This is a genomic window from Bacteroides faecis MAJ27, assembly GCF_900106755.1.
Classification (GTDB): domain Bacteria; phylum Bacteroidota; class Bacteroidia; order Bacteroidales; family Bacteroidaceae; genus Bacteroides; species Bacteroides faecis.
The window spans coordinates 1-42,533 of record NZ_FNNN01000034.1; the positions used below are offsets into that span (position 1 = coordinate 1).

General features: G+C 45.0%; 26 protein-coding genes. 8 read left to right on the forward strand and 18 right to left on the reverse strand.

All coding sequences use genetic code 11. From position 1 onward, the window contains the following. The 3 genes from BLW31_RS21170 to BLW31_RS21185 form a co-directional block, all read right to left on the reverse strand. On the reverse strand, window positions 1-2,079 hold a 2,079-nt coding region (locus BLW31_RS21170), incomplete at its 3' end, for a RecQ family ATP-dependent DNA helicase (RefSeq protein WP_143040767.1). An 892-nt stretch (window positions 2,080-2,971) separates the two neighbouring features. Then, window positions 2,972-3,877 (reverse strand): DUF4595 domain-containing protein, encoded by a 906-nt coding sequence (locus BLW31_RS21175; protein WP_010538866.1) that lies wholly within the window; start codon window positions 3,875-3,877, stop codon window positions 2,972-2,974. A 467-nt stretch (window positions 3,878-4,344) separates the two neighbouring features. Next, window positions 4,345-5,283, reverse strand: a complete 939-nt coding sequence (locus tag BLW31_RS21185; protein WP_162097094.1) for a tyrosine-type recombinase/integrase — start codon at window positions 5,281-5,283, stop codon at window positions 4,345-4,347. Window positions 5,284-6,018: 735 nt separating this feature from the next. Here BLW31_RS21185 and BLW31_RS21190 point away from each other — a divergent pair. Together BLW31_RS21190 and BLW31_RS21195 are read left to right on the forward strand one after the other, a co-directional pair. Continuing rightward, entirely contained in the window at window positions 6,019-6,255 is a 237-nt protein-coding gene (locus BLW31_RS21190) for a PspC domain-containing protein (protein WP_022302161.1), read from the forward strand. A 1-nt stretch (window position 6,256) separates the two neighbouring features. Next, window positions 6,257-6,634 (forward strand): VOC family protein, encoded by a 378-nt coding sequence (locus BLW31_RS21195; RefSeq protein WP_010538868.1) that lies wholly within the window; start codon window positions 6,257-6,259, stop codon window positions 6,632-6,634. Here BLW31_RS21195 and BLW31_RS21200 read toward each other — a convergent pair. Further along, the gene (locus BLW31_RS21200; protein WP_010538869.1) at window positions 6,626-8,488 is read right to left on the reverse strand and encodes a DNA polymerase III subunit gamma/tau; all 1,863 of its coding nucleotides are present in this window, start codon (window positions 8,486-8,488) and stop codon (window positions 6,626-6,628) included. The genes BLW31_RS21195 and BLW31_RS21200 overlap by 9 nt on opposite strands. A 158-nt stretch (window positions 8,489-8,646) precedes the next feature. Here BLW31_RS21200 and BLW31_RS21205 point away from each other — a divergent pair, with 158 nt between their 5' ends. Together BLW31_RS21205 and BLW31_RS21210 are read left to right on the forward strand one after the other, a co-directional pair. Then, window positions 8,647-8,949, forward strand: coding sequence for an FtsB family cell division protein (locus tag BLW31_RS21205; protein ID WP_010538870.1), 303 nt, complete (start codon window positions 8,647-8,649; stop codon window positions 8,947-8,949). Beyond that, window positions 8,946-9,287, forward strand: coding sequence for a hypothetical protein (locus BLW31_RS21210; protein WP_008767910.1), 342 nt, complete (start codon window positions 8,946-8,948; stop codon window positions 9,285-9,287). Before BLW31_RS21205 ends, BLW31_RS21210 begins: the two co-directional genes overlap by 4 nt. A 97-nt stretch (window positions 9,288-9,384) precedes the next feature. On the opposite strand, the gene BLW31_RS21215 is transcribed toward BLW31_RS21210, so the two are convergent. After that, on the reverse strand, window positions 9,385-9,987 hold the full coding sequence (locus BLW31_RS21215) for an OmpH/Skp family outer membrane protein (RefSeq protein WP_022301121.1): 603 nt from the start codon (window positions 9,985-9,987) through the stop codon (window positions 9,385-9,387). Window positions 9,988-10,013: 26 nt separating this feature from the next. Further along, window positions 10,014-10,247 carry a hypothetical protein gene (locus BLW31_RS21220; RefSeq protein WP_008762116.1) on the reverse strand — a complete coding sequence of 78 codons (234 nt, stop codon included), beginning with the start codon at window positions 10,245-10,247 and terminating at the stop codon, window positions 10,014-10,016. A gap of 132 nt (window positions 10,248-10,379) precedes the next feature. On the opposite strand from BLW31_RS21220, the gene BLW31_RS21225 reads away from it, so the two are divergent. Next, the gene (locus BLW31_RS21225) at window positions 10,380-11,840 is read left to right on the forward strand and encodes an aminoacyl-histidine dipeptidase (protein WP_010538872.1); all 1,461 of its coding nucleotides are present in this window, start codon (window positions 10,380-10,382) and stop codon (window positions 11,838-11,840) included. Between the two features lie 55 nt (window positions 11,841-11,895). Beyond that, window positions 11,896-13,047: an endonuclease/exonuclease/phosphatase family protein gene (locus BLW31_RS21230; RefSeq protein WP_074759670.1), complete on the forward strand. Its 1,152-nt coding sequence runs from the start codon at window positions 11,896-11,898 to the stop codon at window positions 13,045-13,047. A gap of 272 nt (window positions 13,048-13,319) precedes the next feature. On the opposite strand, the gene BLW31_RS21235 is transcribed toward BLW31_RS21230, so the two are convergent. The 12 genes from BLW31_RS21235 to BLW31_RS21290 form a co-directional block, all read right to left on the reverse strand. Further along, window positions 13,320-14,495 (reverse strand): mechanosensitive ion channel family protein, encoded by a 1,176-nt coding sequence (locus tag BLW31_RS21235; protein ID WP_010538874.1) that lies wholly within the window; start codon window positions 14,493-14,495, stop codon window positions 13,320-13,322. Between the two features lie 134 nt (window positions 14,496-14,629). Then, window positions 14,630-16,177 carry a sulfatase family protein gene (locus BLW31_RS21240; RefSeq protein ID WP_010538875.1) on the reverse strand — a complete coding sequence of 516 codons (1,548 nt, stop codon included), beginning with the start codon at window positions 16,175-16,177 and terminating at the stop codon, window positions 14,630-14,632. 64 nt (window positions 16,178-16,241) lie between these two features. Then, a complete protein-coding gene (locus BLW31_RS21245; protein ID WP_029425641.1) occupies window positions 16,242-18,059 on the reverse strand; it encodes an alpha-L-fucosidase in 1,818 nt (605 codons plus the stop codon). 169 nt (window positions 18,060-18,228) lie between these two features. After that, a complete protein-coding gene (locus BLW31_RS21250) occupies window positions 18,229-21,297 on the reverse strand; it encodes a glycoside hydrolase family 2 TIM barrel-domain containing protein (protein ID WP_032837147.1) in 3,069 nt (1,022 codons plus the stop codon). Window positions 21,298-21,326: 29 nt separating this feature from the next. Further along, a complete protein-coding gene (locus BLW31_RS21255; protein ID WP_010538878.1) occupies window positions 21,327-23,660 on the reverse strand; it encodes a glycoside hydrolase family 20 protein in 2,334 nt (777 codons plus the stop codon). A 15-nt stretch (window positions 23,661-23,675) separates the two neighbouring features. Next, the gene (locus BLW31_RS21260) at window positions 23,676-25,259 is read right to left on the reverse strand and encodes a sulfatase family protein (protein WP_010538879.1); all 1,584 of its coding nucleotides are present in this window, start codon (window positions 25,257-25,259) and stop codon (window positions 23,676-23,678) included. A gap of 202 nt (window positions 25,260-25,461) precedes the next feature. Next, a complete protein-coding gene (locus BLW31_RS21265; protein ID WP_010538880.1) occupies window positions 25,462-27,243 on the reverse strand; it encodes a DUF5006 domain-containing protein in 1,782 nt (593 codons plus the stop codon). Between the two features lie 45 nt (window positions 27,244-27,288). After that, complete coding sequence (locus BLW31_RS21270) at window positions 27,289-29,106, reverse strand: RagB/SusD family nutrient uptake outer membrane protein (RefSeq protein WP_010538881.1); 1,818 nt, start codon at window positions 29,104-29,106, stop codon at window positions 27,289-27,291. A gap of 13 nt (window positions 29,107-29,119) precedes the next feature. Continuing rightward, a complete protein-coding gene (locus BLW31_RS21275) occupies window positions 29,120-32,479 on the reverse strand; it encodes a SusC/RagA family TonB-linked outer membrane protein (protein WP_010538882.1) in 3,360 nt (1,119 codons plus the stop codon). 31 nt (window positions 32,480-32,510) lie between these two features. Then, the gene (locus BLW31_RS21280) at window positions 32,511-34,172 is read right to left on the reverse strand and encodes a glycosyl hydrolase family 18 protein (protein ID WP_010538883.1); all 1,662 of its coding nucleotides are present in this window, start codon (window positions 34,170-34,172) and stop codon (window positions 32,511-32,513) included. A 271-nt stretch (window positions 34,173-34,443) separates the two neighbouring features. After that, window positions 34,444-35,193, reverse strand: coding sequence for a nucleotidyltransferase family protein (locus BLW31_RS21285; protein WP_010538884.1), 750 nt, complete (start codon window positions 35,191-35,193; stop codon window positions 34,444-34,446). Further along, a complete protein-coding gene (locus tag BLW31_RS21290; protein ID WP_010538885.1) occupies window positions 35,193-36,623 on the reverse strand; it encodes a RapZ C-terminal domain-containing protein in 1,431 nt (476 codons plus the stop codon). Before BLW31_RS21290 ends, BLW31_RS21285 begins: the two co-directional genes overlap by 1 nt. 132 nt (window positions 36,624-36,755) lie before the next feature. Between BLW31_RS21290 and BLW31_RS21295 the strand changes: the two genes are divergently transcribed. Together BLW31_RS21295 and BLW31_RS21300 are read left to right on the forward strand one after the other, a co-directional pair. After that, window positions 36,756-40,712: a two-component regulator propeller domain-containing protein gene (locus BLW31_RS21295; RefSeq protein WP_022301114.1), complete on the forward strand. Its 3,957-nt coding sequence runs from the start codon at window positions 36,756-36,758 to the stop codon at window positions 40,710-40,712. A 45-nt stretch (window positions 40,713-40,757) separates the two neighbouring features. Then, complete coding sequence (locus tag BLW31_RS21300) at window positions 40,758-42,287, forward strand: arylsulfatase (RefSeq protein WP_010538887.1); 1,530 nt, start codon at window positions 40,758-40,760, stop codon at window positions 42,285-42,287. Window positions 42,288-42,533: the final 246 nt, after the last annotated feature.

Sequence of the window (42,533 nt, forward strand, 5' to 3'; positions counted from 1 at the left end):
TTGTTCCAAAGCCGCTAAAGCTGTCCGAACACGTGTCTCAATATCGGATACCGAATCGTCCCAACCTGCCTGACGTGCAATTTCCAATGCAGAACAGCTGACTTTCATACGTTGTCTGGTAAGGTCTTTTATAGCTTTCCAAATCTGTTGTATCTCACTAATACTTAGCTTCGTCTGGTTCAATAATATAAAATGCTTGTCTAGGTCGTTGTCACTATAAAGCACATAGCAACGTGCGCTGAGGCTGGGATCACGACCGGCTCTGCCTGCTTCCTGAACATAATTCTCCAACGAATCGGATATATCATAATGCACTACAAGACCGACATCTTTCTTGTCGACTCCCATGCCAAAAGCTGATGTTGCCACAATGATGCGTACTTGATCATTCATGAATGCATCCTGGTTTACAATCTTTTCATCAGGTTCCATCCTGCCATTGAAAGGTAATGCATTATAACCATCACGGGTTAATTTGATAGCCAGTTCCTCTGTACGTTTGGTACGTGATACATAAACAATTGTCGGACAATCGGATTCAGCCACAAGTTCCCTTAGTTTTAAATATTTATCATCGTCACTTTCAGCATATATGACGGAATAACGCAGGTTCGTTCTTGAAGCCGTTGACGCAAACAACTCTAAGTCTAAATCCAATGTATGTTTGAAATAATCACAGATATCTTGCACTACTTTTTGTTTGGCCGTAGCAGTGAAACAAGACACAGGTATCGGGCCCTTGCATTTTTTCTTTTGCTGGTATTCACTAATAAATTTACCTATATAAAGATAATCAACCCTAAAATCCTGTCCCCATGAAGAAAAACAGTGTGCCTCGTCTATCACAAACCTCACAACGTGGCGTCCCATCAATATTCTCTCGATGGTCTTTGAACGGAGCATTTCAGGAGATATGTACAAAAGCGAAGCTTCTCCGTCTTGTACTCTTTGTATTGACAGTGACCTTGTAATAGGGTCTAACAGACCATTAATGGTTACAGCATCAGTAATCCCCCTATCCGCAAGGTTATCTACCTGGTCTTTCATCAGCGACTGCAATGGCGAGATAACAACCGTAAGTCCATGTACAGAACGGCCTGCCATAAGTGCAGGCAATTGGAAAGTAAGCGATTTCCCACCGCCGGTAGGGAATATTGCCAACAATGACTTACCTTTCACCGCGGCCTGGGCAGCTTGCTCTTGAAGTGGCTCGCCTTCATATGTACGGAATCGTCCATATCCAAAAAATGCTTTTAAGTTATGGAGCACATCCAATTGGCTATTGCAATAAACACAGCCTTCGTTACAACTGGCATGACGCAGGAGTTTTATTACAAATTCCACTCCGGGATAATTGTGGAGTACCCATCCGGGAGTAATAGAACGATAGTCGGTAGTGGCAATTAGAGCCAATGCATATGCCAATTCGCAAGGATGTTGCCTGACCAACATGTCAAGATCTGCATGTTGACAGATTTTCCCTACGTAAAGGTTTCTTATTAGTTCAGATACCCCCTCATTGATATATTCCGCTCCCACCATGCTAAAAAAGCCCTCAAACTCTTTCTTGTCCTTTAACAACGAGGCAAATAGCCTGCGTTTTTCGTTTGGCAATAAATTCCAGCGTGTTATTTCGTCTAATAACAGATCTTTTGCTTTTTCGCAATCATTTACCGGATTGTTCATCTGCTCACTTATCAGTTTGTCATCTTTCACAAGCTTGTGGTAAGGACGTTCCGGAAACAATAAAGGTGAGATATAAAGTGTATCGACCAGAAGCCAGCGACATGCTTCATCTGTGAACAGATATCTGGCATCGTGATGAATGATATTATGTCCACAGACATAGTTTACGTCATTAAGAAATTCAAATAGTTCTTCTTTAGAAGTTTTATGATATATTGCACCATCATGACGGAGTGCACCAATATCATGAATCTTATGGTCCTTTAAACCAATCTCAACATCTACTATGGCATAACGTGAGGGCATCATATGGCACATATGGATTTGATTACCGATGACATTATTGGTTTCCTCTGATTTTCTAGTTCCTATGAATCTGCTCCATATCGACATACATTCAATATAATAAGGTGTTTTATAATCGGAATTTATTATGTATCTGCATGTTTCTCTTATTGTCGTTCAGGTATAATAACCCATACATACAAAGGTAAGGATAAATTCACTAAAATCGTCTTTTTTACAACTTTTATATATTGCTATCACACTGCTCATTAAGAAAAACTATACTTTCATAACTAAAAGCTGTTGTTACTGAATAATCATTCCCGGGGTTACACTATATATTACAACATATGTATACAAGTCATCAATATTACAAATATTTTGAATTTGAAGAAGAAAAACAATGCTAGTATTTTACTCATAATAAAAAATTAGAATAACAGATTTCTATTATTAGATTTCTCTTTTTGTAAAAAGATAGGGGGTTGTCTGACGCAATAGAAGTTAGCAGATTCCTCTCGCTTTATTTTTCTGTGATATGTATAAAAAATCTAAATAAAAGAATTGCCAATCAAATTATTTCTGTGCAATTTTATACGATTGGATTAGAGGTGTGAATCTCGAATAATAATGGTAATAAAAGTCTGGTTTATTTTGTTTTGAAAGGGCTTCTGTTCTCGTCTAGGGATATAGAGGTCCTTTCTTATTTCCGTGGGGTTAGCAGAAGGCGAAAAGTAAGTGAACAAAGTGAAACGACATACATAACTCCAGTAGGGAGATGAAAGTGGAATAAAAAGTTGTGCAAATCGTGTACATTTTATAATAGAAGTACATTTTTTGTGAATAAAATATTCCCCCTTCGGCTATGTATCTACTATCGTATAATCTTCTGTCTACGACTTACCCAATAAAGAAAAAAAAGAAAAGAAGCCAAGTCATGCTTTAGCCTCTCTCCTTATAAATATTTACCAAGAGCAAAAATTAGCAGGTTGGTCAAGTTTTACCAGGCAAATGAATATCTGTCTTCCCACGTTCCTTCTCCAGGTCTTTTCACTATCAACTCCGTTGGGTAACCATTGGAATTTAACGTCCATTTAAAATCATAGTCACTAAATGAGTCATGTGCATAGGGAGCATGCATCCTAAGCGGCAGATGCTTTGTAGCCGTGCCGAGCATACCTCCATAGTAAGCATATATCATTTCGTCCATGTCTACATCCAATAATTCGTCAAACATCATCAGACATCCCTTGTTTTCTATAGGAGTTGTAATCTCATCTGTTGTATAGTAGATTTCAGTGTCAGGCCATATATCTTGATTATCAATTTTCCCATCACCATTTATATCCTTGCCACCATCATCCAAGAAGGATTGGGTGGAAGTAGCCACCACATCACCATCCTTATAAGTAATCTTCGTTAACTCACCATCGCTTTCGGAACGTCTCATTTCAATCAAATGCCCCTCGGTATCGTATTCCATCTCCCAAGTAAACTCATCAGCGTCGGGAGTACCGGCGTGGTCTATTGATTTGCAGTATTTTACATAGCCATCACTGTTGAGCTGCAAGTTTAGTTCGGTCACATCGCCGTTTTCGTCCGTCACTGTTATTCTGGCTGAATTTATTGAAGCCTCCGCCCGTGTAACAGGAAAATATTCGAAGAGGGCCTTTTCGCCCTCATCAGTTGTAATGCTTGTCACCAATCCCTCTTCATTTTGGGAGATAGACATGCCTGAAACAGATTTGGGGAGCCCACCTGTAAATACTTTCTCCGGATTGACCACTGTAGTTGTGTTGTCGCCATCGTTACCATTACCATTCTCGTCATTGTCACTGCAAGCTGTGAACCCTAAGCAGAAAGCTATCCCCAGCATAAAAGCAGCCATAACTTTAAACATCTTCATAAATCGCGAATCTTGTTTTACCCCCATTCCTTGAAGGGAAATTATATACAAATAAGAAGTATAAGGAATGCCCTCTGAACCAAACAGAACGGATACTTCCAGTTATTATCAGATTGAATTCATACGATATCTTTTTTTGCAAAGAAAGAAAATTTTCACTTAATAAACAATATACGAGGTAAAATTAAAATATGAGAATTACCCTTGTCACATATTGAACTGCACCCCAAAAGTTGGACACAAAAGTTTAGGAGTGCAGTTCATGCGGCAGAGGGGAGGGAAATCTTTGAATATAATTAGAAGGTTATAAAGGTCTAATAAAAAGAAATCCGCCGTTTTATCGTGTTATTTCTCTTTTTTTAGTAGTTTATCAGAAAAAATATCTTTTTTGTTTGCATGTTTTCCAAAATATCTCCATCTTTGCAACGCTGTTTAGCTCCGTTACTTATGAAGTAACAGGCTTAAATTCAACACATTGCCACTGACATTGAGCGCTTTATAAAACCCACCACCTTTTTATTGGCTTCATCTATTTTCTTATTCCGGAAGGGTTTGAGATACGTCTCGGTCACTGTGATCGAAGAGTGTCCCATAGCTTCAGAAATAACGCCCGGGTGAATTTCACAATAGTAAGCTGTCGTTGCCCATGTATGGCGGGCAGTATACGAACTAAGTTTATCCCCCAGTCCTAACATTTCACCAAGCAACATCAGTTGCCTATTGAAATTGCGGAGTGCCAACTGGTATTCGTGATAAGCCTCCTTCGTCCCTTCCCGACTATTTAATAATGGAAATAAATAAGGAGATGACGTATCACGATTCATATACCTCTTTAATATAGCCATCGCTTCCGGAGTTAAAGTCACTGACAAAGGACGCCCGGTCTTCCGCCTGCGGTAAGTGATAACATTGTCGTGCAAATCACTTTTACGCAAATAGGCAAGATCGACAAAAGGCAGACCACGGAGCAGAAACATCAAAACGAACAGTTCCTGCGTACGACGCATGTCAGATGTCACTGCAGACGACTGCGGCAATTTGGTGAATACTTTCTGTATGTCTTCGGTATCCAATGCACGCTTACGGTCCGCACGCGTACCTGTGTACACAGAACGAAACAAATGCGGTACATAGACAGCCCCACGACAATCTACCGCACGATTATAGACCGCACGAAATGTGCGTAAATAGGCGGAAACAGTGTTCCAGCTACATCCCCGGCCACGAAGGTGAATCTCGAAGCCTTTTATCCACTCTGGGGTTACTTCATTGAACGTAAAATCCCCTTTCCCATGATAAGCAATGATGGCATTGAGACTGCTACGATAAACGTGCGCAGTACCAAAGTTTCCCTCCATCTGTAGCCCGTCGGCTACCTGCTTCATAAATGCTACTACTCTTAACATCTTACTTGTTATTAAAAAAATTATGCAATAAATATAATAGGTTTTGGACTAATGGAACATCTTCTGATACATATATTATATTTATTTGAAATTATCTAATCTATCTGCTATGTCCAAAGTTAAGAATAATAACAAAGCTAAAAGTATAGATGTTGTAGGGATAGAAATTTATGAAAAGCGGAAATCTTGAAAAATTTTGTTTGCTGACTACAAATAATCTAAATAAAATAAGGAATTATTGTTCAATAATCTTTAAATTACTTATAGCGTAAAAGAAGATTACTAATAGAAATAACCTCCTTTATCAAATGGTCATTATTTATTATGACTTTCTAGTTTTATATAAATAATAACTTAACTCATTTACCAAACACATAAATTTATAACTTTAGAATTAGCCTTATTTTCAGTCACAAAATCTCTTTCTATCTAAATATCTGTAACTTTCATTGACTCGTCAATATAATTTAAAACTGTGATTAACTTCTTGATATAAGAAATAATGATTAACTTTGCAAAGTAAGTCAATGTTGACCTATTGTTGACCCCTAAACTTACAAAGAGATAATTAACATGTTGATAACAAGGGGATTCAGTTGGTTAGAGCCTCAGATTGTGGTTCTGAATGTCGCCGGTTCGAGTCCGGTCTTCCCCCCCAAAAAAGAAATACTCAAAAACAAGTCCTGTAAATCTTTTGCTTTACAGGACTTATTTTTTATTTATCCAATAAACCTTATGGAAAACAACAAAAAACTGACCCGTTCCAGAAAAGAACGAATGATAGCAGGAGTATGCGGTGGTTTAGCCGAATACTTGGGCTGGGACCCTACCTTAGTAAGAATAGTCTATGTACTGGCTACCATCTTCACTGCTTTTGCAGGAGTCATCATTTACTTGATTCTATGGATCATCATGCCGGAAGAAAGATATAGCGACGGATATGGCGACAGAATGAATCAACGCTTACATTAACATGAAAGTCAAGAGTATTGACCATATTGTCATACCTGTATCCGACATACACCAAAGCCTCCATTTCTATACTGAAATATTAGGAATGGAAGCCGATACCAGCCACCAGCGCTTTGCCCTGAAGTTTGGCAATCAAAAAATCAATCTACATGTAGGGAAAGCACAATTCCTCCCTGCTGCCAAATGCCCTACCTTCGGAAGTACTGATATCTGCTTATTGGCAGATGGAAGCATAGAAGATATTAAAGCGGAAGTAACATCCAAGGGAATAGAGATAGAATACGGTATTGTACAGCGTCAAGGTGCCCAAGGAGCCATCCGGAGCATTTATTTCAGAGATCCGGATGGTAATCTGATAGAGGTCAGTACCTTAATATAATTCCAATCCGAACTCATCTTTCAGCTGCATCAGCGCCTGATTCTTCTGAGCCATCATCTGGAATTTCTCAACACGGCCAACCGCCCGAACCGTTTCCGCAGGTTCACTCACCCGTACTGTCATCGCCACCTTGCTATTCTTCAATCTTCCACGAAGATAAGTCTGCAGTTCCGGTATTAAAGCAGTAAAATCCTTAGCGGCAATTTCATTATCAACCACTACTTCAAAAGTAGTCGAATTATTCAATAACACCGGACGAATCACCTGCATACGCTTTGCAATAGCGACCTGTTCTTTGGGGAGCTGTCCTGCATATTCCTGCCAGTAATAGTTCAAATCTCTGTCGTTGAAAATAAAATCTTCTTCTGGTTGTTGAGTTTGCGTCTGGGCAACATTAGTCTTGGCTGCATTCTGAGCAGCCTGATCACGTTGCGGATTCTTAATAGACACGCCTAGACTTGACATCTTCATCACAGGAATCTTCCGTTCCTCCCTGGCAGTCGAAGAAATTCCCGCCCCTTGCGACGGAACAGAAGTTGTATTCACCGGAGTAGCAGAGCCTGCAGTTGCAGACGTTTGCGGCTGACGCACGGCAGTATTGGAAACAGATGGTGCAGCAACCGGAGACGGAGCAGAATGAACAGTAGTCTGTTGAGCAGACGGTGCAGAAGCAACCTGCGGCTGCTGAGCTGCGGCAGGCTGGGTGAATACGGGTTTTATGGTCTGCTTAGGGCCACGCCCACCACTTACATCATCCCCCTCGGTGGTAAGCTGGGCAACCTGTATCAAGGTCAATTCCACCAGTAAGCGCTTGTTCTTGCTGGCACGGTAATTCAAATCACAATCATTACAAAGCTTCATCGCCCGATACAAAAACTGCAACGGACACTTCTGTGCCTGTTCCTGATAACGCTGACGTATACTCGCCCCTACTTCCAGCAATGGCAAGGTAGCCGCATCCTTACTAACCAGCAAATCCCGGCAGTGCGAAGACAATCCGGTAATAAAATGACTTCCGTCAAATCCTTTATTCAGTACATCATTGAAAAGCAGTAATGCATCACTCACTCTGTTTTCAAGGAAACAATCCGTCAGACGGAAATAATATTCGTAGTCGAGAACATTCAGATTCTCAATTACACTCTTATACGTAATATTCCCTCCCGTAAAACTCACTACCTGATCGAAAATAGATAAGGCATCACGCATACCTCCATCCGCTTTCATCGCAATGACGTTCAGAGCTTCGGGTTCTGCCGTAATATTTTCTTTTGCAGCAACATAGGATAAATGATTCACCGTATCTTCCACACTGATCCGGTTAAAATCATAAATCTGACAACGGGAAAGGATAGTCGGAAGAATCTTATGCTTCTCCGTTGTAGCAAGAATAAAGATGGCGTGACGGGGAGGTTCTTCCAATGTTTTCAAAAATGCGTTGAAAGCGGAGGCTGAGAGCATATGCACCTCGTCGATAATATATACTTTATACTTGCCAATCTGTGGCGGGATGCGTACCTGTTCCACCAGTTGACGGATATCGTCCACCGAGTTGTTGGAGGCAGCATCAAGTTCATGGATATTATACGACCGCTGTTCGTTGAAAGCCACACACGATTCACATTCGTTACAGGCTTCACCATCCGCAGTAGGCGTCATACAGTTGATGGTTTTGGCGAAGATACGCGCACAAGTAGTCTTTCCCACCCCGCGCGGTCCGCAAAACAAATAAGCATGAGCCAATTTTTGGGTAGCGATTGCATTCTTTAATGTAGTAGTCAGCGCTCGTTGTCCCACCACCGATTCGAATGTGGACGGACGGTATTTACGAGCTGATACAATATAGTTCTCCATATCCGGGATTCTCTCTGTTTTTTTTGATTTTTCGCTTTCAGTGCAAATGTACACAAAAAAGTGATAAGTAATAAAGGATAGAGAAAGAAGTTTTGAACCTAAAGCGGTAAGTTTTTAAGTTATTAGTTTTATCTTTGCGGATATAAAAAAGAGAAATTATGGATAAACTGATCACTATCTGGAGTTTCATATGCCGGCGTAAGTATCTTATCACCGTCGTAGCATTTGCTGTTATCATTGGTTTTCTGGACGAGAACAGTCTCTTCCGCCGTTTGGCATACGAACGTGAAATCAGCCAACTGAAAGAAGAGATAGAAAAATACCGGGCAGACTACGAAGAGAACACCAAACGTCTCAACGAGTTAAACAGTAATCCGGATGCCATCGAGCAGGTTGCCCGTGAAAAGTATCTGATGAAGAAGCCAAACGAAGATATTTACGTTTTTGAAGATAATAAATGAAACAATTAGTACCTGCACTTTTCGCCGTAGGCGCAATTATGGCTCTCACAGGAGCTGCTGTATATATCACCGGATGGAACTATGCTCCTTATATCTATACCATCGGAGCCGGATTCATCGCATTGGCACAAGTAAACACGCCGGTTAAAGGAAAAAGCAAAATATTAAAACGCCTGCGCATCCAGCAGATATTCGGAGCACTGGCACTGATTCTCACGGGAGCTTTCATGTTTACCACCCGCGGTAACGAATGGATTGCCTGTCTTACTATTGCCGCCGTACTTGAACTTTACACTGCTTTCCGCATTCCACAGGAAGAAGCAAAAGAAGAGAAATAAAAAAAGCCTATTCAAAGCTTCACAGTCTTGAACAGGCATTGATTCATTAAAATTATGAATGTCCTCAGGAAATCCAAGGACTTAAAAAAGACATTTTTTATTTCTTAGCAGATGAATATCTGGCATTCAATCCATCTACGATTTCTTTAGTGATATTAAATGCGCTGTCAGCATAAAGCAGGTTATCAAAACCAGTATTACTGAAAATCAAGCTATATCCACGAGTTTTATTATATTCTTTCAGGAAAGCGTTGATAGAATCACGGAAAAGCAAGCTATTTGTGTTGTTATCTTCCATCAAACCATTCTGAAGTTTATTGCTCAATTCCTGCAAGTCTTGTTCCATTTTAGCCAAACGGTTGTACTCCTGCTGAGCTCTTTCCGGTGACAGGAAAGCATTGCTTTCATATTTCTTCTGAAATTCCTGTTTTTCTTTGTTCAAAGCAGTCATCTTCTGGTTCAATGTCATACGAACATTCTCGCTCTTCTTTACCATAGCCTCATTCAAGTCAATACAGAAATTGTATTTAGCCAGCAATGTGTCTATTTCAACATAAGCTATTTTCATCCCTGACAATTCAGCAGTAGCCGAAGCCGGAGTAGTTGCAACTTGATTATCAGCTTTGCCGGCGCATTGTGAGAATAAAACGATAAACGCAAGTGCAGCTAAACCGTTCATGAGGTAGTTTATTCTATTCATAACTATAAAATATTGTTTTTAATTAATTAGTTCATACTATCGTTCAAGGCTTTTTCCAACTCATCAATAGAAAAACGTGATTTCTTTTGTGCTTCACGATCCTGCGACTGCGCACAACCGATTCCTTTTTTACGCAACTCTTTATTACCGCTCACATGACCATTCGGGAACTTTCCCCCCTTCGTAAAGAATACTTTCACCCCTAATAATAATAGGGAAATAGCAACTATTAACAAAGTTATCAGTATAGTCTCAACCATTTCTATTAATTTTGTGAGTGCAAAGATAGGCTTTAATGAGAAACGAGTTCAGATAAGTCAAGCAAATTAACCATATTTAGCAATAAGAGGAACCGAAATGAACCTCCTATTCCTATTATAAAAGAAAACAGCATGGAAAAAAAAGATCTTAAGCCGGCTGGCGTATTCAAGTATTTTGAGGAAATCTGCCAAGTGCCGCGTCCTTCCAAGAAGGAAGAGAAAATAATTGCCTACCTGAAGGCATTCGGAGCAAAACATAATCTGGAAACAAAAGTAGATGAAGCAGGAAACGTACTGATCAAAAAGCCTGCTACTCCGGGCAAAGAAAATCTTCAGACTGTCGTACTGCAGTCTCATATCGATATGGTGTGCGAAAAGAACAACGATGTACAGCACGACTTCCTCACCGATCCCATCGAAACAGAAATAGACGGAGAATGGCTGAAAGCCAAGGGAACGACTCTCGGAGCCGATAATGGTATCGGCGTAGCTACCGAGCTGGCTATCCTGGCGGATGACAGCATCGAACACGGTCCGCTGGAATGCTTGTTTACCGTAGATGAAGAAACCGGACTGACCGGAGCTTTTGAGTTGAAAGAAGGCTTCATGAGCGGTGATATTCTGTTGAACCTTGACTCCGAAGATGAAGGAGAAATCTTTATCGGATGTGCCGGTGGCATTGATTCCGTTGCGGAGTTCGCCTATAAAGAAGTAGAAGTTCCCGCAGGATATTTCTTCTTCAAAGTAGAAGTTAAAGGACTGAAGGGCGGACATTCCGGTGGTGATATCCATTTGGGACGTGGTAATGCAAACAAGATACTGAACCGATTCCTGTCCCGAATGGCGAACCGTCAGGATCTGTATCTCTGCGAAATCAACGGAGGTAACCTGCGCAACGCTATCCCCCGTGAAGCATACGCTATCTGTGCAGTTCCCGAAGATGCCAAACATGACGTCCGGACAGAACTGAACATCTTTACCAGCGAAGTGGAAAACGAACTATCCGTTACCGAACCGGACCTGAAACTGGTTCTTGAATCGGAAACTCCTCGTAAAACGGCTATCGACCAGGATACTACCGCCCGCTTGCTGAAAGCATTGTATGCTGCTCCTCACGGTGTATATGCCATGAGCCAAGACATCCCCGGACTGGTAGAAACTTCGACTAATCTTGCTTCTGTCAAAATGAAACCAAACCATATCATCCGCATCGAAACCAGTCAACGCAGTTCTATCCTATCCGCACGCAATGACATGGCAAATACAGTTCGTGCCGTCTTCCAATTGGCAGGTGCCAATGTCACCTTCGGCGAAGGTTATCCGGGATGGAAACCCAACCCTCATTCAGCAATCCTCGAAGTGGCAGCAGAATCTTACAAACGGCTTTTCGGTGTAGATGCGAAAGTGAAAGCAATTCACGCAGGACTGGAGTGCGGTTTGTTCCTCGACAAGTATCCGACATTAGATATGATCTCTTTCGGACCGACCCTTACCGGAGTGCACTCTCCCGACGAACGGATGCACATTCCTTCCGTTGAGAAGTTCTGGAAGCATTTGTTGGATATTCTGGCACATGTTCCTGCCAAGAAATAACAGTCAGATAAGACATGATAGAAAAGATTATGGTGGTAGCACAGAAAGACTTGCTATCACCGTAATCTTTTTTATGATGCTTTTTTTTACCTCCTCATATATCACAGGACAAGTTTCTTTCAGTGGAAAAGAATCGTCCACGAACAAGCAGTTCATTTCCCAAAAGAAGTCTTCCGACGAAGAGCGAGTTCCTTTTCGTGTCATGAGCTGGAATGTAGAAAACCTCTTCGACACGCATCATGACACACTAAAGAACGATAACGAATTCCTTCCCGACGCCATCCGCCACTGGAACTACACCAAATATAAAAAGAAGCTGGCCGACATAGCCCGCGTCATTACTGCTGTCGGCGAATGGAATCCACCTGCCCTTGTAGGTCTTTGCGAAGTAGAGAACGACAGTGTATTGCGTGACCTCACACAGCGCTCTCCCTTAAAGGAACTGAATTATCGCTACGTCATGACAAATTCTCCCGATCTGAGAGGAATCGATGTTGCTTTACTATATCAACGTGACCTGTTCAAATTAATATCTTTTCATTCCATCCCGATCCCTTCTTTCAAGCAACATCGCCCTACAAGAGACTTATTACATGTCAGCGGACTATTATTAACCGGAGACACACTCGATGTAATCGTCTGCCACCTTCCGTCCCGATCCGGCGGAGCCAAAGAATCCGAACCTTACCGGCTCCATGCTGCCCGAATACTGCGCACGGAAGCCGACAGCCTTCTGAGTATCCGTCTTCATCCACAGCTGATCATCATGGGAGATTTCAATGACTACCCAACCAATAAATCCGTCAAAGAAATATTAGAAGCCACCATGCCGCCCAACGAAGCCACCACTTCATCCGGCTCTCCATCATCGACAGAGCCTCAACCGGCAACCACCTCCCCTCCCCCTTCCAAGCTTTGTCATCTACTTGCCCGGAAAGCGATGTCCCGTAATTTCGGCTCCTATAAATATCATGGAGAATGGGGGTTACTCGATCACTTGATCGTATCCGGCACTTTACTCGATACCTCCTCCAGCTTCTTCACCAAGGAAAGCAAAGCAAACGTTGCCCGCCTTCCTTTTCTATTGACTGAAGACAAGAAGTACGGCGACGACGAACCTTTTCGTACCTACAAAGGAATGAAATATCAAGGAGGAATCAGTGACCATCTCCCCATATACGCAGATTTTGAACTGATCGTATACTAACCGACAGATAAAAGGCAATAAATCCACTGCTACCAGCTATTTTACAGGAACATAGACAGGGAGGAAAAGCCATCCCCTTTGCCTACTGACGGGACATACCGGACGACTATCCGTAACATCCGGACAAAAGGCTTGTGCCACCGTGTTGGCACAACTATGCCACCGTATTGGCACTGTCGTGCCATCGCATTGGCACAGTTGTGCCACTACGGTGGCAAAGATGTGCTAAGCCAGTGGCAAAGACATCCCCCCGGAAGTTAACCTGAACGAAGTTAGTCCGAATATTGATATACCTTCAGATCGAACTTCGGCACCATCGCCAGCAGATGATCAAAGATATCCGACTGAATCCGTTCGTATTCTTTCCATACCTTATTGCGGGAAAAGAAATAAACCTGAATAGGTACTCCGTACATGGTAGCCTCCTTCTGACTGATAATCAAATCCAAATCCTGATTCACCACAGGCAGGCTACAAAGATACCGCTCGATATACACCCGATAAACCTGCGAATTGGTAGGCACCACCCCTTCCTCCGGCTGATAATCCGCCATTAAAGGAATCTCTTTCCGATAGCGGTCGAGCATTTCCGGCGTACAGAACTGGAGGGTAGTTAAATCCAGTGTGATATTCTTCATCACCCGCCGTCCGCCGGACTCTTTCATTCCACGCCAGTTCTGGAAAGGGCTGCTGACCAGTGTATAAGGAGGAACTGTAGAAATCGTATTATCAAAGTTCTGAATCTTCACCGTGTTAAGCGTAATCTCCTGCACCGTGCCATTCGCAGCACCGGAAGGAAGTGTGATCCAGTCTCCCGGACGCACCATATCATTGGCGGAAAGCTGAATACCTGCCACAAATCCCAAAATGGAATCCTTGAATACCAGCATCAGGATAGCTGCCGAAGCACCCAATCCTGCAAACAGACTAGCAGGCGATTTATTCACGATAATAGCGATAATCACAATCCCTCCGATGAAAAACAGAAGTACCTGAAGCACCTGAATAAACCCTTTCATAGGCCGGTTCTTCATCGTCTCCTTTCCATCATAGATATCCATTATCATCAGCAGAATCCCGTTGATGGCCAGCAGCAGGGAAAAGATAATATAAATGGCACAAGCCTTCTGCGAAATCAGCAACAGTTCCTTACCGCGCATGAAAGCCATCGGCAACAGGGCATAGACAAGGATGGCAGGAATTGTATGAATCAGGTTATGAAACACCTTACGCTTCATCAACAACGTATTCCAGAGATGCGGTTTCCTGCGGGTGTACTGCTTCATACCTCCCACCAGAATCGCCTGACAGAGATAATTCAGTACGACAGCAATCGCTATCATCAGTATGGCAATAATTGTTTCATCAAAGCGATCGGCAACCTTCGGGTCCATCCCCCAATCTATCAGGATTTTGTTCATCCACTTTCCTAAATCGACTACTAACATAAGCTTTATCTTTATATATCATGTTTATAGTAGGATAACAGTGAAAACCCTCGTTTGGTTTAAAAAAAAGACTGGCGCCTGATTTACAAGAAATCAAGGCCGCCAGTCCCACTGCTACTCTCTAAGCATTTCTTTTATAATGGCAGACCGTAACGTCCATCTACAATTTTCTCCAGCTGTTCTGCCATCTTCTTTACCTGTTCCGGATACTGATCCGCCACATTATTCTTCTCGCCCGGATCTTTCTTCAAATCATAAAGCTGCGGCTCCTTACTGTTTCCCAACTCGATATTCACCGCTTTCAGATATGCGGGTCCATTTCCCGGACGGAGATATTTCCATTTGCCGTCTGTCACCGACAGGTTATTCTGGGCATTCTGAAGTACCAGCCATTCGCGTCCCTTCTTCTGTTTGCCTGTCCATGCTTTCAGCATCGGTTCGCTATCCGGTGCCGCACCTTCCGGCAAGCGGACATTCAGCATTTCGGCGAAGGTAGCAAACCAGTCGATCTGACAAAGCAACGCATCCGAAACGGTTCCCGGACGAATCACGCCCTGCCAGCTCCAAATACAAGGGATACGTGTACCGGCTTCGAAAGAACTGTACTTTCCTCCGCGATAAATACCGCCCGGAGTATGGTCGCCCAGCAATTCTACTGCCTGATCCTTGTATCCGTCATCCACTACCGGACCGTTATCGCTGGAAAGAATCACTAATGTATTCTTGTCCAAGCCCAGTCGTTCAAGTGTATTCAGGATTTCTCCTACCGACCAGTCAAATTCGAGCAGACAATCGCCGCGAGGGCCCATGCCGCTCTTCCCTGCAAACTGTGGAGACGGAACACGGGGCACATGCGCATCCTGCGTAGCAAAGTACAGGAAGAAAGGAGCAGACTTGTGTCCTTCAATAAAGGAAACGGCTTTTCCTGTCAGTGTCTCCGCAATTTTCTCGTCCTGCCAGAGTGCCGACTTTCCGCCCTTCATATATCCGATACGGGAAATACCGTTCACGATGCTCTGATCATGTCCGTGAGAAGGGTGCATCTTCAGCAATTCCGGGTTATCCTTTCCGGTCGGTTCTCCCGGGAAGTTCGCCTTGTAGCTTACCTGAATCGGGTCGTTCGGATCAAGATTGATCACCTGATCATTCTCGACAAACACACAAGGTACACGGTCGCCCGTAGCTGCCATAATGAATGAGTATTCAAAGCCGATATCGTTGGTTCCCGGTTGCAAAGGCTTGTTCCAGTCCTGCTCTCCGCCTTTGTCGCCCAGCCCCAGATGCCATTTACCTACGACACCTGTGTTATATCCGGCATCCTTAAACAAGTTTGCCATCGTATAGCGTTCCGGACGGATGATAGCCGCAGCGTCTCCGGCAGCAATACCTGTTCCGGCTTTTCGCCACGCATATTCACCGGTCAGCATCGCGTAGCGGGAAGGCGTACTGGTAGCAGCCGCACTGTGTGCATTCGTAAAACGCACTCCCATCTTGGCAAGACGCTCTACATTGGGAGTATGGATAGTCTTTGCCCCGTTGCAACTCAAGTCGCCGTAACCGATATCATCTGCATAGATAAAAACAACATTCGGACGATTGGACTGCTTTTCCTGAGCAGTGGCATGAGACGCCAAACAGGAGGTTAATGCTAAAGGCAATATGCCATAAAATTCTTTTCTCATCTTGTCTTTTGATAAATTATTAGGTTAGAATGAAAGTCTGGTTAACTTTTTAATAAGGTTCATATCAAGGAGCTACGGTCACTCCGATTTCGTTCATTTCTACTTGCGCCGTTGTAGCTGTAGGGGTAGTAGCCTCCAGTTTGATAAAACGTGCCTTTTCCTTCTGACCGAAAGTAACAGTCTGCGGCAACGGATTGTGCATGATATTGCTGAACTCACCGTTTGCAGGCACTTCCTTCCAGTTCTTGCCATCTGCGCTCACATAGAATTTGTAGCGGAAAGCCATCGTCGGTTTCGCTTCTGCTTTCAGAGGCGCATACGTGAATGCGGAGATTTCGACCTCTTTACCCAAATCAATTGTCAATGGAGAAGCAGCTACCTGTTTCCAGGAGGCACGAGGCAGATTATTCCAGTTTTCCGTCCGGTTCTCTTCTTCCAGAGATTCTGCATAGTAAGCTCCTACCTGACTGATATGAGCCGTCAGACGACACTCATTGACCTTCACCCGCAGCTGGCTGGCTTTTACCGCTGGAAAACGTACCATACGTTTATATCCTACAGTCGTTCCCTTCGCAACTTCCTGCCAGCCTTCTTCCGTCAATGCCTCTACTGTGAAAGACTCTACCCGTTGTCCTTTCGTAATATCTTCCTGTAGCATCACAACATTGATTTCTGACTCCGGCTTCAAAGAATAGACAGCCTCGCTTCCGGAAACGGCCTCCCAGTCTTTTCTTCCTTTTTCTACCCGGTTGTTGGTAAATATCTTCTCCCGATAAGCAGCAAACTCATTCAACCGCTGTACATCCGCTTCATTAATCAAGCCTCTGCGGTCGGGAGGAATATTCAACAAGAGTACCGAGTTATAACCCACAGACTGGAAATAGATATCAGCCAGATGCTTCAATGACTTCACTTTGCTGTCTTCCTCCGCATGATAAAACCATCCCGGACGGATAGACACATCCACCTCCGAAGGATACCAGAATAATTCCGTTGCCTTTTCCAACATCGCACGACTTCCCAGATCCTCCGCTTTGCTAAAGACACCCAGCCGCTTGTTGTTTTCTTCAGAACGGGCATAGATTCCCGGAGTCAGTACCGTTGCACTCCACTCCGTTTCGCGTCCCAAGCCTTTTTCATTACCTACCCAACGGACATCGTCACCCATAATTGCCATAACCGCTTTCGGCTGCAACTTCTGAATGGTCTTATAGAAAGCATCCCAGTCATAGATTTGCTTCTTTCCGTTCGGTCCTTCTCCGTTCGCACCGTCGAACCATACTTCGTGTACCTCACCATAATTAGTGAGCAACTCTGTCAATTGCTGAATGAAGAACTCATTGTATTTAGGAGAGTCTCCGTAGCATTCCGCGTTCCGGTCCCATGGAGAAAGATATACTCCGAACTTCATATCATATTTATCACAAGCCTTACGCAGTTCTTTCACTACGTCTCCCTGACCGTTTTTCCAGGGAGAAGAAGCTACCGAATGTTTCGTAGTAGCGGTAGGCCACAGACAAAAGCCATCATGATGCTTTGCCGTGAGAAGTACCATTTTGAATCCCGCGTCTTTCAGGCTGCGTACCCATTGTTCCGCATCCAGTTCCGTAGGGTTAAAGATAGCAGGATCTTCCTTGCCGTCGCCCCATTCCCGTCCGGTAAACGTATTGATGCCGAAATGCAGAAAAGCAGTCAGCTCCATTTGTTGCCACGCAGCCTGTTGGGGAGTAGGAACCAACCTTGCTGCCATATCTATTTTCTGTTCGAGGGTCGCATCCTGTGGAAATTCAACATGCTTCACATAGTAGTTTTCTTTCGTCAGTCCACAGCCGCCCAACGTTATCACAGAAGATAAAAAGAGAGAAATTAGTAGTTTGTTCATCATAATAAATATTGATTTAATGCTAATGAGACAAAGATAATTATAAAGGAGTGAACTTCATGACTTTCCCGAAGCACTTTTCATTAAACTTCGCTAAATCCATGCCATTCGCTCCTTTATATTCTATCTCAATGCAATATTTCTATTCAAATGCAATCAGTACCACCGGTTATTTTACCGGATAAAGCGTAAATTCAAAACTCTGTTTTTTCACCGGTACCAGATATTGCGGCAATACACCCGGTCCGCAGGTTGCTGTTCCCACTCCTGCCTGTTCAGCATCCAGATGTATAGTCATCATTCCGTCACGCTCCAGCTCATTAATATGGTGCGCCTTCTCTAATAGTACATCCGAGAAGGGGATGATACTAAACTGGAAAGGACGATTCGATTCCATAAATACACCTTCACCTGCCTGATCCGTCAGTTTAGCCCAGCGCACATCCGTCCGGTTACCTGTTGACTGCGGCGTTGCGTAATAGTGGAACATCCGTTCTACGGTCGTGTCATACAGATCTATCCTGCCGGACTGATTACGGTCGATATACGTCTCATGATCGCCACGTCCCAGATAAGAAACTTGGTCATACGTATCCGCCATACGGAAAGTCAGCCCCAAACGAGCCATTGACTTCACGATAGCCGTATCAGGTTGGAAAGTTGTATGTACTTTCAAGGCACCATTCTTACCGAGCGAGTAAACGAAATCAGCCATTCCTACTTTCTGTCCTTTCCCGTTGAGAATCTCAGCACGGACAGTAGCCGATGTCCTACCTTCTTTAAGCGATACCACCTTCTGAGTCAGATTGTTCAATCCTGCCTTACGCCACAAACGAGCACCGTTCCGATCCCGGTTGTCATTATCCGTAGCCGGACGGAACAAACTCAAAGTGACGGGGGCAGCCAGCAGTTCCTTCCCATTCAAAGTCAGAGAAGAAAGTGCTCCGGTGTTCTTATCTACAACGAAAGCTGTTTCTCCTGCCTTCTGCGGGCGGTGAGCCGTGGCATTTTTATTACCGGCAAGTACAAACTGGTCGTACGCCACTTCCCAGTCGGCATCCACCAGCGGAGCAGCCTCTTTGCGGCTCCAGCTAAGGTTCAGATAAGCTTCCCGTACAGAAGCCGGAAGTTTGACAGCGCCCAGCAGAATCTCTGCTGTAGCATGCGGCTCACAGTCCACTTCCTTCGTACCTTCGGCAAGTAGCGTTCCATCCTCCCCTTTCACATTCCAATGCAGGATATATTCATTCAGATTAGAAAAGTCATACCAATTCTTGATGCTGACCTTCAGGTTCTTCGGGTCAGATAGAGTCGCTTTGATGTTCTGATAAATTTTCTTCACTTCAAGCAGATGCGGATGTGGTTCACGCACAGCGTTCACCAGACCGTTGCCACAGAAATTACCGAAGCTGGGGATTCCTTCCGGTCCGTAATCACCTCCGTAAGTCCAATACCACTTCCCGTCTTTGTCTATCTCGCGGAAATTCTGATCTACCCAGTCCCAGATGCAGCCACCTTGCGCCATCGGCTCATTTTCAAAAACGTCCCAGTACTCTTTCATTCCACCGCAACTATTCCCCATAGCATGCAGGTATTCACAGAGGATGAAGGGACGGTAAATATCTTTTTTAGCCACATAAGCCTTGATTTCGTCCACACTTCGATACATACGGCAATAAATGTCCGTATTATAATTCAGTTCGGCACGTTCATATTGCACGGGGCGGCCTTTCTCTACTGATTTCAACCAGTCGTAAGTACGTTCGAAATTGATACCGTTGCCGGCTTCATTCCCCAGCGACCAGATCACGATAGCCGGATGATTCTTGGAACGTTCGTACATACGGTGCGTACGGTCCATGTGGGCAGTCAGCCAGGTACTGTCTTTTGCGAGGGAAGCAGGTCCGTATCCCATACCATGCGATTCGATATTCGCCTCATCAATCATATACAGTCCGTAACGGTCGCAAAGCTGATACCAGTACGGATGAGTCGGATAATGTGAGTTACGCACCATATTGATATTATGCTGTTTCATCAGTCGGATATCCTGCTCCATCAGTTCTTTGCTTACGGTACGTCCCAGTTGTGAATGTTCGTGACGGTTCGCTCCTTTCACCAGCACCGGAACACCATTGATGCAGAAACGTCCGTCCTTGATTTCCGAAGTACGGAAACCAACCTCGCATCCGGTCAGTTCAGTCACCTTTCCTTGTGCGTCTTTCAGTTCGAGCACCAAAGTATAAAGATTAGGATACTCCGCGTTCCACGCTTTTACTTCCGCAATCTTCTTCTCATCGAAAGCGATGAAGTTGCTCAATCCACGGGATTTGATCCGGACAGCATCCTGCAACACAGCTTTTCCCGAAGCATCTTTCAGTGTATATGCAATGGAGCCGGCTGTGGCAGAAGGTCCTTCTACCGTCACTTCCAGATTGAAAATACCCTCTTTGTATTTCTCTTTATCAAGAGAGGCACTTACTTTATAGTCAGCAATATACTGTTTGGGAGTACTATACAGGTAAACATCCCGTTCGATACCGCTCAGGCGCCACATATCCTGACACTCCAGATAAGCACCCGAACTCCAGCGATATACTTCCAGCGCCACCACGTTCTCACCTTCACTCAGTACATCGGTAATGTCCCATTCGGCAGCCGTCTTCGATCCCTGATTATAGCCGAGCAACTTCCCGTTCACCCATACATAATAGAAAGAAATCACACCCTCGCAGCAAAGTACTACCCGGCGTCCTTTCCAGTCGGTGGGTACTTTGAATGTACGACGATAAGAACCGACTTCGTTTTCGGCAAATGGTACCAACGGCGGATTCTTCTTGAAGTTGAACATCTTATCGTCAAACTCATAAGTTTCGTTAACATAAATCGCTGTTCCATATCCCTGTCGTTCCCAGTTGCCGGGCACATTAATATCCGCCCATCCTCCGGTATAATAAGAAGGCTGGTAGAAGTCTTTCGGGCGGTTATCTGGATTCTTTACCCAGTGGAATTTCCACTTTCCGTTCAGGCTCATATAATAAGGAGACTCTTCATATCCTCCCGGTTTTTCAATATCGGAAGCGTCGGCATAAGGCCATACGTAGGTATGGGGAGCGAGTTTATTCAGTCCTACAGCATACTGGCTCTGCCACTCCGGCTGCGACTGTTTCTGAGCCGAAGCGAAGGTAGCAGTCAGTGCTGCCATCAAGATTAAAAAAGTTCGTTTCTTTAATTTCATCGTTATTATATTAGTTATTTAGTAACTGGTTATTCGATTATCAGTTCATCGAAATAGACTCTTGATTCTTGTCCGGGACGGACATGGTTGAACGGACATTCTCCCGCTCCTTCCACGGTCACCCGAACATAGCGGGCAACGGTTCCCCTCATATCTACCGAAAGGTCTTCGACAAAAGTTCCCTCACGGAATATCTCTTCGGGAGTATATTTCAATTCGTTGATATCCCGATAAGTCGCCTGATCGTCCGAAACAGCTACCTTGATGGATTTCGGTTTATGCACTCCCATTCCATAATTAGTAATACAACCGATCGTCAACGTGTTCATCTTCTCCTTTTGCAGCAAATCCACAGTGAAAGAGAAGCGGTCGTTTCTTGTCCAGCAGCACCATTCAAAGTCCGTCTGTTTCAGGCTTCCTCTGATTCCGTTACTCAGCACAGCTTCATTCGCTTTATTGCCCAGCAACGGTTTGGCCGTTGCCTTATTCCAATGTACCGGAAGCGTCAATATTTTCCCCATCTGCTCTCCACCGGCAAATGTTGCAGCATTGATTGTCCGGGCATCCTTTACAACCAGCGGCTGTTCATAGAGCGGTGAAGCAGCTGTCGGCTTACTTCCATCTACCGTATAACGGATTTCCACATCCGGACGGATACATTCCAGTGTTACATTCAGTGCTCCGTCTTCCGGCTTCACCGTATGCTGTATATTGTACATCGAACGAGCATACGCTATTCCCTTGGCTGCCAAGTGTTCATTGAACGAGTCCATTCCTTTGAGGAACGAAACCCAGTCTTTCTTTTCCGGCTGTGTCCACGCCACTTCCGCCAAAGCTGCCAGACGCGGGAATACGAGGTAATCCACATCTTCCGGCTTATTGCAGAACTCCGTCCACATACAAGCCTGTACTCCCATCAGCAGATCCGCATATTCCGGTTTCCAATCTTTCTGAACCGGCTCATAGTCATACACATCTTTCAGCGTGTTATTGCCGAAATACGTCAGCGGCTCAAACCATTGCGGCCCCTGATAACGAATCAGGTACATGATGCGTGCAGGAGTCATAATGAAGCGATGTCCCTGTTCGGCAGCCTTCAAGGCAGCCTGTCCGTATCCCTGCCAACCCAAGACAATAACATCTTCCGGCAAAAAACTACTGTTAGTCAGTTCATCCCAGCCAATCACTTCACGGCCTTTGCCGCGTACATACTCGCTCATCCGCTTCATGAAGTAACCTTGCAGATCCTCTTCATTGGCCAGTTTCTCTTTTTTCATCCGTGCCTGACACAACGGGCATTTCTCCCAATAAGTCTTGCGGGCTTCATCGCCTCCGATATGAATATACCGGGAAGGGAACAAGGCCATAATCTCGTCCATCACATCCTGAAGGAAAGTGTAGACGCTGTCGTTTCCGGCACAATAGATAATTTCGGAGTTCCGTCCTCCCAAACCGGGAAGCACTCCGATATACTCCTTCACCACCGGACAGGCAAAATGAGGATAGGCCGCCAATGCCGAATTACTGTGTGCAGGCACATCAATTTCCGGCACTACTTCTATCTGGCGTTCGGCCGCATAGGCCACCATTTCCTTTATATCTTCCTGTGTATAGAAGCCTCCTACCGGGGTCGGTTCTCCGGGTTCCGGATTACGCCGGGCAGGGAAAGGCAGTCCTGTACGATCCACCCTCCAGGCACCTACTTCCGTCAGACGGGGATATTTCTTGATTTCCACACGCCAGCCGTTATCATCTGTCAGATGAAAGTGAAGCGTGTTTATTTTCAGCATCGCCATACAGTCGATGATTCGCAATACATTCTCTTTAGGAATAAAGTAACGTGCCGCATCCAGCAGTAATGCCCGGTAACCAAACCGCGGTTCGTCCTGAATACTCACTGCCGGAATACTCCATTTTACCTTCTTATCCGCCACTTCCTCTTTTTCGATAGCTGCCGGAAGCAACTGGCGAATCGTCTGCAAAGCATAAAAGAATCCTTTGGCATCCGATGCTTCAATTATAATTTCTTTTGGAGACACTTCCAGCGTATACGCTTCACTCTTCAAAGTTGCATCTGTCTGGAAACGGACATTTCCCTTTTCTGCATCATCACCTACGGTCAACTTCGGAGTAAAACCTGCCGCACGGGTAAACAAAGCTATAAAGCCGCGCGCCACTTCCGCCTGCTCCTCATTTTCTACGGCAAATACTGTCTTACCGGAGAAAAGGTAGTTTCCGCTACCCGGCACCATTTGTGCCGGGCGTGGAACCAAGGGTATGTCATGTGTCAAGTTAGTATCGCTACATCCGGCTACCATCGAAGACAGAAAGCCTATCAGTAATATTAAAATCGTTCTTGTCATTGTATTATTCGAGGGTTATTCCTTGTCCCTTTCCGGAGAAAAGCGGACGGGGTCATTATATTGTTCCTGTAGTTTCAGCAGTTCGTCTTTCAGTTCCTTTACTACCGGTTCATATTCAGCCTCACCATAAAGGTTGTGCATTTCTGTCGGGTCTGCCTGCATGTCATACAGTTCCCACCAGTTGATATCATTATAAAAATGAATCAGTTTATAGCGTTCCGTACGCACTCCATAGTGACGTTTCACCATGTGCTCGGCAGGATATTCGTAGAAGTGGTAGTACAGTGACTTTCTCCAGTCCTGCGGATGTTCTCCTTTCAGCAGAGGCAACAGTGATACTCCATGAATGTCTGCGGGAATCTCTGCTCCTGCCAGTTCGAGGAAAGTAGGCGCATAATCGATGTTCTGTACCATTTCTGTGATGTCTCCCCTGCGGTCGAAACCTTTCGGCAGACGCATGATAAGCGGTGTACGCATGGATTCTTCGTACATGAAACGCTTGTCAAACCAGCCGTGTTCACCCATGTAGAAGCCCTGATCGGAAGTATAGACTACCAGTGTATTGTCCAGCAAACCTTTTTCTTTCAGATAATCGAGCACACGCCCTACGTTATCATCAAGAGACTTCACGGTCTTCATATAGTCGCGCATGTAACGCTGGAATTTCCAGTTGGCAAGCTCTTTTCCTTGTAGATTCTGTTTGTAGAAATCATCGATAATCGGAGCGTAGAACTTATCCCATGCGGCACGCTGCCCTTCATCCATACGTCCGAGGAATCTCTCATAAAGTGATTTCAGACGTGACTTCTCATTCGGGCGAAGCATCTTCAAGTCATAAATCATATCCATGTCCTTCACGATACTCATTTCCTGAGCAGCCGCAGCAGGGCGACCTTCATAATCGTCAAAGAAATTATCCGGCAACGGGAATGTCTTGTCCTCGTAGAGAGCAAGGTTACAGGTATCCGCCATCCAGTTACGGTGAATTGCCTTATGATGAATCAACAGGCAGAACGGTTTCTCCGGATCACGCTTGTTTTCCATCCAGTCGATAGCGTCGTCGGTAATCAGATTCGTGATATATCCATGCTTCTGGATAGTATCGTTGTCTTGCGTAATAAAGGCAGGATTATAGTAATCTCCCTGTCCGGGAACTATCTGCCAGTAGTTGAATCCGGATGGCAAACTTTCCAGATGCCATTTTCCTACCAATGCAGTCTGATAACCTACCTTTTGCAGAAGCTTCGGGAAAGTCTGTTGAGCACTGTCGAATACACAAGTGGTATTGTCATAGAATTTATTGGCACAGCTATGTTTCCCCGTAATCATACAGGCACGGCTGGGACCGCTTAATGAATTAGCCACAAAGCTTTGAGTAAAACGTACACCATCCGCCGCGATGCGGTCCAGGTTCGGTGTTTCCATGTAGCGGGTGTCATAGCAACTCATCATCTGAGCTGTATGGTCATCTGTCATGATGTAAACGATGTTCAACGGCTTTTGTTCTGTCGATTTCTGTTTGTTTGCACAAGATGCAAGCGAAGCAACAGCCGCTGCTCCTGCCAGAGAATAAAGCAAGTTTGATTGCAGGTTTTCCATAATGATTAATTTATTTAGATTACAATGGCAAAGATAAGGAACATATGTAAAATCAATGTATACAAATAGCTAATGTATTTACAATATTCTTTATTTCCGCCCGAATGAGTGCAAATGCCGGAAGCAGATCGCTGTTGTACGACGGTCTTCCGGCATTGAACTTATTTCGTACTATTGAAAACGGTTCAAAGAAAACCAGAAATTAATAGAACTGGTAGAACTTGCCCGGAGCCGAAACTTTATAGTCTCTGTTCACCAGTTCATCCGCTTCCCGTTTATAGTTATCATTTACATAGAAACGAATCCAGTCTATTTCCATTCTCGGACCTTCCGTTGCATAATTGGCAGGATTAATTGATTTCAGTTCAGTATCCCAACCTGCCGGAAGCTCAGAAGAAACACTATTACCTTCTCCGAACAAGTCCATTCGCATTACTAAATAAAGACCCTTCGCTCCAATTGATGTCCCTGTAGAAGCTTTGGTAAAAGGCCATGAATCCAACATATCCCTTGTGACTTCCAAAGTTGTAGAACCATTGATACCTAACTTTATCGTACTTTCATCGACTAGTTCCACCCAATAAATATTATAATCTTCTACCTTAGGAATAGCGGTTACTACACTCTTTGCATCACTGATAGCCTCTCCCCTCACCGACTGAGTGATTGCAGAACCAGAAACATTCTTAAGTATACAGATTGATTGCTTGGCTTCTTTACACGTAGTGGCTGTTGCTGGATTCTTCACCTCTATCATTGGTACAAACCCTGTTCTATTACCTCCTAAGCGAACTTTCATTTCAATACGCATACCCGGATAAATACGAGTTACATTCTGTGCCCACATCTGTCCTAAAGATTTACAGCAATGTATTCCTGCTGTTCCGTAATTAGTACCTTCTACACCTACACAAATATTCAGTTCACCCTCATCAGTGACTTTCGCATATTTGGTCCAATCAATCTTTAAAACACTTCCTCTATTGGCATCCGTTGCATTACCTAATTTTTGATAATCTCCCGATGTCGAGTTTTTATGGAACTCGATTGCATAATCAAACTTCCACTGGCTGCCCAGTTCCGCATTCGGATGTGCTGTTCCTTCATCCATCTTAGCCGTCTCTTTACCCGTAAACCAGTCATCATCATAAGAAATAAACATGATATTCGGATTCTCATATACAGTTGTCATATCATACAAATCAGGATCAGCCATCGATTCCAGGTCTGTCATGGTAATCATCAAGGTAGAAGCGGTCATCGGATTGGCAGAAGAATTACTCTCCATATTCAATACCAACTGCAAGTCACCTGTCATTTCATAGTCCTGTTTGATAGTCACGGCAGCACTCTTCACCGAAGTTCTTCCTGCGGGAATGGTTAGGGTAGAAGGCAGATTGTCATACCTGTCCTCTTCTCCTTCCTTCGGAGTGATAGTGACTTCGAGAGGCACAGAACTCGGTTTGTCCACCTTGGCAACCAATACAAACTTACCCCCTTCCGTCACCACGTTCTCTGTATTATTTTCCAGAGACATGGATATCCGATAATAATCAGACACCTTGATTCCCTGACTGGAATTAGCGATCTTATATCCTCGTGCAAAAGCCACAAATTCCATCGTGGTAGTACCCATCAGGCCGGATGTTTTCACCGGGAAATCCACCTGAATCTGCTTCTCTCCTTTGGGAAAAGTGACAATACTGCTGAACGGTTCGAATACATTCGCAACATCATCCGTTCCGGCCTTTGCCGTAAAGTAAATATCGAAATCTTCGTTAGCCACCACCTCATTACCATCGGCATCGGGTTCCACTTTGATATCCACTTTCAAGTGTTCTCCCATCACAAATGCCTTTTCATTGATGCTCATTGTCAAAGGTACAGCTTCCGGCAGAGGACGATATTTAGTCTCATCCTCACATCCCGTCAGGCCGATAGTCAACAAACATACTGGAAGTATTTTATATAATATGTTCTTCATATCTTTATCTATCTAATTGTCATAAATGAATCTTGTTCCATTCTCCTATTTCCGTTGCCAGCCCGGATTCTGTTTCAGCTCATGATTCAACGATATCTCACTCGGAGGAACCGGTAACAGATAATCGCGGTTGGAATCAAACTGATAGCCTCTCGGAAGAAGTTCTTTCTGCGGGTCCAGCCAACCGTCTGTAGTCAGAATCGTTTTCAAATCCGCAGCACTTTTAGGATCGAATGCTTTGTACAACACACCGTCTGTGCCAAAATAAGCACCGGTTCCCCGTTTGCCCTGAATCAGTTTATGAGCTCTCCAGCGCATCAGGTCATCGAGGCGGAAACCTTGTAAAGCCAGTTCCGCACGTCTTTCCCGACGGATTTCCTGCAAATTGGCGGAGATTGCATAACCAAAGTCCGTAAAATTAGGATCGATTTCAGACGGATCGGCGTAAGTCACTCCGGCGCGTTCGCGTAATGGTTTCAAGGTCTTTTCCAAAACAGCAGGAGTACATTTCCCCAGTTCTTCCGCTGCTTCCGCATAAGCCAGCAGTGCTTCCGCATAGCGGATCATCGGAAGTGACGTTTCGCCCTGACCACTTACATACGTGGTATCGATACTCATACGGATGTGATAACCTGTGGCGTTACGTGCCGGACCACCTTCAGTCAGATAAGGAGGACGCACCACCGACTTGTTCTCTTCCGAATATTCCTCTACCAGCATCGCTTTCGATTTTGATTCCGGTGAGGTTGACTTAAACTTACAGTTTGAATGCATAACCGTTGCCAGCAAACGTCCGTCACGGCCCTTAAAAGTCAGATTGAAATCTTTAAAAATTCCATCCTCAGGATCGATGGGAGTTCCGTCAGCATTCAGGTAATTATCAACCAGCGACTGAGACAAACCAGCCGGTCCGCTATTGTCTACATAACCGGCTCCCAGATTACTGCTCAAATTATGAATCACACCATCCGCTATCGAATACTTCTTCCAGAAAACAACCTCTGTCATATCCGACAAGTCTTTTGAATTGAACACGTGTGCATAAGCATCTTCTATATTCACAGCACTCTTGTCAGTAGCCTTGGTGTTCAGCGTAAGTCCCATACCAAACAGTTCATCGCCCAGTGTCAGCACCTGTCCCAGCAAGTCTGCCGATTTATCTTCAGCAGCGGCAAAGTCCGTTCCCTTGTGATATTTCTCCCAGGTACCTTCATAAAGCGCCACTCTCATAGCCATAATAATAGCTGCTTCCTTACACACTCTCAAACCTTTATACTGGCTGCGCGGATGAAGCAATTCTTTAGCGGTATTCAGGTCGTCAAGAATAAACTGCGCTACTGCCGAACGGTCGCGCGGAGGAATCTGCAAACCACCGACAGTTGCATTTCTGTCCCAGAAGCTATCCATCACCGGGATACTTCCAAATCTGGTCAGCAGGTAGAAATGCCAATAGGCACGGAAGAAATAAGCTTCCCCTTTCATCGAGAGCACATCTTTTGTTTCTTCGGTTTCCGGCACTTTATAGTATTCAAAGAAATAATTCACATTACGTAGGTTCTGGTATCCTTTCTGCCATTCGGTAGAACCTCCCCCGTTTTCCTGCAACTCTCCGTTCAGGCGCTTGTCATAAACTTCCGCCACGATGTTATCGCTATTCTTCTCTTCTCCGCGCACTCCCATATCGTACGTTCCGAAAGAAGGAAGTGAGATATACAAGCCGTTGATATAGTTGTTCACGGCACTTGCATTGGACAGGAATGTCTCGCTATTGGGGGTTGTCAGAGGCTCTCTATCCAGAAAATCCGAACATGCTGACATCATGAGACTGGCCCCTACCACTAATAATATATATAATTTTTTCATCGCTATTCTCTAATTAAAAGGTGAAATCAAGTCCGAATACGAAGTTGCGGTTCATCGGGTATACCATACCGTTACCGTTCTGCTTCATAGGAGAAGTCAGACCCGGAGCCGTATTTTGAGCATCACCGCCAGCCGACATATTTACCTGGTTCAGCGTTTCCGGGTCAAATTGTTTCGGCAGTTTCGTTACAGTAAACAAGTTATCGCAAGTCACATATACTTTCAGATTACTGATACCGATATGTCTCAACTGTTTTTTGTTGAAGGTATAACCAACCGTCAGGTTCTTCATACGCATGTAAGCGGCATTCAGCAGATAACGAGTAGTGTTATATCCGGTATTTACCAAAAAGTCTTTGTCATCCTTCCAACCGGTCAGGCGCGGCAAGTATCCATTCGGGTTTTCTGTACTGAAGTAATCGAGATGTTCCTTGAAGTTGTAGTTGTTGCCACCAAACATATAGTTACTTCCGGAAATCGGGAAATCTCTCTTAGCCACTCCTTGCAACAAAGTAGATATTTCGAACCCTTTATATCCCAGATTCAAATTGATACCGAATGAATATTTGGGGGTCGTATTACCGATAATCTGCAAATCTCCGTGATCTGCCAAAGTACCTTTACCTCCGTCTACCCTACCGTCACCATTGGAATCGATATATTTCAAGTCACCGCGACGCCAGAGATCATTCGATTTGAATGCTGTCAGGTTTACATTTCTCAGGTAATCATCAATTTCACGGTTCGACAGGAAAAGATCGTCTGCACGATACCCCCATATTTCGCCAATATCCATACCTTCATAGTAACCTTTATTGGCAGCCAGACCTGTATGATTATTGTAAATGATACCTTCCGGATTATTATACTTCGTCACCACCGCCTTGTAGTTGAACACATTGAAGCCGATTCCATAGCTGAAACCACATTTCAGTTTATCATTCCAGCTCACGGAAAGTTCCCATCCACGATTGCGCAAAGTAGCATTGTTTACTTTTGCACGGTCATCCGAAGCAATACCACTGATGCTCGGAATAGACTCAGCCGGACCGATCATGTCACGTGTCGTACGCTGATAGAAGTCAGCGGTAATCGACAGACGGTTCTTTAACAACATCAGGTCAAAACCCAGGTTGGCATTATCCACCTTCTCCCAGGTAATGTACGGACTGATCATTTTCGGAGTCTTGGCTATCGTTCCTTTGGAAGCTGTAGAAGACGAGATACCGGGCAACAGCCACGCATTGGTACCCTGTGCATCCAGTGGCATTTGAGCAATGTAGTCATATAAGCCGGCACCGTTCTGATTACCCAGACGACCGTAGGACACACGTACTTTCAGCTGAGACACCGGAAGTGCCAGTTGCTGGAAATAAGGAGTACGGGCGATATCATAACCGGCAGAGAATGAAGGGAAGAATCCCCAGCGATGTCCCTTTGCAAAACGAGAAGAACCATCATAACGTCCGCTGAACTCCAGAAAATAAATATTATTGTAGTTCCAGTTCAGACGAGTGTAGAATCCCATCGTAGCCCAATGCGAACGGGCTTCACCTGCTATCACGTTTCCGCTGGCATTATCAAACGAATAAATGTCGTTGCTCAACATACCATCTTTGTACATATATTCTTCCGAATATTCCTGTAGCTCCATCTGATAACCTGCCATTGCCTTGAAGAAATGACCTCCCCACTGGTGGGTATAAGAGCTGGACAGATTAGGCGACAAATAATAATTGAACATGCTACCGCGGGTATAAGAGCCGAAATACATATTTTTCCAGCTAATGCCCGGATAAGCAAATCCTTGTCTCTGGTTGGTTGCATCACCCGGCTTGAAAGTACCCGCAGGAGTTTCATACTTCTGGTCGTCTTTCATTTTCAGGTCATTATTTTCCACATCGAAACGGATTTTCATTTCTCCGGTGATATCCCATCCCTCCAAAGGAGTGACGGTAGCCGAAAGTGACAAGGCATCTGAAATACGGTTTCTCTGATAATTTGAATTTTTCAGATACAACATTTCATTCCAGCTAGGTATATTATATTCCGATTCAACCGGCAACTCAGTCACCTGAGTCGGACGGTGGCTACCGATCTTATTATACAGGATCAGCTGATTGGCCATCGGACGTTTGATCATCTGCAAAGTAATATTGTTGTTCAGGTTGAAACGCAGCCAGTCACTTGTCTTAAACTGCAATTTCGTGTTCAGGTTATATTTGCTCAAATCATCCTGTACCTTATCCAGCAGACCTTCCTGATAAGTGTATCCCATACCGATATAGTAGTTCACTTTGTCAGAACCGCCCTGTACACTCAGATTGTGAGAGTGACGGACAGACTTGTCTTTGAAATAATAGTCAAACCAGTCTGTATTACCGTATTGATTGTAATAAGCTCCTGCCCAGTCATCACCGGTAGTATTCGGTTCTATTCCCGGAAATTCAGCCGAATAAGGGTTTTGCATAAATCCCTTGATCTTTTCGATAGTCTTATCCGAAATCTTCTGCAAACCGGAAGAAGCTCCTCCATTATCATACTGCTGGTTATTATATGCTGCATACTGCAACGCATCCATCATCTTCGGCATGTTGATAGGTGAACTGAAACCTACCGTACCACGATAAGTAACACTGGCTCTTTCTTTTTTACCACTCTTGGTCGTTACCAAAACCACACCATAAGCAGCACGCGCACCATATACGGCAGAAGCGGAAGCATCCTTCAGTACACTGATGCTGGCAATATCAGCAGGGTTCACATTCTGCATGCTCTGCTCTACTCCATCCACCAATACATAAGGCTCGCCACCATTGATAGAGCCGATACCGCGAATACTGAATTTAATATCGGCACCGATTTCACCGCCGACACCACCGCCTACTGCATCCGAAGCAAAGTTCAAACCGGCAATATTACCCTGCAAAGCACTGGTAACGTCGGTCACAGGACGATTCACGATCGCATCATCTTTCAATGTGGCAACGGCTGCCGTAATGGTATTTCTTTTCTGTGTATCCATACCTACCACCACAACTTCATCCAATACTTTGGCATCTTCCTTCATCACCAGTTTGTTACCTTCCTGTTTGGTGACTTTTACCTGTAGCGGAGCATATCCGACGTATGTAACAGAAAGAGTACTGCCTACTTTTCCTTGAATAGAGAAATTACCGTCAATATCTGTAATCGTTCCTCCGGTTACACCTTTTATCATGACCGTAGCACCGATGATGGGTTCTCCCATTTCGTCTACCACCTGTCCCTTTATCAATTTTTGTTGTGCCAACGCACCCAGAGGAAACAATAACAGGAGCATCAGAAAAAGAACAAAGCGTCCTTGTTTTCTCACGAACTTCTTTTTTTCCATAATATTATATTTACTAATTAAGATTCTATTTTTATTCTACAGTAGGGTTGGCGTAGTAATTAAACTCTTCTTTCACAACTTTCAACAAAGACATTTCGTGCGTCACATCTACGTCCGTAGCCAAATCCCAGCTCATGATACCTCCAAAACCATTTTCACAAACATACTGTGTCTTCTCGCGAATTGTCTTCTGGCTGTTGAGCGTATAGCTCTTTCCGTCATAACTCCATTGATCTGCAGAAGTATTAGTCAGATTACCCTTGCCGACAAGGTCAAAATAGGCAGCCTGTTCGCCGGCAGTTCCCGTAGTTCCGTAGAAAGGTACTCCCATCACCAGCTTATCCTGAGGAATTCCATATTCCACAGCAGCCTTGCCATCCGATTTGAAACGTTCCATAGAGAAAAGTTCTACCGAAGGACCATAGCATTGCAGTGAGATAAAATCAGCAGCAATAATAGCCTCTGCACTTATTTTATAAGAAACGGGATGCAGGGATACAGTGAAGAATACATCTTTTCCCAATACTTCACGCAGTTGTACAATGGCCTTACTATAATTAGCCAGATCATTGGATGAATAAGCCCATTCGAAATCAAGGTCTGCACCATCCAGATTATATTCTTCGAGCACTTTCTTTACGTTGTTGGCAAAATTGGTACGAGCTGTCGCGTTACCTACCATTTTCAGCCATTCGCCGCCGGCAATACCCAGACGTAGCTTCCGGTCGCCCGCCTGTCCGTTCAATGCAGTGCGGATCTGTTCCAGGCGGATAGCCCATGTATGTGAATCCTTACCGGGTTTGGCAGCATCGTCATATTTCCAGTAAGCAAGTGTTTTAGTATTATTCCATGTATCAAAAGAAATGGGATTTTTGCCCAGTGTACCCACCAGCAGACTGTTCACGAATGTTTCATCCAAATATCCTTTCAGTTTTTCTCCCATCACAAAATCCGCACGGGTATTAGGAACCGAAGCAGGCAGCGAGCCTGTAAAGTCAGTAGCAGCATTATTATCTATATATAGCTTAGCAGTACCGCCATCATAAGTCACCGCTACATAATGCCATGCGCCCGGTTTCAATGCACTGTTCGTAACTGTTGCAGAAGCACTTCCGACAGTCAGTTTCAGATTGCCTTCCGTTGCTCCCAGCTGGAAAGCGATGATAGTAGTATTTCCGTCTGCCTTCTTAAACAAGCAGGCGCCGTCCACCCATTCGCTTACATATATATAAGTACCGAATGTGAACTTCTTGAAAGCTCCGTCCGGTGAGTGCAACAGACCGTCGCCGGCATTCATTTTTCCGGTACCTTCAAATTTCAGTACTCCGCTGCGACCGCTATAAGAAGAAGTATATGTGGCTGCTCCCGTTATGGCAGCATCATTCACAGGCAGGTCAAAAGTCAGGTCACCGTTGGCATAAGGACGTGCTGTCAGATAAATCAAATCGTTGCAGGCGCCCATACTTGCTCCGGAAACTCGATTCGTTTCAAAAAAATCGCCACGGATATAAGAACAGTTGATAAATGTCTTCACTGTAGGATCAGGATCATCGGGGTCTTCCGTCTCGCCCGGCTTTCCCGTAACTGAACCTTCGGGAGGAGTACCGGTTGGAACATCTACCCATTTTGTGTCTTTGCAAGCTGTCAACATTCCAAAGAGGAAGAGACAAAGAAATAGGAATTTGCTTCTCATAAGTTTATTAATTAAGATTACCTTTTTATATAAATAGTGAGGTCTTTCCTGACATTCACTGCCACAAATTTAGGTTATATCTAAGATTTCAAATGTTCTATTTTAGCTATGATTCTTCCAAAAATGTCTAAAATAGTCCATTTCATCGCATTTTTTATAGCGACCAAACATTATCAGACATCTTTCGAGACAAAAAAAGAAAGGCGGCAATATCCGTTTCCGAAAATTCCCGTCTTTCATTTATATGAATGTGCACAATGTACTGACTGCCCTAAAATGTCAGCTTTTTCACAAATTCTTCTGCCCGTGCCAACGTCTCCGGCTTGCCGATATCAATCAGTTCCAACTTCTCCGCAAGATAACCAGAATAATCCGTCTGCCCGCAAGTAGCCAGATAAAAATCCATGATGGAAAACTTGCCTTCCCAGCGCGGTGCCTCCATCAACCGGAAGACAGCAGGCGAAAAGACATGAATACCGCTAAAGGCATACTCCCTATAGAGCGACTCATCATAGTGGAAACCTTCGGGTTTTACCTGCCCCGTATCCTTGTTTATCCACCCGCGCAATTTTCGCTCCGTATTAAAAAGCAGATAACGGGAAGTTGTACGCCGGCTGGCAAGCAAAGTAGCTACGCTCCCACTCTGCATATGAAAGTCATACAGTTCTTTCAGATTCATATCCGAAAGGATATCCACATTATGTACCAGGAAAGGCTCACCGGAGTTTTCAAAAAAAAGACGGGCTTTTCTGATTCCTCCCCCCGTATCGAGCAGCCGATCCCGTTCGTCGGAGATATGTATGGTAAGTCCGAAGTCGTTATTAGTCTTCAGAAAATCGATAATCTGCTCACCGAAATGATGAATGTTAATCACTATCTCGGTAAAGCCGGAAGCTTTCAGCTTTAAGATCACATGTTCCAGCATCGGACATCCGGCTACGGGAACAAGAGCTTTGGGCATCGTGTCGGTCAGTGGTTTCAGCCGGCTGCCTAGACCGGCGGCAAATATCATTGCTTTCATTATACAATAGCCTCAAAAGTCCGCTCAATATTCTGTTCACGGTGTACCAGTTCCACTTTCACCCCGAATTTTCGGTTCAAATGCTCTGCCAGATGCTGCGCCGAATAAACCGAACGGTGTTGTCCTCCCGTACAGCCGAAGCAAACGGACAAGTTACTGAATCCCCGCTCCATATATCGCTTTACCGAAGCATCCACCAACGCATAGACAGATTCGAGAAAACGGAGAATTTCTCCATCCTCTTCAAGGAATCTGATTACCGGTTCGTCCAGTCCCGTGAAAGGCTTGTAGCGTTCGTACTTACCGGGATTGTTCACCGCACGGCAATCAAAAACATAACCACCGCCATTGCCCGTAGGATCATCGGGAATCCCTTTCTTGTAAGCAAAACTCATTACTTTAACAGTAAGCTGCCGTTTTTTAAGGTCATCGGTAAACTGCTTGAGTTCGGTGAGTTCGCGTAATACCCGGCAGAGGTACGGATATTCGGGATATGCTTCTTTGAGCAGGTCACGCAGGTTTTGGATAGCAAAGGGAACACTCTGGATAAAATGAGGTTTCTTTTCAAAATACCCTCTGAAACCATAAGCTCCGAGCACCTGCAATGTACGGAAAAGAACAAAATGACGGAGCTGACTATAGAAATAAGGCTCATCAATAGGCTGGTATTTGCGCAGGGCATCCATATATTCCTGCAATAGTTCCTTACGGAGACTATCGGGATACTTCGCCTTGGCCTGCCACAGGAAAGAAGCGACATCATAATAGAACGGTCCCTTTCGTCCGCCCTGAAAGTCGATAAACCGCGGTTCACCGTCTTTAATCATCACATTGCGGCTCTGGAAATCGCGGTACATGAAGGTAGCGGAAGAACTGCGCAGCAGCACATCGCTCATCTTCTGAAAGTCGTCCTCCAGTTTGTCTTCCTGAAACTCCATACCGGTAGCTTTGAGAAAGCAATATTTAAAGTAATTCAAATCCCACAGAATAGAACGCTGGTTGAACTCCGGCTGCGGATGACAGCGGGAGAAATCAAAACCGTCAGCCCCCGCAAACTGTATGGCAGGAAGCAAGCGGACTGTCTTGCGAAGCAGTTCTTTTTCTTCTTCGGAGAATACACTGGTGGCACGCCCCTTCTCGATTGCATGAAACAACAGGATATCTCCCAGGTCCTCCTGAAGATAATAGCCCTTATCTTCGGAAACAATATAAACCTCGGGAACAGGCAGGCCGGACTTGCGGAAATGAGCAGCCATATAAAGGAATGCATCATTCTCCTCGACAGACGTTCCGGATACACCGATCAGGGTTTTCACACCTGTCAGCCGGAAATAACGGCGGTTGGATCCGGAAGATGGTAATTCTGTAATATTCTCAGCGGGGACTCCCGTATATTCCTGATAAAGTTTCTGTAATTCTTCGGTAATCATAGTCATACATTTTCGAGCAAAGATAAAGATTATGGATAAATTAACGCCATCTTTGCCAAAAACTCTTTGTACATTTTACTCATTATTCATCCGAATGCATTATCTTTGCTTCTGTTTACTCGACCTAATCTCATGAAAACAAGACTCTATATCGTCCTATGCATCGCATTCATCATACAAATGGCCGGTGTCCTTCCTTTACAGGCAGGGCATTACTATTACAAGCAGATCTCCCTGAAGGAAGGTCTTCCTTCTACCGTCCGGTGTATCCTTACGGATGAACAGGGATTTGTGTGGATAGGCACCCGTTCCGGCTTGGGACGGTTCGACGGTCATGAGCTGAAGAAATATACCCATCAGGCGAACGATCCGCATTCACTGCCCCACGACCTCATTCTTCAGATTGTAGAAGACCGTCAATACAATGTCTGGATTCTGACGGACAAAGGAGTGGCACGCTACCAGCGGCAAAGTGACGATTTCTACCTGCCAACCGATGAGAAAGGAAAAAATATTACGGCATATTCCGCCTGTACCACCCCGGACGGAATTTTATTCGGAGCCAAAAACAAGATTTACTTTTATAACTACCGGGACGCCTCTTTCCGCCTGCTACAGGAATTTAACCAGACGGACCTTCCCAACTTCAACGTCACAATTCTCAGCCTTTGGGACGAACACACCGCACTCTGTTGCAGCCGGTGGCAAGGTCTGCTCCTGCTCGACCTGAAAACAGGAAAATGCAGCCGTCCTCCTTTCGACTGCGGAAAGGAAATTATGAGTATGATCATCGACTCGAAAAACCGGATATGGATTGCCCCCTACAATAACGGACTCTATTGCTTCGACCGGAACGGAAAACAACTGGCATCATACACCACCCACAACTCATCCCTGAGCAACAACGTCATACTCAGCCTTGCCGAACGGGAGAATAAACTGTGGATCGGAACGGACGGAGGCGGCATCAACGTACTCGAACCGGAAACCGGACAGCTTTCCCTGCTGGAGCACATCCCCGGAAGAGACAACTATTCACTCCCCGCCAACTCCATTCTGTGCCTCTACAACGACCAGAACAACAATATGTGGGCCGGAAGTATCCGTAACGGACTGATCAGCATCCGCGAAGTGTCGATGGTTACCTACACGGACGTAGTGCCGGGCAACAACCGGGGACTGAGCAACAACACCGTTCTCAGCCTTTACCAGGAGTCTGATGATAAAATATGGATCGGAACAGACGGCGGCGGAGTCAATCTTTTCAATCCTCTCACAGAGAAGTTTACCCATTATCTCTCGACATGGGAAGACAAGGTGGCATCCATCTGCCAGTTTACTCCCGGCAAACTGCTGATTTCCCTTTTCTCACAAGGAGTATTCGTATTCAATCCGTCTACGGGAGAAAAGCAGCCATTCACCATCATAGATACGCCAACCACCACACGCCTCTGTAACCGGGGAAAGACTGTCAATCTCTACCAGAACAGCCCTAACAGCGTGCTGCTTCTCGGAGATCACGTCTATCAGTACGACCTGAACAAACGTACCTTTTCCATCGCAACCGAACAGGAGGGACAAGACATTATCGGCACACTTCTCCCCATCGCCAACCACGGAGATTACACCTACCTGAATGACACCAAGCGTATCTACCAACTGGACAACCGCAGCAATGAACTAAAGCCCTTGTTCCGGTGCTATAATGATACGGTCATCAATTCCGTCTCGCGCGATGAATACGGAGATTTCTGGATAGGAAGTAATTATGGGCTCACCCACTATGATCCCACGACCCGAAAACGGACTCCTTTTGCCACCAACCTATTCACAGAAGTGACACTCATCGTATGCGACCAGCAAGGCAAGGTATGGTTTGGCACAAACGATATGCTTTTCGCCCGGCTGATCAAAGAAAAGAAATTTGTACTGTTCGGCGAATCGGACGGTGCCATTCAGAACGAATATCTCTCCAAACCCCGTTTGCTGAGCAAACGCGGAAACGTCTACATGGGAGGCGTCAAAGGACTGCTCTATATCAACAGCAAACTGCCCCTGCTTACCTCCGAATCTCCTAAATTACAATTATCGGATGTGATCGTCAACGGAGAATCCGCCAACAACGAACTGAGTGGTAACCCAACCGGGATTTCCGTTCCCTGGAACAGCAATATAAGCATCCGCATCATGTCAAAGGAAGAGGATATTTTCCGGCAGAAAGTGTACCGGTATCAGATAGAAGGACTGAACGATCAGCAGATCGAATCGTACAATCCGGAACTGGTCATCCGCTCACTCCCACCGGGCGATTATCAGATTATGGCTTCCTGCACGGCCAAAGACGGCAGCTGGATTCCCAGTCAGCAAGTACTGGAACTGACCGTACTCCCGCCCTGGTACCGTACCTGGTGGTTCACACTGGGGTGTGCCCTGCTCGTCACCGGCATCATAGTCGAGACGTTCCGGAGAACACTGAAACGGAAAGAAGACAAGTTGAAATGGGCCATGAAGGAACACGAGCAACAGGTGTATGAGGAGAAAGTACGTTTCCTGATCAACATCAGCCACGAACTACGTACCCCGCTGACACTGATTCACGCTCCACTCAGCCGGATATTGAAATCTCTGTCTCCGGGAGATACGCAATACCTGCCACTGAAAGCGATCTACCGGCAGTCCCAGCGAATGAAGAATCTGATTAATATGGTGCTCGATGTCCGTAAGATGGAAGTGGGAGAAAGCAAATTGATCATACAGCCGCATCCGCTCAACGAATGGATCGAACAGGTATCACAAGATTTTGTCAGCGAAGGCGAAGCGAAAAATATACATATTCATTACCAGCTCGACCCACGCATCGAAACCGTGAGTTTCGATAAGGACAAGTGTGAAATCATCCTGAGCAATCTGCTTATCAATGCACTGAAACACAGCCCGCAAGATACGAGAATCACCATTTCCTCCGAATTGCTGTCCGAAGAAAAAAGAATACGCGTCTCCATTACCGATCAGGGATGCGGCCTGCAACAGGTGGACACCCATAAGCTCTTCACCCGCTTTTATCAGGGTATGGGAGAACAGAGCGGAACCGGTATCGGGCTGTCTTACTCCAAGATTCTGGTAGAACTGCACGGCGGCTCTATCGGTGCACGTGACAATTCGGAATCGGGAGCTACCTTCTTCTTCGAACTGCCGCTGAAACAAGAGTCGGAAGAGATTATCTGCCAGCCCAAAGCCTATCTGAATGAACTGATGAGTGACGACAGCGGCAAGCAGTTACAAGAAGAAGACAGTTTTGACACCACTCCATACAGTATTCTGGCAGTAGACGACAATCCCGACCTGACGGACTTCCTGAAAAAAGCGCTGGGTGAATACTTCAAACGGATATTGATTGCCGCGGATGGCGCAGAAGCACTGCAACTGATCAGAAGCCATACTCCCGATATCATCGTCAGCGACGTCATGATGCCCCGGATGAACGGATATGAGCTTTGCAAAAACATAAAGGAAGACATTACGATCAGTCACATCCCCGTCATCCTGCTGACAGCGAGAGACGACAAACAAAGCCAGATGAGCGGCTACAAGAATGGGGCGGATGCCTATCTGACCAAACCGTTCGAAGTGGAAATGCTGATGGAGCTGATCCGTAACCGGTTGAAAAACCGTGAACACACCAAGAAAAGATACCTGAGTGCAGGATTGATCCCCGCTCCGGAAGAAAGCACGTTCAGCCAGGCAGATGAAACTTTCCTGCTCAAACTGAACAAGATCATTCAGGAGAACCTGGACAACAGTCAGTTGGACATACCCTTCATCTGCAAAGAAATCGGTATGAGCCGGGCTTCCCTCTACAACAAACTGAAAGCGCTCACGGATATGGGAGCGAATGACTATATCAATAAGTTCCGGATGGAGCAAGCGATGATACTGATCACCAGCACGGAAATGTCATTCACGGAAATCGCGGAAAAAGTGGGATTCACGACGTCCCGCTATTTCAGTACCGCTTTCAAACAGTACACGGGAGAAACCCCGACCCAATATAAGGAGAAACATAAAAAAGAAACAGCCAAAGACGATTAATCAACAAAACCCCTGATATATAAATATCTTAACACATTATTTTTTATGGATTACAAATTATTTTCTTTAGTAAGCGGCACGCTTATTCTTTCAGGTCTGTCTGCCAATGCGCAGAAAAACAACACAAAGCCGAATATCCTTTTCATCCTCTGCGATGATATGGGATACGGTGATCTGGGATGTTACGGTCAGCCATACATCCGCACCCCCCATCTAGATGCGATGGCAAGCGAAGGCATGCGCTTCACACAGGCATACGCAGGAAGTCCTGTCAGTGCTCCTTCCAGAGCCTCCTTTATGACAGGACAGCATACAGGACACTGCGAAGTACGAGGTAACAAGGAATATTGGACGAGTGCGCCTACAATCATGTATGGCAATAATAAGGAGTATGCAGTAGTGGGGCAACATCCTTACGATCCCGACCACATCATCTTACCCGAAATAATGAAGGAGAACGGATACGCTACCGGCATGTTCGGCAAATGGGCGGGAGGCTACGAAGGTTCCTGTTCTACTCCGGACAAACGTGGAGTGGATGAATACTACGGCTACATCTGCCAGTTCCAGGCCCACCTCTACTATCCTAACTTCCTCAACCGCTACAGCAAGGCACTGGGTGATACGGGAGTGGTACGTGTCGTTATGGACGAGAACATCAAGTATCCGATGTACGGCCCCGATTATCATAAGCGTCCGCAATATTCCGCCGACATGATTCACGAGAAAGCGATGGAATGGCTGGACGGACAGGACGGCAAGCAACCTTTCTTCGGAGTACTAACTTACACCCTTCCCCATGCGGAACTGGTTCAGCCGGAAGATTCTATCTTAAATGAATACAAGGAGAAGTTCAATCCGGACAAGAGCTATGGCGGCAGCGAAGGATCACGATACAATGCGATCACACATGTACACGCACAGTTTGCGGGAATGATTACCCGACTGGACTATTACGTAGGAGAAGTGCTGAAAAAGCTGAAAGAGAAGGGACTGGACGAGAATACACTGGTCATTTTCTCCAGTGACAACGGCCCTCACGAAGAAGGAGGAGCCGATCCTACATTCTTCGGCAGAGACGGTAAACTACGTGGTTTGAAACGCCAGTGCTACGAAGGAGGTATCCGTATTCCATTTATCGCCCGTTGGCCGGGACACGTACCCGCAGGTACAGTGAACGATCACATCTGCGCATTCTACGATCTGATGCCTACTTTCTGCGAGATCATCGGAGAAAAAAACTACGTAAAGAAATATACCAACAAGAACAAAGAAGTGGATTACTTCGACGGCATTTCCTTCGCCCCGACCTTGCTGGGAAAGAAAAAGCAGAAAGAACATGACTTCCTATATTGGGAGTTCAATGAAACAAACCAGATCGGCGTGCGTATGGGAGACTGGAAAATAGTAGTGAAGAAAGGTGTACCTTTCCTTTACAATCTGGCTACGGACATTCACGAAGACAACAATGTGGCCGACCAGCATCCGGAGATTGTAGAAAAAATGAAGACAATTATCTTTGCACAGCATACACCTAACCCTTATTTTTCTGTTACACTGCCGGAGAAGAAATAAGATAATCAGACAACGACAAATCATTATTCATAAGGTTTGGTTAGGAATGTAAGAACAAAAATGTAACTTTGCCATAACGAAAAACTTATTCCTAAAGTTACAAATACTTTACTTTGGGAAACAACAAAGGGGCTGTGTCAAAACTAAGGCACATCCCCTTCTTTTTTTAATATAAAATAGTCGTTCCTCTTTTTTGTCTATGCGACTATTTTTTCAGTAATTAGGTAATAAGGCTTAATATTCGTC

Excerpts from the sequence above, each read along its gene's own strand:
- BLW31_RS21175 (WP_010538866.1), bottom strand. The coding sequence starts at position 3,877 with ATGAAGATGTTTAAAGTTATGGCTGCTTTTATGCTGGGGATAGCTTTC.
- BLW31_RS21185 (WP_162097094.1), bottom strand. The coding sequence starts at position 5,283 with ATGTTAAGAGTAGTAGCATTTATGAAGCAGGTAGCCGACGGGCTACAG.
- BLW31_RS21190 (WP_022302161.1), top strand. The coding sequence starts at position 6,019 with ATGGAAAACAACAAAAAACTGACCCGTTCCAGAAAAGAACGAATGATA.
- BLW31_RS21195 (WP_010538868.1), top strand. The coding sequence starts at position 6,257 with ATGAAAGTCAAGAGTATTGACCATATTGTCATACCTGTATCCGACATA.
- BLW31_RS21200 (WP_010538869.1), bottom strand. The coding sequence starts at position 8,488 with ATGGAGAACTATATTGTATCAGCTCGTAAATACCGTCCGTCCACATTC.
- BLW31_RS21205 (WP_010538870.1), top strand. The coding sequence starts at position 8,647 with ATGGATAAACTGATCACTATCTGGAGTTTCATATGCCGGCGTAAGTAT.
- BLW31_RS21210 (WP_008767910.1), top strand. The coding sequence starts at position 8,946 with ATGAAACAATTAGTACCTGCACTTTTCGCCGTAGGCGCAATTATGGCT.
- BLW31_RS21215 (WP_022301121.1), bottom strand. The coding sequence starts at position 9,987 with ATGAATAGAATAAACTACCTCATGAACGGTTTAGCTGCACTTGCGTTT.
- BLW31_RS21220 (WP_008762116.1), bottom strand. The coding sequence starts at position 10,247 with ATGGTTGAGACTATACTGATAACTTTGTTAATAGTTGCTATTTCCCTA.
- BLW31_RS21225 (WP_010538872.1), top strand. The coding sequence starts at position 10,380 with ATGGAAAAAAAAGATCTTAAGCCGGCTGGCGTATTCAAGTATTTTGAG.
- BLW31_RS21235 (WP_010538874.1), bottom strand. The coding sequence starts at position 14,495 with ATGTTAGTAGTCGATTTAGGAAAGTGGATGAACAAAATCCTGATAGAT.
- BLW31_RS21240 (WP_010538875.1), bottom strand. The coding sequence starts at position 16,177 with ATGAGAAAAGAATTTTATGGCATATTGCCTTTAGCATTAACCTCCTGT.
- BLW31_RS21245 (WP_029425641.1), bottom strand. The coding sequence starts at position 18,059 with ATGAACAAACTACTAATTTCTCTCTTTTTATCTTCTGTGATAACGTTG.
- BLW31_RS21250 (WP_032837147.1), bottom strand. The coding sequence starts at position 21,297 with ATGAAATTAAAGAAACGAACTTTTTTAATCTTGATGGCAGCACTGACT.
- BLW31_RS21255 (WP_010538878.1), bottom strand. The coding sequence starts at position 23,660 with ATGACAAGAACGATTTTAATATTACTGATAGGCTTTCTGTCTTCGATG.
- BLW31_RS21260 (WP_010538879.1), bottom strand. The coding sequence starts at position 25,259 with ATGGAAAACCTGCAATCAAACTTGCTTTATTCTCTGGCAGGAGCAGCG.
- BLW31_RS21265 (WP_010538880.1), bottom strand. The coding sequence starts at position 27,243 with ATGAAGAACATATTATATAAAATACTTCCAGTATGTTTGTTGACTATC.
- BLW31_RS21270 (WP_010538881.1), bottom strand. The coding sequence starts at position 29,106 with ATGAAAAAATTATATATATTATTAGTGGTAGGGGCCAGTCTCATGATG.
- BLW31_RS21275 (WP_010538882.1), bottom strand. The coding sequence starts at position 32,479 with ATGGAAAAAAAGAAGTTCGTGAGAAAACAAGGACGCTTTGTTCTTTTT.
- BLW31_RS21280 (WP_010538883.1), bottom strand. The coding sequence starts at position 34,172 with ATGAGAAGCAAATTCCTATTTCTTTGTCTCTTCCTCTTTGGAATGTTG.
- BLW31_RS21285 (WP_010538884.1), bottom strand. The coding sequence starts at position 35,193 with ATGAAAGCAATGATATTTGCCGCCGGTCTAGGCAGCCGGCTGAAACCA.
- BLW31_RS21290 (WP_010538885.1), bottom strand. The coding sequence starts at position 36,623 with ATGATTACCGAAGAATTACAGAAACTTTATCAGGAATATACGGGAGTC.
- BLW31_RS21295 (WP_022301114.1), top strand. The coding sequence starts at position 36,756 with ATGAAAACAAGACTCTATATCGTCCTATGCATCGCATTCATCATACAA.
- BLW31_RS21300 (WP_010538887.1), top strand. The coding sequence starts at position 40,758 with ATGGATTACAAATTATTTTCTTTAGTAAGCGGCACGCTTATTCTTTCA.